Source organism: Nitrincola nitratireducens (genome assembly GCF_000585235.1).
Taxonomy (GTDB): domain Bacteria; phylum Pseudomonadota; class Gammaproteobacteria; order Pseudomonadales; family Balneatricaceae; genus Nitrincola; species Nitrincola alkalisediminis.
This window is the reverse complement of record NZ_AONB01000026.1, coordinates 1-54,161: the sequence shown is the minus strand read 5'-3', so window position 1 is coordinate 54,161 and position 54,161 is coordinate 1. Positions and strand designations below refer to the sequence as shown.

General features: G+C 46.5%; 45 protein-coding genes and 4 pseudogenes. 44 read left to right on the top strand and 5 right to left on the bottom strand.

What is annotated here, in order from left to right; genetic code table 11:
- Together D791_RS17045 and D791_RS17040 are read left to right on the top strand one after the other, a co-directional pair.
- On the top strand, window positions 1-563 hold a 563-nt coding region (locus tag D791_RS17045; RefSeq protein WP_036514205.1), incomplete at its 5' end, for a PD-(D/E)XK nuclease family transposase.
- 352 nt (window positions 564-915) lie between these two features.
- A complete protein-coding gene (locus tag D791_RS17040) occupies window positions 916-1,815 on the top strand; it encodes an Rpn family recombination-promoting nuclease/putative transposase (RefSeq protein WP_089503654.1) in 900 nt (299 codons plus the stop codon).
- Between the two features lie 25 nt (window positions 1,816-1,840).
- Here D791_RS17040 and D791_RS20120 read toward each other — a convergent pair whose 3' ends face one another.
- Complete coding sequence (locus tag D791_RS20120) at window positions 1,841-2,053, bottom strand: hypothetical protein (protein WP_157682419.1); 213 nt, start codon at window positions 2,051-2,053, stop codon at window positions 1,841-1,843.
- Window positions 2,054-2,061: 8 nt separating this feature from the next.
- Window positions 2,062-2,385, bottom strand: coding sequence for a flagellar protein FliT (locus tag D791_RS17035; protein WP_036514200.1), 324 nt, complete (start codon window positions 2,383-2,385; stop codon window positions 2,062-2,064).
- A gap of 223 nt (window positions 2,386-2,608) precedes the next feature.
- Here D791_RS17035 and D791_RS17030 point away from each other — a divergent pair, with 223 nt between their 5' ends.
- The 4 genes from D791_RS17030 (at window position 2,609) to fliS (ending at window position 7,689) form a co-directional block, all read left to right on the top strand.
- Window positions 2,609-4,750, top strand: a complete 2,142-nt coding sequence (locus D791_RS17030; RefSeq protein WP_036514198.1) for a flagellin N-terminal helical domain-containing protein — start codon at window positions 2,609-2,611, stop codon at window positions 4,748-4,750.
- A gap of 79 nt (window positions 4,751-4,829) precedes the next feature.
- On the top strand, window positions 4,830-5,189 hold the full coding sequence (locus tag D791_RS17025) for a flagellar protein FlaG (RefSeq protein WP_051514648.1): 360 nt from the start codon (window positions 4,830-4,832) through the stop codon (window positions 5,187-5,189).
- 73 nt (window positions 5,190-5,262) lie between these two features.
- Window positions 5,263-7,275: a flagellar filament capping protein FliD gene (gene fliD / locus D791_RS17020; RefSeq protein ID WP_036514196.1), complete on the top strand. Its 2,013-nt coding sequence runs from the start codon at window positions 5,263-5,265 to the stop codon at window positions 7,273-7,275.
- Window positions 7,276-7,293: 18 nt separating this feature from the next.
- Window positions 7,294-7,689, top strand: coding sequence for a flagellar export chaperone FliS (gene fliS, locus D791_RS17015; protein ID WP_036514195.1), 396 nt, complete (start codon window positions 7,294-7,296; stop codon window positions 7,687-7,689).
- Between the two features lie 83 nt (window positions 7,690-7,772).
- Here fliS and D791_RS20465 read toward each other — a convergent pair whose 3' ends face one another.
- Window positions 7,773-8,027, bottom strand: coding sequence for a hypothetical protein (locus tag D791_RS20465; protein WP_237748696.1), 255 nt, complete (start codon window positions 8,025-8,027; stop codon window positions 7,773-7,775).
- A 358-nt stretch (window positions 8,028-8,385) separates the two neighbouring features.
- Between D791_RS20465 and D791_RS17005 the strand changes: the two genes are divergently transcribed.
- Window positions 8,386-8,670, top strand: a complete 285-nt coding sequence (locus tag D791_RS17005; RefSeq protein ID WP_036514193.1) for a virulence factor — start codon at window positions 8,386-8,388, stop codon at window positions 8,668-8,670.
- Between the two features lie 45 nt (window positions 8,671-8,715).
- Here the strand turns inward: D791_RS17005 and D791_RS17000 are convergent, their stop codons facing one another.
- A complete protein-coding gene (locus D791_RS17000; protein WP_036514191.1) occupies window positions 8,716-9,687 on the bottom strand; it encodes an Rpn family recombination-promoting nuclease/putative transposase in 972 nt (323 codons plus the stop codon).
- A 396-nt stretch (window positions 9,688-10,083) separates the two neighbouring features.
- On the opposite strand from D791_RS17000, the pseudogene D791_RS16995 reads away from it, so the two are divergent.
- From D791_RS16995 to D791_RS16975, 6 genes and pseudogenes are all read left to right on the top strand, one after another.
- Window positions 10,084-11,205: pseudogene (locus D791_RS16995) on the top strand (sigma 54-interacting transcriptional regulator); the annotation flags it as partial.
- Window positions 11,206-11,297: 92 nt separating this feature from the next.
- Window positions 11,298-11,543, top strand: coding sequence for a helix-turn-helix domain-containing protein (locus D791_RS22220; RefSeq protein ID WP_475097261.1), 246 nt, complete (start codon window positions 11,298-11,300; stop codon window positions 11,541-11,543).
- Complete coding sequence (locus D791_RS16990; protein ID WP_036514189.1) at window positions 11,540-12,592, top strand: sensor histidine kinase; 1,053 nt, start codon at window positions 11,540-11,542, stop codon at window positions 12,590-12,592. Before D791_RS22220 ends, D791_RS16990 begins: the two co-directional genes overlap by 4 nt.
- Before the next feature lie 54 nt (window positions 12,593-12,646).
- Window positions 12,647-13,999: a sigma-54-dependent transcriptional regulator gene (locus D791_RS16985; RefSeq protein WP_337588685.1), complete on the top strand. Its 1,353-nt coding sequence runs from the start codon at window positions 12,647-12,649 to the stop codon at window positions 13,997-13,999.
- 356 nt (window positions 14,000-14,355) lie between these two features.
- Window positions 14,356-16,310: pseudogene (gene acs / locus D791_RS16980) on the top strand (acetate--CoA ligase).
- Window positions 16,311-16,422: 112 nt separating this feature from the next.
- A complete protein-coding gene (locus tag D791_RS16975) occupies window positions 16,423-17,085 on the top strand; it encodes a response regulator transcription factor (protein ID WP_036514187.1) in 663 nt (220 codons plus the stop codon).
- A 74-nt stretch (window positions 17,086-17,159) separates the two neighbouring features.
- Here the strand turns inward: D791_RS16975 and D791_RS16970 are convergent.
- Window positions 17,160-21,091 (bottom strand): annotated as a pseudogene (locus D791_RS16970) (hybrid sensor histidine kinase/response regulator).
- Window positions 21,092-21,379: 288 nt separating this feature from the next.
- Between D791_RS16970 and D791_RS16965 the strand changes: the two are divergent.
- From D791_RS16965 to D791_RS20180, 31 genes and pseudogenes are all read left to right on the top strand, one after another.
- Window positions 21,380-21,640, top strand: coding sequence for a DUF4212 domain-containing protein (locus tag D791_RS16965; protein WP_036514185.1), 261 nt, complete (start codon window positions 21,380-21,382; stop codon window positions 21,638-21,640).
- A gap of 5 nt (window positions 21,641-21,645) precedes the next feature.
- A complete protein-coding gene (locus D791_RS16960; RefSeq protein WP_036514183.1) occupies window positions 21,646-23,415 on the top strand; it encodes a sodium:solute symporter family protein in 1,770 nt (589 codons plus the stop codon).
- Window positions 23,416-23,509: 94 nt separating this feature from the next.
- A complete protein-coding gene (locus D791_RS16955; protein WP_036514181.1) occupies window positions 23,510-24,019 on the top strand; it encodes a hypothetical protein in 510 nt (169 codons plus the stop codon).
- Window positions 24,020-24,187: 168 nt separating this feature from the next.
- Window positions 24,188-25,876 (top strand): VC_2705 family sodium/solute symporter, encoded by a 1,689-nt coding sequence (locus tag D791_RS16950; protein ID WP_036514179.1) that lies wholly within the window; start codon window positions 24,188-24,190, stop codon window positions 25,874-25,876.
- A gap of 55 nt (window positions 25,877-25,931) precedes the next feature.
- Window positions 25,932-27,773 carry a DUF294 nucleotidyltransferase-like domain-containing protein gene (locus D791_RS16945; protein WP_036514177.1) on the top strand — a complete coding sequence of 614 codons (1,842 nt, stop codon included), beginning with the start codon at window positions 25,932-25,934 and terminating at the stop codon, window positions 27,771-27,773.
- Window positions 27,774-27,777: 4 nt separating this feature from the next.
- Window positions 27,778-28,404 carry a 3'-5' exonuclease gene (locus tag D791_RS16940; protein WP_036514175.1) on the top strand — a complete coding sequence of 209 codons (627 nt, stop codon included), beginning with the start codon at window positions 27,778-27,780 and terminating at the stop codon, window positions 28,402-28,404.
- Window positions 28,405-28,593: 189 nt separating this feature from the next.
- Complete coding sequence (gene fliE, locus D791_RS16935) at window positions 28,594-28,953, top strand: flagellar hook-basal body complex protein FliE (protein WP_036514172.1); 360 nt, start codon at window positions 28,594-28,596, stop codon at window positions 28,951-28,953.
- Window positions 28,954-28,967: 14 nt separating this feature from the next.
- Window positions 28,968-30,641 (top strand): flagellar basal-body MS-ring/collar protein FliF, encoded by a 1,674-nt coding sequence (gene fliF, locus D791_RS16930; protein ID WP_036514170.1) that lies wholly within the window; start codon window positions 28,968-28,970, stop codon window positions 30,639-30,641.
- Window positions 30,634-31,629: a flagellar motor switch protein FliG gene (gene fliG / locus D791_RS16925; RefSeq protein ID WP_420329359.1), complete on the top strand. Its 996-nt coding sequence runs from the start codon at window positions 30,634-30,636 to the stop codon at window positions 31,627-31,629. The genes fliF and fliG overlap by 8 nt, the downstream gene beginning before the upstream one ends.
- A gap of 3 nt (window positions 31,630-31,632) precedes the next feature.
- Window positions 31,633-32,379 (top strand): flagellar assembly protein FliH, encoded by a 747-nt coding sequence (locus D791_RS16920; RefSeq protein WP_036514166.1) that lies wholly within the window; start codon window positions 31,633-31,635, stop codon window positions 32,377-32,379.
- A 24-nt stretch (window positions 32,380-32,403) separates the two neighbouring features.
- Window positions 32,404-33,783, top strand: a complete 1,380-nt coding sequence (gene fliI / locus D791_RS16915; protein ID WP_237748697.1) for a flagellar protein export ATPase FliI — start codon at window positions 32,404-32,406, stop codon at window positions 33,781-33,783.
- A complete protein-coding gene (gene fliJ / locus D791_RS16910; protein WP_036514164.1) occupies window positions 33,780-34,238 on the top strand; it encodes a flagellar export protein FliJ in 459 nt (152 codons plus the stop codon). Before fliI ends, fliJ begins: the two co-directional genes overlap by 4 nt.
- A 116-nt stretch (window positions 34,239-34,354) precedes the next feature.
- Window positions 34,355-37,741 (top strand): flagellar hook-length control protein FliK, encoded by a 3,387-nt coding sequence (locus D791_RS16905; RefSeq protein ID WP_036514162.1) that lies wholly within the window; start codon window positions 34,355-34,357, stop codon window positions 37,739-37,741.
- A 70-nt stretch (window positions 37,742-37,811) separates the two neighbouring features.
- Window positions 37,812-38,315, top strand: coding sequence for a flagellar basal body-associated FliL family protein (locus D791_RS16900; protein ID WP_036514160.1), 504 nt, complete (start codon window positions 37,812-37,814; stop codon window positions 38,313-38,315).
- 14 nt (window positions 38,316-38,329) lie between these two features.
- Window positions 38,330-39,310 (top strand): flagellar motor switch protein FliM, encoded by a 981-nt coding sequence (fliM, locus tag D791_RS16895; RefSeq protein WP_036514158.1) that lies wholly within the window; start codon window positions 38,330-38,332, stop codon window positions 39,308-39,310.
- Window positions 39,311-39,335: 25 nt separating this feature from the next.
- Complete coding sequence (fliN, locus tag D791_RS16890) at window positions 39,336-39,746, top strand: flagellar motor switch protein FliN (RefSeq protein WP_036514156.1); 411 nt, start codon at window positions 39,336-39,338, stop codon at window positions 39,744-39,746.
- Window positions 39,746-40,183 (top strand): flagellar biosynthetic protein FliO, encoded by a 438-nt coding sequence (fliO, locus tag D791_RS16885; protein ID WP_051514645.1) that lies wholly within the window; start codon window positions 39,746-39,748, stop codon window positions 40,181-40,183. Before fliN ends, fliO begins: the two co-directional genes overlap by 1 nt.
- Entirely contained in the window at window positions 40,180-40,917 is a 738-nt protein-coding gene (gene fliP, locus D791_RS16880) for a flagellar type III secretion system pore protein FliP (protein WP_036514153.1), read from the top strand. The genes fliO and fliP overlap by 4 nt, the downstream gene beginning before the upstream one ends.
- A 16-nt stretch (window positions 40,918-40,933) precedes the next feature.
- The gene (gene fliQ / locus D791_RS16875) at window positions 40,934-41,203 is read left to right on the top strand and encodes a flagellar biosynthesis protein FliQ (protein ID WP_036514151.1); all 270 of its coding nucleotides are present in this window, start codon (window positions 40,934-40,936) and stop codon (window positions 41,201-41,203) included.
- A gap of 4 nt (window positions 41,204-41,207) precedes the next feature.
- The gene (gene fliR / locus D791_RS16870) at window positions 41,208-41,978 is read left to right on the top strand and encodes a flagellar biosynthetic protein FliR (protein ID WP_237748695.1); all 771 of its coding nucleotides are present in this window, start codon (window positions 41,208-41,210) and stop codon (window positions 41,976-41,978) included.
- Between the two features lie 12 nt (window positions 41,979-41,990).
- Complete coding sequence (gene flhB, locus D791_RS16865; RefSeq protein WP_036514149.1) at window positions 41,991-43,133, top strand: flagellar biosynthesis protein FlhB; 1,143 nt, start codon at window positions 41,991-41,993, stop codon at window positions 43,131-43,133.
- Window positions 43,134-43,295: 162 nt separating this feature from the next.
- Window positions 43,296-45,386 (top strand): flagellar biosynthesis protein FlhA, encoded by a 2,091-nt coding sequence (flhA, locus tag D791_RS16860; protein ID WP_036514146.1) that lies wholly within the window; start codon window positions 43,296-43,298, stop codon window positions 45,384-45,386.
- 37 nt (window positions 45,387-45,423) lie between these two features.
- The gene (gene flhF / locus D791_RS16855) at window positions 45,424-46,860 is read left to right on the top strand and encodes a flagellar biosynthesis GTPase FlhF (protein ID WP_036514144.1); all 1,437 of its coding nucleotides are present in this window, start codon (window positions 45,424-45,426) and stop codon (window positions 46,858-46,860) included.
- Between the two features lie 12 nt (window positions 46,861-46,872).
- Window positions 46,873-47,688 carry a MinD/ParA family protein gene (locus tag D791_RS16850; RefSeq protein WP_036514142.1) on the top strand — a complete coding sequence of 272 codons (816 nt, stop codon included), beginning with the start codon at window positions 46,873-46,875 and terminating at the stop codon, window positions 47,686-47,688.
- Window positions 47,689-47,713: 25 nt separating this feature from the next.
- Window positions 47,714-48,424, top strand: a complete 711-nt coding sequence (locus tag D791_RS16845; protein WP_036514140.1) for an RNA polymerase sigma factor FliA — start codon at window positions 47,714-47,716, stop codon at window positions 48,422-48,424.
- Between the two features lie 104 nt (window positions 48,425-48,528).
- Window positions 48,529-48,900 carry a chemotaxis response regulator CheY gene (locus D791_RS16840; RefSeq protein WP_337588686.1) on the top strand — a complete coding sequence of 124 codons (372 nt, stop codon included), beginning with the start codon at window positions 48,529-48,531 and terminating at the stop codon, window positions 48,898-48,900.
- A 113-nt stretch (window positions 48,901-49,013) separates the two neighbouring features.
- Window positions 49,014-49,745, top strand: a complete 732-nt coding sequence (locus D791_RS16835) for a protein phosphatase CheZ (RefSeq protein WP_237748694.1) — start codon at window positions 49,014-49,016, stop codon at window positions 49,743-49,745.
- Between the two features lie 13 nt (window positions 49,746-49,758).
- Window positions 49,759-51,852, top strand: coding sequence for a chemotaxis protein CheA (locus D791_RS16830; RefSeq protein ID WP_036514136.1), 2,094 nt, complete (start codon window positions 49,759-49,761; stop codon window positions 51,850-51,852).
- A 33-nt stretch (window positions 51,853-51,885) separates the two neighbouring features.
- Window positions 51,886-53,121: a protein-glutamate methylesterase/protein-glutamine glutaminase gene (locus D791_RS16825; protein ID WP_036514134.1), complete on the top strand. Its 1,236-nt coding sequence runs from the start codon at window positions 51,886-51,888 to the stop codon at window positions 53,119-53,121.
- 20 nt (window positions 53,122-53,141) lie between these two features.
- Entirely contained in the window at window positions 53,142-53,918 is a 777-nt protein-coding gene (locus D791_RS16820; RefSeq protein ID WP_036514131.1) for a ParA family protein, read from the top strand.
- Window positions 53,918-54,161 (top strand): annotated as a pseudogene (locus tag D791_RS20180) (hypothetical protein); the annotation flags it as partial. The gene D791_RS16820 and the pseudogene D791_RS20180, both read left to right, overlap by 1 nt.

Sequence of the window (54,161 nt, the reverse complement as noted above, 5' to 3'; positions counted from 1 at the left end):
AAGCTCAGCGACAGCAAGCCGTCTGGCGTTTTGAAATGCGGGATGAACAACAGCCGGACGTTCGTTTAGGGAACGAGTTGCAGGTCAATTTGATCGAATTGAAAAAGGCAGATCGATTAGAGTTGAATTCGGGGTCTTTAAGGTTTTGGATTGAGTTTTTGGAGCATTGGCAGAGTCTGGTTCAGATGGTGGATATACCTTATGAGCCAGTGAAAAAGGCAATGGAGCGATTGAAGATGATTAGTGCAGATGATGAAGAGCGTCGGTTGGCATTTGTGCGTCAACGGGCGATGCATGATGAAGCGACCTTGTTGAAGGAGGCGAGAGAGGGTGGTTTTGAGCAGGGCATTGAAAAAGGTATTGAGCAAGGTATCGAAAAAGGTATAGAGCAAGGAATTGAAAAAGGCATTGCACAAGGCGTTGAAAAAGGTCGCCAAGTCCAAATGCGTGAAACGGCTCTAAATTTAATATCAATGAATGTTTTAACCGATGCACAGATTGCGCAGGCGTCGGGTTTGAGTGAATCAGAGGTTATGACTTTGCGAGACGATGGTAAGCACTAATCTGATATGGAAGTGTTTTATCATCTTTGGGAGATTAAGTCGAAGCATCGATTTGGTCATTCAGCTGAGTTTTAAAGCCAACCACTGATTTGTTAGTGGTGCACAAAGCCGATGGTTTATCTTAGGCACTCTACCCACCTCTTCCAGAGAGCCGCCGTGAATAGGTCCGTGTAGGCTTGAATGCCGCATCCATGCGGCATGCACTCTCTGAAAGTGATGGGCAGAGTGCCTTTAAGAGTGTTGTGGTGTATTTGGCTTTTTAAAAGCATTAAAGTTTAGGTAGTAAGTTCAGCCATTGAGTTGGGTTTACGGCTTTTAAAGGATAAATAACATAAGGATCAGGATGATCATCATGCAAAATTTCGATTTGTTAGACCCTCGTAACGACTATGTGTTTAAACGCATTTTTGCTGAAGCGCCAGATTTGTTGGTGCATTTGATCAATGATGTGCGGCCAGATTTACCGAGTATTACATCGGTAGAGGTTTTAAATCCAAGCATTAATCCAGCTGAGTTGACAGGCAAATACATCATTCTCGATGTGCTGGCGCAGGATGCGGAGAATAACCGCTATAATATTGAGATGCAGGTACGCCGTTACAATGCATGGGGTAAGCGCAGCGCGTATTATTTGGCGCGGATGTTGAGTGAGCAGTTGGATGCGGGGATGGATTATGCCAAGCTGCAAGCCGCGGTTGGGATCCATCTTCTGGACTTTGATTTATTTATGGATAATGAGGCTCAGCAGCAACAGGCGGTTTGGCGTTTTGAAATGCGAGATGAAAAGCAGCCGGATGTGCGCTTAGGGAACGAATTGCAGGTCAATTTGATCGAACTGAAAAAGGCGGATCGATTAGAGTTGAGTTCGGGATCTTTGAGGTTTTGGATTGAGTTTCTGGAGCATTGGCAGAGTCTGGTTCAGATGGTGGATATACCTTATGAGCCAGTTAAAAAGGCAATGGAGCGATTGAAGATGATTAGTGCAGATGATGAAGAGCGTCGATTGGCATTTGTGCGTCAACGGGCGATGCATGATGAAGCGACCTTGTTGAAGGAAGCGAGGGAAGGTGGTTTTGAACAGGGCATTGAAAAAGGCATTGAGCAAGGCATTGAAAAAGGTCGCCAAGCCCTGATGCGTGAAACGGCACTTAAGCTTATTGCCCAGACCGAAATGGACGATGTGATGATTGCAGAGCTGTCAGGTTTAAGTGTGGACCAGGTTGAACAGTTGAGGCTTAAAGCTAACCACTGATTTTTTAGTAGAGCTAGCTGACTGTTTAGCTTAGGCACTCTACCCACCCCTTCCAGAGAGCCGCCGTAAATACGTCCGTGTAGGCTTGAATGCCGCATCCATGCGGCATGCACTCTCTAAAAGTGATGGGTAGAGTGCCTTTCGGGGTTTGCATTGAACTAAACGTATAAAGCAAAAGCCTGAGTGTAAACAGAGTCAGCAAACTGGCTGCAAGTTTATGGGCCCGTCCAAAGTTCATACATCGCCTTAACCAAACGGCTTATACGCCTTCTGCATTCGCTGTCCTTTTTTCAAATCATGGTTTTCATCAAGCAACTCGGCTTTGAGTCGTTCTATGCGTTGGCTCATGCCTTGGTCGGCATCTTTTATTTGATTCAGAATTTCAGCCAAACGTAGGCTTTCTTGTTCGGATTGCACGGGGCGTTCGGAGATGTGATCGCGTAGTTGCAGCAAGAGCTTTTCGCGTTCGTTTTGCAGCAACTCTAGCGCTGCCCAATCCCTTGCATCTGTATAGGACAGCGCTTGTCGGGTCAGGTCCGATAACTTTTCGGCTAGGGACATTAAGGTCATGCACGCGTCTCCAAAGATAGAATAAACATTTTTGCTAAAGTTAAGTGTGCGCGAGTCGATAACTGAATTCAACCACGGTGCTTTGAATCAAATATGAAAAAAGTTCTAAAGGTTCTGACAAAGTGGGCGATATAGAGATCATAAGCTCAGTTGACATGTCAGTCAGCTGTTGATGAATAAAGACGCATACGGGCATTCCGATGCACTCTGAGGAGAGACTCTCATGGCTATGGTAATTAACTCAAATATTCAGTCACTCAACGCGCAGCGTAACCTGAGTAATGCTCAGAACGATATGAAAACTGCCATGGAGCGTCTGACCAGTGGTAAGCGCATCAACTCTGCTAAAGATGATGCAGCAGGTTTAGCGATTGCAAACAAGCTGACGTCTCAAGTACGAGGCCTAGATCAAGCGGTCCGTAATGCGAATGATGGTATCTCCTTGATCCAAACAGCTGAGGGGGCGCTTGAAGAATCCACCAACATTTTACAGCGTATGCGTGAGCTGTCACTTCAATCAGCCAACGGAACTTACTCATCTGGCAACCGTGGAACTTTGAATGCTGAGGTTACTCAGTTAAAAGCTGAATTGGATCGTATCGCGACGACAACAAGCTTTAACGGTCAGAATATCCTAGACGGTTCAATGGGCGAGCTAAGCTTACAAGTTGGCGCTCAATCGAATCAGACTATTACTACTGGGATTAAAGAATTGTCAACCAGTACTTTGGGCGTTGCTCAGACCGCTGGTATTTCTTCTCAGGGTAAAACAGATGCAGCTGCATCGATTCCCGGTTTAGGTACTGGCGATCTGATAATAAATGGTATTGCGATAGGCGCGGCCATTACTGATGCAGATAAGTCATCCGTTGCTGCTAAATCAGGAAGCGCTATATCCGTCGCTGCAGCCATTAACGAGAAGACAGCTGAAACAGGTGTGGTTGCAACCGTTGGTGAAACTCGTCTGGGTGGTACTACTATGACTGCTGGTGCTGGTACCGGCGATATTAAATTAAATGGTGTAACTATTGCTTTAACTACATCTACTGATGCAGCAGCCAGCAGAAACGCTGTTGTTAGCGCTATAAATGCTAGATCCTCCGAAACAGGGGTAACGGCAATCGATAGTGGTACTGACAATGGTGGTGTTTCGTTGGTTGCTGCCGATGGTAGAAATATCGCGATAGTTATAGGTGGTGAGGGTGGTGCTACTGAGCTAACAGCTGCTAAAACAGGGTTAACGTCTGTGATTGTAGGCGCTGCAGGCGCAATTCCACCAGCTACTGTTGGTAATGTGACTACGGGTAGTGTTTCTCTCTCTTCAATTGATGGCAAAGATATCAAAATTGAGTCAGGTGCAACTGGTAACGCTAGAGATGCTGGATTTTATGAAGGCACTTTTAAAGGCAATCAAGCTCAGATTACATCTGATTTAGGAGCAAATTTAACAGCAATCCAATCGGGTGATGTTGTAATCAATGGCGTAACTGTTGGACCTTCTAATGCGCTTAGTGATACAGCATCTTTCGCCAACAAGGATGCTAGTGCAATTTCAAAGGCTGCTGCCATTAATAAGGTTTCTGATCAGACAGGTGTTACAGCTGTTGTTAATGAAAATGTGGTTAGAAATAACATTGGCCAAGATACTGCAGCCGGTGGCGTTGTTTCGGGAACAATTAACGGTGTTGCAATAACAAACTTTACTGTTATAGCTGGTGCAGATGCAGCAGAAACCCGACAGGCGTTTATGAATGCGGTAAATCAAATCTCAGGCCAAACAGGTGTGACTGCCAGAGACACTGGAGAGACTGGTACAACAGGTGGCGGTGGTGTTGAATTGATTGCTGCTGATGGTCGTAATATTACTACCAATTTCACTACAGATAATCGTGTATTAGTTGGTGCCCAACTTGGAAATGGTGGTGTGTTAACTCAAGCGGGTAGCTTTACCTTAAATTCTGATAAATCCATCACAGTAGAGCGTGGATCATCAGATGCCATTGCTAACTCTGGTCTTCGTGTCGGTACTTACGGCGCAGCGGATAGCGGCGGTGCTCTAAAAAACATTGATATTTCGACTGCAAAAGGTGCTCAAGACGCAATCTTTGCAATCGATAATGCAATAGAGACAATTAGTTCTATTCGGGGTGATTTGGGTGCGGTGAGCAACCGCTTAGACTTCACCACTAAAAACCTTTCTAACGTTATGGAGAACGCAGCTGCAGCTCGTTCACGTATTGAAGATGCGGACTTTGCTAAAGAATCAGCGTCTTTATCTCGTGCACAGGTTCTTCAACAAGCGGGTACTGCGATGTTAGCTCAGGCAAATGCTGCACCACAGCAGGTCTTGTCTCTACTTCAGTAATTAAAAAGCTGGTAGGATAGACGGATAAACTAGCACCGCCCGCTTAACTGGGCGGTGCTGTCATTATATGAGGTGTGTTATGTCAGTCGAGTCCATGAATCTGACACCATCAGTCAGCCAAGAGCCTTTATCGCGTGTAACAGCACAGCCGGCATCTGAGTCTGCTGTAAAGGCAACGTCTAACAAAACTACACAAGAGCCTGAGCCTCAGGTATCGGTTGAAAAGTTAGAAGCGGCGGTTGAAAAGTTAAATGATTTAATGCGAAGTGATAAGCGTTCGTTAAATTTTTCTGTTGATCAAGATGCAGGGAAAGTTGTTGTTAAAGTGTATGATCAACAAACCAGTGAGTTGATTCGTCAAATTCCTACGGAAGAAACGCTAAAGTTTGCGGAGCATCTCGAAGGCATGATGGGTGTTATCTTTAGTGATAAAGCCTGATGTCTGTTTGAAGGATTAAGTGTGATGGCGAGTTAGCATATAACTGAGCTCGTTATTAAAAGAGAGGTGATGTATGAGTACAAATTTGGTCAGTGCACTGGGCGGTGGATCAGGTATTGATACCAAGACGTTGGTGTCGCAGTTGGTGGATATTGAAAAAGCCCCGACTCAACAACGTATTGACTCTCGTCAATCCACTCTTCAAGCTCAGATTTCTGGATATGGCGCACTTAAAAGCGCATTAAGCACTTTTCAAGGTATCCTAAAACCCTTATCTGATTCAAATACCTTTTCTGCTCGAAGTGTTGCTTTTACAGAAAGTAATACCGTCACGCCCACCAAGGTCGAAGCGAATGCGCTGCCAGGGACCTACCAAGTAGAATCCATAGGTCTTGCTCGTGTTCAGTCTTTGTCAATGGCGCCTGTATCAGACCCTAAGTCGGTGGTTGGTGAAGGTACTATTAATATTCGTTTTGGCCTATGGGATGGAACGAGCCAGTTTACCCAAAATACAGATCGTAATAGCCTTTCTATAGAAATAGACTCAACAAACAATACACTTGAAGGCATTCGGGATGCAATTAATGCATCCAACTCTGGAATACAAGCATCGATTGTTGCTAACGCAGGGCAGTTTCAGCTTCTGATTGCATCACCAACGGGTGAGCAAAATGCGTTAGAAATAACGGCAACAGGTGCGCTCACTGATTTAGACTATAGAGAAGGTTTTCAAAACTTAATCCAAAATCAAGCAGCGCAAGATGCAGAGCTTAAAATTAATGGTTTAACGGTTAAGCGCCCAAGCAACGAAATTACAGATGTTATTTCTGGTTTGACATTTAGTTTGAACCGAGCAAATCAAGGTGAAATTATTAACTTCACCATATCAGAAGATAAAGCGACGGGTGAGCAGGCTGTTCGTGACTTTGTTACCGCTTATAATGATTTTTTAACCTTTAGCCGAGGTTTAACTGGCTTTAGTCGCGATGAGGATAATCAGATCGTTAGGGGTGATTTATCCACTGACTCTATAGCAAGAGGAATGGTGCAGCAGATTCGGGATATGATGACTTCGGCTATCCCTGGTATATCGGGGGGTGCCTCATCTTTAGCAACCTTAGGTATCGAAACTCAACTGGATGGCTCCTTAGGGATCAATGAAACTTTATTTAACCAAGTTCTAACAAACAACTTCTCTGCTGTCTCAAACATATTTGCTCCCAAAATTGAAAGTAATACAGTTGGTGTTCAAGTAGAAAAAGGGTCTCAGTTTGCTAATACACAAGGAGGTTTGTATACACTTACTGAGGTAGTTCCGGGTACGAAAGGCCAAATTTCCGGTGATGCTTCAACGGTTGATTTTGGTACATTTGATACAGCGTCTGATACCTATAGTTTTCAAATACGTGTTAATAGTGTTGTGTCCAATACAATTACGTTACCTGCGGACACTCAGTACAGCAATGAGCAGGAGTTCGCTGCTGCGTTGCAATCCCTAATTAATAATGACAGTAACTTAAAGTCATCAAATATTTCATTGGATGTAAGCTTTGACTCAGTGTCAGGATCATTTAATTTTACATCTCGTGAGTATGGAAGTTCATCAAACGTATCCTTTGTTTCCGCTAATAATATGAGTGACTTCGGTATAAACACAGGGCTCTCAGGGACAACTGGCACGGATGCATCTGGTAAGATTAATGGAGTCGCAGGCTTTGGAGCAGGTAATGTTCTATTGCCAGCCATAGGTCAGCCAGGTGTTGGTTTAAACTTTGTTATACAAGACAATGCACCTTCTACTGCTGAAGTGCGAGTATCCAAAGGTTTAGGATCTGAACTAAATAGCCTGATTGCAGGTTTTTTATCTCGAGATGGTGGTATTAAGAATCGAGAAGACACGTTATCTAAGCAAGTAACGGTCGTCAAAGAAGAGCAAACCCGTTTGGATTCACGAATGGAAAAACGCTTTGACCAGTTGCAAGCTCAGTTTTTAGCGATGGAGCGTATCATTGCACAATTTCAATCAACGGGTAATCAGTTAGACGGTATTCTTGATCGTCTCCCCTTTACCGCCAGTCGTAAGTAATCAATAGGTTTAATTAAAATGAATGCGCCAAAAGCCATGCAGCAGTACAAACAAGTGGACGTTAACTCAACGATCGCCACTGCCTCGCCTCACAAGTTAATTTCAATGCTGATTCATGGCGCGCTTGAAGCTTTCGCCAAAGCGAAAGGTGCTATTGAGCGCAGTGATATAGAGGCACGTGCATTGCACTTGAATAAGGGCAACAGTATTTTGTTGGGATTGCGTGATAACTTGGATCTGGAAAAGGGTGGAGAAGTTGCCGCCAATCTAGACCGTTTATATGTGTACATGTTGGAAACATCCTTACAAACAGGCCGTGAAAACAGTGCTGAGAAAGCACAAGAGATTATTGACTTGCTTCTTGAAATCAAACAAGGCTGGGACGAAATGCCCATAGAATACCGTAACGGCTAGTCACCTATCCATCTCCTCCCTTGCCCCTAGTGCGACTCCGTTGCCTAGGGGCTTTTCTTTGAATCTTCTACTACATCTGTTTGTCAGTGTTTGGATGCAGATCTGAGTTTGATGACTTCTTCTATCGGTAAACCAGAAACATCTGCGATTGTGGCATCGTCCATGTCGGTGCGGCTAATTAAATTATGAGCGATTTTAACTTGGCTCGCTTGCTCACCTTCCATGCGACCTTCCATGCGACCTTCCACGCGTCCTTTTTGTATGCCGCGAATCTCTCCGCGCTGTTCACTCTGGAGGCGTTCTTTTTGTACTAAATTTTCTAAATTCTCAGCTAGCATGTCTCTGTCCTCTATTAAGCTGTTGAGCTTGTCTAGGTTGATCTCTGCACATAGGTACTTCAAGTGGCGCTTGATCCAGCGTCATATCTCGGGATTATCGGGCAGAGAAGAATCTGTCAGTTGGCTCAGTGTTGTAGAGAGGGACCGCTGCCGGGGTGCCATATACGGTGGCAGATGAGCAGTCAGGGATGGCGCAAAGCGTGTCCCTCGGAAGCAGTACCACCACCCCGGAATGGCTTCGGGTTTGGTCAGTTAGTACTGATTGCCCTAGTTTGTAATGGGTCTGAACTTTACTGTAAGTGCGGTATCAATTAAGATGTCCCCTTATTTGTCCTGAATCGGAGGGAGAAACGACATTATGTATGCAATAGCTTTTGATTTGAAGGTGTCTGATCTTGAACAGCACTACTCAGGTAACTCTTACAATAACGCTTACGGTGATATTAAAAAATACTTAGAAACAAAGGGATTTACGCGTCAACAAGGTAGCGTTTATTTTGGAGACCCTGATCAAGTTGATGCCGTAAAGTGCGTTATGGCTGTTAATGCTTTAAGTAATCAATTTCCTTGGTTTAAACAGTGTGTAACCGATATCCGCATGCTACGTATTGAAGAAAATAATGACTTGACCCCTGCTCTTTAAACTTCATGTTGCCTAGGGAGATTTAACATTTTTTACAGTCGTTCGTCAGAGTTTGGATGCAGATTTGAGTTTGGTTATTTCTTCTATTGGTAAACCAGAGACATCTGCGATGGTGGCGTCGTCCATGTCGGTGCGTGTAATTAAATTATGAGCGATTTTAACTTGGCTCGCTTGCTCACCTTCCATGCGACCTTTTTGTATGCCGCGTATCTCTCCACGCTGTTCACTCTGGAGGCGTTCTTTCTGTACTAAATTCTCTAGATTCTCAGCTAGCATATCTCTGTCCTCTATTAAGCTGTTTAGCTTGTCTAGGTTGATCTCTGCACCTAAGTACTTCAAGTGGCGCTTGATCCAGCGAGTGACGATCTTATCAATGCGTTCCTTATTCGGATCTGCTTTAATAATCGCGACAATTCGATCCACTGCACGTTGCAAGTCTTCAAAGCTTTTACCTGCGTTCTCAATTGAAAACATCCCACTTAATGGTGTGCTTTTAAGACCCAAGTCTTCATTAGTATAGCGCCCTTCATCAACCAAGTAATAGCGTAAGTGTGGCTGATAGGCCTTTAAAAAAGCGGGAGGTTCAGGTGTGATCATGTCGAATATATCGTGCTTTGCCGTCCAGCGTTTCGAGCCGTTATATAAAACAATGGGTAAGATGGGTGGTAAGCCTTTCTTTAAAATGGTCTTTTTGTTTTTTAATAGGTGATCATAGAAGCAGGCCACATAATGCAGCAGGCGTATGGGCATTTTGGCATCGGGTTGGGATTGAAACTCCAGTAAGATATAGATGAATATGGGGTGTGTAATGCCGTCCCATGAGACTTCGACAGACCAAACGACATCTTCAAGCTTTTCTTCAAACATGGGAGTGATGTAATTACCACTGTGGATGGACAGGGTTGAGAAATCCATGATCTCAGCGATTTCGACGGGAATAAAGCCTTCAATAAGCTGTTGGACGAACTCAGGGTAGCTAAAGACTTCCTTGTACGCGGTATCGTAGTGCTTTGCCATAATAGACTCCTTTCTATTGGCGTGTTCTACCTTGTATTACAGTCGAAAGTGTATGTTTTCACTCATCAATACTCAAGCACTAGCACTGATTCCTTTCGTCTGTCGTCACATATCAGGATTATCGGAGAGAGAACGCAGGCTCGACACATCTCTCGGTTGGCACCCTTTTCTAGAGGGGTGGTGGTATCGCTTCCGGGGGACCATCTGCCGCCAGGACGGCGGCAGTTGAGCGGTCATGGATGACGCAAAGCGTGTCCCACGGCAGCGGTACCACCACCCCGGACTGGCACTGAGTTTGATCAGTTAGTGCGATTGCCCGGGATTAAACCGTCAAACGATTGACAAAACTCAGATACACGTTACCCTAGTGCGATTCAATTTGCTGAACACTGGGCTATGACGACGTATAATTTTGACGTTTTACTTCTCGATGACGATCCAGAGCGGCGTTTAGCAGTGCAAACCTGCTTAGCGTTTCTGGATATTCACTGTCATAATTTTGACTTTGTCACGTGGTTACAACAGGGCGATACCTTCAATCTCTCCCATATTGGATTGGTGTTGATGGGGTACAGCCGTTTGCCCTTATCGCCCGCTAAACTCATGGCTGCATTAACCGACAAGCAGCATTTAATTCCCAAACTCTTGTTGTGTGAATGGACAGAGTTAGAAACCGATACCGCACGGGATTTAGGTGTACTGGGTTTGTGGTCGCCCCCTTTTCGTTATAAAACCTTAATGGACACCTTGCATCAAGCATCAGTTTGGCGCGAGCGCTCGGTTGCGCAGGAGTTGTGGGCAAAAGACCTAGCGGGGTTTGTTGGACAGAGCCCTAAAATTCGTGAGGTGCGAAGCCTTGTGCACCAGGTGGCGTGTAAAGATGCCAGTGTGATGATTTCAGGTGAGTCGGGTACGGGTAAAGAAGTGATTGCACGCGCCTTGCACGAGCATTCGGATCGGAAGGGTCAGCCCTTTGTCCCTGTGAACTGTGGTGCTATCCCAGCGGAGTTGCTAGAAAGCGAGTTGTTTGGTCATGAACGTGGCGCATTTACCGGGGCGATTAGCAGCCGAGCGGGGCGTTTTGAAATGGCCAATGGCGGCACGTTATTTTTAGATGAAATTGGTGATATGCCTTGCCGATGCAGGTCAAGTTGCTGCGGGTGCTGCAGGAACGCCAGTTTGAGCGGGTCGGGGGCAGCAAGACGATTGAGGTGGATGTACGCATTATCACCGCCACACACAAGCATCTCGAGACCATGATTCACGAGGGCGAGTTCCGTGAGGATTTGTATTATCGTTTAAACGTTTTTCCTATCGAAGTGCCGCCGCTGCGTGAGCGCATTGAAGACCTGCCGTTGCTGATCAATGAACTGGTGCAACGTTTGGCGGCACAGGGCTTAGATCCGATACAGTTTCATCCGGCTGCTCTGGAGTCCCTGCGCTGCCATACCTGGCCAGGTAACGTGCGCGAATTGGCGAACCTGATTGAACGCCTGTCGATTCTGCACCCTAATCGCGTGATTGGTGTCTCGGAGTTACCGCCAAAATTCCGACACTGCCCTGAGCCCAATCCAAATCATTATCTGACACCTGTGAAGGATGAGTGTGTGATGCCATCACCAGTCTTGCAGGCAGCCAACACCGACTCAAAAGGGGTTGAATCCTTGGTGACTGCTTTGCAGTTGCCAGATGAGGGCATCGATCTAAAGTCCTTTTTGGAGCAGCAAGAGCGACAATTGATTGAGCAGGCATTGGATGGCGCAGGCCAAGTGGTCGCGCGTGCGGCGCAACAGTTGCAAATTCGACGTACCACTCTGGTAGAGAAAATGCGTAAGTATGGAATTTCACGAGCATGAGTGAGACAGAGCACGCGTTGCAGGCACGGATAGTGGCCTTGGAGCATGAGGTTGCGGCACTGCAAGAGGAAAAAAAAGCCTTGGCTCGCCTGCGTGAGTTGATTGATTTAATGCCCGGCGGGGTGTTGGTGATCGACAACCGTGGCCGTATTGCGGAGTGTAATCCCGCTGCGGAGCAGTTGCTTGGAACGCAGTTGCAGGATGAGGCTTGGTTGTCGATTATTCAAACCTGCTTTGCACCACGGCCCGATGATGGTCATGAAGTGTCGTTAAAAAACGGCAAGCGCGTGAGTTTGGCGACAGAGGCCTTACCGGATGAGCCGGGGCAGCTGGTGTTTATTACCGATCAGACTCAAACTCGGGATTTGCAAGCACGTTTACATCATTATCAACGTTTATCTGAAATGGGTCGAATGATGGCGTCCTTGGCACATCAAGTGAGGACACCCTTATCCACGGCCTTGATTTATGCATCACATTTGATGTCACCGAGTTTACAAGACGAGCAGCGTATCAAGTTTGCGGGCAAGGTAAAAACGAATCTAACGCATCTTGAACAACAAGTACGCGACATGTTGATTTTTGCGCGTGGTGAAACACGCCTTGATAATCAAGTGACGGCAGAGGCTCTGTTGGTCGCCATTGAAGACTTGCTGGATCAGCCGTTGAGTCAGTACGATGCGGACTGTGAGTTCATCAATCTGGCGGGCGATGTGTCCATTCAATGCAATCTAGAGGCCTTGTTGGGTGCGGTATTGAACCTTGTGAACAATGCGCTGCAGGCAACGGGTCCGGGAGCCGAGCTGAGTATTCGCTTGGCGCAAGAGGAGGGGAGTCTTCGTCTGTCGGTGCAAGATCAGGGGCCTGGTATTGCGCCGGAGTTGCTTGAGCAGGTACAAACACCGTTTTTTACCACTAAAACGCATGGGACGGGCTTGGGATTGGCCATCGCACAAGTTATGGCGAGGGCGCACCATGGCCGTTTTGAGTTGCAATCCGTGCTGGGAGAGGGTACTTGTGCCACCTTTATTTTACCAATTAAAGCTTAGCGCTCAGCGTGAAAGGCAGAAAATGTCAGTGATTAAATTAAAATGGGGTTGCGTATGTCCTTGAAGGTGTTAATCGTCGAGGATGATTTGGGATTGCGTGAGGCCTTGTGCGACACCTTAAGCTTAGCCAAAATTGGCTTTGTCGAGGCTGGGTCAGCAGAAGACGCCCTAGTATGTTTAGAGCATACCCGTGTTGATATGGTCGTTACCGATGTCAATATGCCGGGGATGGACGGCCATCAGTTGTTGGCGCAGATTAAACAACGTTTTCCGTTGCTGCCTGTGGCGTTAATCACCGCCTATGGGCAGGTTGATCGTGCGGTGGATGCCATACGCTCAGGGGCCGTGGATTATTTGATGAAGCCCTTCGAGCCGCAGCAGCTAGTAGAGCTGGTACTGACGCACACAAAAGGCTGGGTGGCTGGTCAGGTGGATACGCCTGTTGCAGAGTCTCCCGCCAGTCAGCATTTGTTGCAGATCGCACAGCGTGTGGCGCAAACTGATTCAACGGTGATGATTACGGGTGAGTCTGGAACGGGTAAAGAGGTGTTGGCACGTTACATACACCAGCATTCTGCACGTGCGCAGGCCCCCTTTGTGGCGATTAACTGTGCGGCAATTCCCGAAAATATGTTGGAAGCGACACTGTTTGGTCATGAGAAGGGCGCATTTACGGGTGCCTTGAGCAGTGTGCCGGGTAAGTTTGAACAAGCCAATGGTGGCACCTTGTTGCTGGATGAAATCAGTGAAATGGAGTTAGGCTTGCAGGCTAAGCTGTTGCGAGTGTTACAGGAGCAAGAGGTAGAGCGAATTGGCAGTCGCAAGCTGATCAAGCTGGATGTACGTGTCCTGGCCACCAGTAATCGACAGTTAGAGCAGTATGTCGCAGAAGGTCGATTCCGCGAAGACCTCTATTACCGCTTAAATGTGTTTCCGTTGCAATGGCTGCCACTGCGTGAGCGTGTGGAGGATATTGTACCGCTGGCGAAGCGTTTGCTCGTTCAACATTGTAAAAAAATGAAGCGTTCATTGGCGAGTTTGAGTGAGGCGGCCTGTGAGCGCTTACAAACCTATGCTTGGCCTGGCAATGTTCGTGAATTGGACAACACGGTTCAGCGCGCGTTGATTTTGCAAATGGGGTCGGTTATTCAACCAGATGATTTGCATATGGGGGTGGCCAGCATTCCAATGCGACACCTTGGCTCAACATCAACACCGTCGCAGGACGTAAAACCCACCCTTGTGGAGCCTACAATCCTTGAGTCATCTACAGGGGGGGCGCTGGATCAGGATTTACGTCAGCATGAAAATCAAATTATTATTGATGCCTTGGTGAGCTTTAAAGGCAGTCGTAAGCTTGCCGCTGAGCATCTAGCATCAGTCCTCGTACCTTGCGCTATAAATTAGCTAAAATGCGTGAGCAGGGCATCAATTTAGAGGATCTATTGTCTTGATGCGGCGCTGTTAGATCATCAGAGCGCGGTTGTTAGCGCTTGCACATTAGTCGAACGGAGGGGATTTATCGAAAAATACGACTTAAGAGAAATTCAATGTAGGTCATTACGTTAGCGCCGTTTTACGCGCATATTCGCGGTCTTAGTTCTATAGTTAAAGATTGGTGAGACCAATGTCTAATTAAGGCCGAGGGTAAGCTTCTGTATAAACGTATTAAAGCCATGCGAATTTTGCGTTAGTCGCAATAAAAACAAAAAAGACAGCGTATCGGGCGGTATAAAAACAAATCTCAAGCTAAGGGCATATACATGAGTGATCAGAACGTTTTTCCGGTAGATCCAGCGTTTGCAGCAAACGCACATATCGATAACGCTAAATACGAAGCAATGTACGAGCAGTCAATTAACGATCCCGAAGCTTTCTGGGGAGAGCAAGGCAAGCGTATTGACTGGATTAAGCCATACACGCGCGTTAAAAACACCTCCTTCGATCCACATAATGTGTCTATCAAGTGGTACGAAGACGGCACATTAAACGTGTCTGCTAACTGCCTAGATCGTCACCTTGCCACACGTGGTGATCAAGTGGCTATTATTTGGGAAGGCGACAATCCCGAAGAAGATGAAAAAATCACCTATCGTGACCTGCATGAGCGCGTTTGTCGCTTTGCCAATGCGCTAAAAGCGCAAGGCATCCAAAAAGGAGATGTGGTTACCCTGTATTTACCGATGATTCCAGAAGCGGCTGTGGCGATGTTGGCCTGTACGCGTATCGGTGCAATACACTCCATCGTGTTTGGTGGTTTCTCACCAGAGGCATTAGCGAGCCGTATTATCGGTGCGAAGTCTAAGTTGGTAGTGACCTCAAATTATTCACTGCGTGGCGGCAAACAAGTGCCATTAAAAGCCAACGTAGATGCTGCGATTGACGAGCACGGTGCCGCTTCTTGCATTGAAACTGTGATCGTGGTTCAGCGCACAACCAAAGACGTTGCTTGGCACGAAAACCGTGACGTATGGTGTCACGAAGTCTGTGCGGCCGCTTCTACTGATTGTCCTCCTGAAGAAATGAACGCTGAAGATCCCTTGTTCATTCTGTATACCTCCGGTTCAACAGGCCAACCTAAAGGCTTACAGCACACCACTGGCGGCTACTTGGTCTATGCGTCCATGACGCATGAGTACATCTTTGACTATCACGAAGGAGATGTTTATTGGTGTACGGCTGACGTGGGTTGGGTAACAGGCCATTCCTATATTGTGTACGGTCCTTTGGCCAACGGTGCGACCACGCTGATGTTTGAAGGTGTGCCAAGCTATCCTGACAACAGTCGTTTTGGTCGTGTAATCGAAAAACACAAAGTTAACCAGTTCTACACCGCTCCAACGGCGATTCGTGCGCTGATGCAACAGGGTGAGGATGTGTTGGGCGATTCAGATCTATCCAGCTTGAAGCTGTTGGGGTCGGTAGGTGAGCCAATTAACCCAGAAGCTTGGACCTGGTACCACCGTATTTTTGGTAAGGGCAAGTGTCCAATCGTGGATACATGGTGGCAGACAGAAACCGGTGGCATCATGATTGTGCCATTACCGGGTGCGACGCCGACGAAGCCAGGCTCAGCGACACGTCCATTCTTTGGTGTTCAACCAGCCCTTGTTGATAATGAAGGCAAAGAAGTTGTTGGAGCAGGTGAAGGCAATCTGGTCATTACAGACTCTTGGCCTGGTCAAAGCCGCAGTATTTTTGGCGATCACGAGCGTTTTGTGCAGACCTACTTCTCAACCTTTAAAGGTAGTTACACCACAGGTGACGGCGCACGTCGCGATGAGGACGGTTACTACTGGATCACAGGCCGCGTGGACGACGTAATCAATGTGTCCGGTCACCGTATGGGTACGGCTGAGGTTGAGTCGGCGTTGGTTGCACACCCAGCCGTAGCTGAGGCTGCGTGGTGGGGTATCCGCACGAACTCAAAGGTCAAGGCATATACGTGTATGTGACCTTGAAAGCGGGCTATGAGCAGTCTGATGAGCTTATGAAAGAGCTGCGTAATTGGGTTCGCAGTGAGATCGGTCCAATTGCATCACCTGACTTAATTCAATTCTCCCCTGGCATGCCAAAAACACGCTCAGGCAAGATTATGCGTCGTATTTTGCGTAAAATTGCTGAAGATGATTTCAGTGCATTGGGGGATACCTCGACGCTGGCTGACCCATCGGTGGTTGATGATTTGATTGAACATCGTTTAAACCGTAAGAGCTAATTAAGCGTTTTGACCTAAATTAACTCCCTCCTGGCTTGGCTAGGGGGGAGTTTTGCGTTTAAAGTGATGCTATTATGCAATCATAAGAAAGCGGGTCTGAGAGAGGAATACCATGCAATTAGCACAAAAGGTTATCATTGCTGACGATCATCCACTGTTTCGCGCAGCTCTGAAACAAGCGGTTATGCAAGCAGTCCCTGGCGTTGAGATCGTGGAGGCTGACTCACTTTCGGCGGTTCAAGGCGCTGCTGAGCAGCATGTTGATGCAGATTTGATTCTATTGGATATCCATATGCCTGGCGCACATGGCTTTTCTGGATTGGTGTTTTTACGTGGACAGCATCCAGGTGTGCCTGTGATAGTGGTGTCGGGTAGTGAAGAACCCCATGTGATGAAACGTGCGATGGATTACGGTGCCTCTGGGTTTATTCCTAAGTCTTCTCCATTAGAGGTGATTTCGGAAGCGATTACACAGGTGTTGGAGGGTGAAGAGTGGTTGCCACAGGAAATCAGCAGTGTCGCGGATTTACCGGAAGAGGACTATAAGTTTGCGTCAGCCTTGGCATCCTTAACGCCACAGCAGTTTAGAGTGCTGACTATGTTGACCGAAGGTTTGCTGAATAAGCAGATTGCCTATGAGTTGAGTGTGTCAGAAGCAACGATCAAAGCACATGTGACAGCCATTCTTCGCAAGCTCGGTGTTCACAGCCGCACCCAAGCGGTGATTGCAGCGCAGCGTTTAGGGGTTGAGCCTGTCAAAACCGATGGGATGTAAAATCCATTGATCTTTGAATAGACCCCTAAGGGGGTCTTTTACGTTATGGCATCAGCCACTTAAGCCAAGGTTAGCTATTCCTCTCGATTTTGAGCAATTAATTTGTTGATCATCGCACGCAGTGCGGCTGGCTTAATGGGCTTGGTTAATAACTGTGCGCCTATCTGCTCAATTTCATCTTTGACGGCTTCGGTTCGATCTGCCGTAATCACAATCGATGGCACAGGTTGGCGCCAAAGTTCACTGAGTTGCTCAAGCGCCATCACGCCCGTATGAACATCGCTTAAATGATAATCGGCCAGAATAATATCCGGTGTAAAATTACGCTCACGAATCGCCTGTTCGGCTGAGTCTGCATTCAGCGCTGTTAAAACGTGGCATGACCAACCTTCGAGCAGGGCGTTCATGCCTTCAAGAATTTTGGGCTCATTGTCAATCACGAGGACATGTATGCCATTAAGTCCTTTACTGCGAATCCAGCCTCGTTTTTCAGGTTTACTTTTCACTTCAAGCGCCGGATCGCCTAAGGGGACGCGCACACTAAATACAGAGCCTTTTCCGGGCCATGAGCGGACGTTAATGTCATGACCCAGCATGCGTGCGATACGCTCCGTGATAGCCAAGCCGAGTCCCAGTCCTTTGACTTCGCTGTGACGAGGGTTGTCGATGCGCTTGAATTCCTCAAAGACCTCTTTGATCTTGTTTTCAGCAATCCCTACGCCTGTGTCCCATACCTCAAGTCGCAAATAGTGTCCCTCGCGTCTTGCTCCTAACAGTACCTTGCCCGTTTTCGTATAGCGCATGGCGTTGGATAAAAAGTTTTGTAAAACTCGACGCAAAAGTTTTGGATCGGAGTAAATCACTTGCTTTGAACAGACGTACCGATACTCAAGGTTACGTTCAGATGCCAGTGCTTTAAATTCGGTGCTTAGGTTATTGATCAAGTTGGACAAGGAAAAATGGCTGGGTGAAGGCTCTAACGCGCCTGCGTCCAGTTTAGAGATGTCGAGAATAGTCGTGATTAGCTCTTCTGCCGCACGTAACGAGCCATCTAGATTTTCGACCAGTTGATTGACATCGGGCTCATAGGTTTTTTGTGCAAGCGCCGAGATAAATAAGCGAGCTGCATTTAAGGGTTGCAGTAAATCATGACTGGCTGCCGCTAAAAAGCGGGTTTTGCCTAAGTTGGCCGCTTCTGCGTCGGATTTGGCTTGACGAAGTTCGTCTTCTATCAGAGCACGTATGGTGTTTTCTTTACGTAACTCTTTGTTGACGACCGAGAGCGCTTGCGTCCGTTCGCGTACGCGTTGCTCTAGATTTTCATTGGTTTCCTGTAGGGCCAATTCCGCAATACGGCGCTCGGTAATGTCTTGATAGAGGGTAAAATAGCCCAATAAATCGCCATGCTCCCCCATATGCGGAATGTACGTCACTTCGGCAAAACGATCACTGCCATCTTTTGTGGGTAACTTTGTTTCAAAGCGCTGTCGTTCACCCGAAAGGGCTTTATCGATATAGTAGCGGCGGTATTCATATTCTTCACGTGTGAGGACGCTGTAGCAAGGGATGCCTGCAACACGGTGACGATCTAAGCCAAAGACGTCGGCATAGGCTTTGTTAATAAATAAGTAACGCATTTGAGGATCTAAGTAGGCAATTAAAACTGGCACGTTGTCGGTGTAAATGCGGATATTTTGTTCGCTCTCACGCAAGGCCTCCTCAATCGCTTTGTGATCGGTAATGTCCATATAGGTGTTGACATAGCCGCCGTTGGGCATAGGATTGCCACGAATTTGCAACACGCTACCATCAGGACGCATCCGTTCGTATGAGTGGGGATTGTTGTCGAGCAGCAAAGCGATTCGTGCTTTGATGTGTTCGTTAATGTCGCCGGGGCCGTATTCGCCTTGTTTGGCATTGTGGCGGAAGACATCTTCGATGGGACGACCAATGCAAATCAACCCATCTGGGTAGTTGAACATTTCAATGTATTTACGGTTCCAAGCGACTAAACGCATTTGTTGGTCAACTACGCTAATGCCCAGTCCAATGTTTTCAATGGTCGATTGCAGCAAGGATCGATTAAAACGCAAGGCTTTTGAGGCTTCGTCTACGATGGTCACGACATCACCAATCATCATGGTTTTACCGCGTAGAGTAGAGTCCATGACTATGCGTGCTGACGAGGCACCGATGGCGCCAGCAAGCATGCGCTCCGTGTATTGAATGAGTTCCGGGCTGGCTTTGTCGCCCGGTAAAGGGTAGTGATCCCCTCGTTGTAGCGCAAACCCTGTAAAGGCATGGCGTGTACGGCTAGCCCCCAAGAAGCGCTCGCTCAGCATTTCTAAGTCTTCAACCGTGACATGCCCAAAGAGTCGAGATTGATCGCTGATGTCTTTATTGTGAACGTTAATAAAGGCGGTCGCTTGAATGCGATCAACCAAGCGGCTACGGGATATGCGCGAGATGAAGATAAAAAAGAACAGGTTGAAGAATAGGCTCCAGAAGACACCATGTGTGAGAGGGTCGAGACCAGTAATGCCAAAAAGTGCGGTGGGCTCTAACCATGAAGGCGTATCAGATGGAATGAGGTCGGTAAGTGCGTACGGGATGTCTAAGGCGGCACGAGTGGTCGGTAGAACCAGTGTGTAGGCCCATAGAATCATACCTGCGATCATGCCTGCCAGTACACCTTGTCGGGTGCCTTCTTTCCAATAAATACCGCCAATAATTGCGGGCAAAAATTGGATCGCGGCCACAAATGCCAATAAACCAAATGAGGCGAGCGAGCGTGATCGCCAAATATTCGGTAGTAAAAATAGGCAAGAATCATTAATCCCAATATCGTGATGCGACGCACACGAAGTAAGAGCGCACCCAGATCGCCCGATTTCGATAAACGTAACCAGCGAATACGTAGTAATAAAGGCATGACAATGTCGTTACAGACCATCGTCGAGAGCGTAATGCTGGCGACGATGACCATGCTGGTGGCCGCCGACAAACCGCCGATAAACGCGAAAACGGCAAGATGTTCCCATCCAGCAACGAGGGGGAGCATGAGTACGTAGGAGTCGGCATCAATTGCGCTGCCCGCAAAAATATCCATACCTGCAACGGCAATCGGTAAAACAAACAGCCCAAGTAAAATGAGGTATAACGGGAAAAGCCAGCGAGCCATTAATAAATGTTTAGGATGGGTGTTTTCAACGACTGTGACATGAAATTGGCGCGGTAAACAAATCACAGCGGCACAGGCAAGCACTGTTTCTGTCAAAAAACTGCCAGCAAAAGGGGATTGAAAGGTTGGGGTGTAACGAATTTGGTCAGAGATCAGGCTGAGCGTGTTCCCTAACCCATCATACAAATAAAAGGTGACAAAAAAACCGACAGATAAAAAAGCCGTTAGCTTGATAATGGATTCAAACGCAACCGCCAGCACCATACCGGGATGATGTTCAGTGGCATCGATATGACGTGTACCAAACAGCACGGCGAAAATCCCCATGAGTAACGCCACAAATAATGCGGTATCACTACCTTTGCTGAGCGCTTCTGTTGCCCCAGGTGCAATCGCGTTATAGCTAAGGGCAACCGCTTTAAGTTGCAGCGCGATGTAGGGCATGGTACCTAAGACAGCGATTAGTGTGACCAGAACAGCAAGGCTTTGGCTTTTTCCATAACGGGAGGAAATAAAGTCGGCGATGGTGGTAATGTTTTGTTGTTTGCTGACGAGAATGATCTTTTCGATCATGCGCCAGCCAAAAATAAACACAAGCACAGGTCCTAGATAGGTGGCTGCAAACTCCCAACCCGTGGTGGACGCTCGACCTACGGCACCATAAAAAGTCCACGATGAGCAATACACCGCTAGCGACAATGAGTAAATTAACGGATGGTTGGCCAGTCGCTGTCCGGTGGAGCTTTTATCACCGTAGTAGGCAATTGCAAACAGTAGAATTAAGTAGGCGACAGAGATAAGTATGATTAATCCGCCAGACAGCATCGCGATATCCTGATATCAAAGTAGAAGGCTAGTGTACCGATAATCCCATAGGATCACATCTAGTTGATTTCAACCTATTATACCATTGTCGTGTTTGACTAAAGGTTTGATCATCGACAATTCGGACGTGTCACGCTCTAGTGTCAGAAATCATTAGGTTTTTTCTGAAATCATCAATTAAATCATTGGTTTCTAGACTAAAGTCGGGGCTTTTCTTTTACGGGTGACCTTTGTTAGATTGAAGCTGTATTTTTCTCAACTCCAATAACAAAAAAATGGAGAGTCACCATGGCAGATGATAAGCAAAATGCAGCTGCATACTGGCAGGCGAACGTTCGCCTTATCACCTGGAGTCTCGTTGTTTGGGCTCTAGTATCGTATGGCTTCGCCATACTCCTTCGTCCTATGTTAGCCGGTATTCCGGTTGGCGGAACTGATCTAGGATTCTGGTTTGCACAACAGGGTTCGATCCTCACCTTTATCGCGATCATTTTCCACTATGCGTGGCGATTGAACAAGCTCGATAAAGAATTTGGTGTCGAGGAGTAAACGGCATGAGTCAATTTGCAATCAATCTTATATTTGTGGGCGCATCCTTCGCTCTTTATATAGGTATCGCGATCTGGGCACGTGCTGGGTCAACAAAGGAATTCTACGTTGCGGGTGGGGGTGTAAATCCCATCACTAACGGTATGGCGACAGCTGCGGACTGGATGTCAGCTGCATCTTTCATCTCAATGGCGGGTTTGATCGCAGCGGGCGGTTACGCTAACTCGACTTTCTTGATGGGATGGACAGGTGGTTACGTGTTATTGGCGATGCTGCTGGCACCTTACCTGCGTAAGTTCGGTAAGTTTACGGTGCCTGACTTCATTGGTGACCGTTTCTACAGCCGTGGTGCACGATTAACAGCGGTTATATGCTTAATCATCATGTCTGTGACCTACGTTATCGGGCAAATGACAGGCGCTGGTGTAGCTTTCTCTCGTTTCTTGGAAGTCAGCTCAGCAGCAGGTATCTGGATTGCAGCGGCAATCGTATTCCTTTATGCCGTATTTGGCGGTATGAAAGGGATTACCTACACTCAGGTGGCTCAGTACGTGGTGTTGATTGTTGCGTACACCATTCCAGCTGTGTTCATTTCTTTGCAAATCACAGGCAATCCAATTCCTCCGTTAGGTTTGTTTGGTACTCATGTTGAGTCTGGCATGCCTCTGTTGGAAAAACTCGATGAAGTGGTACGTGAATTGGGCTTCCGCGACTATACTGCTGACGTTGATAACAAACTGAACATGGTATTGTTCACTTTGTCTCTGATGATCGGTACAGCAGGTCTGCCACACGTTATTATTCGCTTCTTCACTGTACCAAAGGTTGCTGATGCGCGTTGGTCTGCAGGTTGGACTTTGATCTTCATCGCTTTGTTGTACCTGACGGCTCCTGCTGTTGCATCTATGGCTCGTTTGAACCTTGTTAACACTATCTACCCTGAAGGCCCAACGGCTGATGCCTTGGCCTATGCGGATCGTCCAGAGTGGGTGAAAACGTGGGAACAAACAGGTCTGATTCGTTGGGAAGACAAGAACAACGATGGCCGTATCCAAATGTACAACGATGCTAATGCGGCGTTTGCTCCAACGGCACAAGCACGTGGTTGGAACGGCAATGAGTTAACGGTAAACAACGATATTCTAGTACTGGCGAACCCTGAAATTGCGAACTTACCACCTTGGGTAATCGGTTTGATTGCAGCGGGCGGTATTGCAGCAGCACTTTCAACGGCGGCAGGTTTGTTACTCGCGATTTCGTCAGCGATCAGTCATGACTTAATCAAGAATATCATTAACCCGAATATCAGTGAAAAGAATGAGATGATGGCGGCGCGTATCTCCATGGCGGGTGCGATCCTCTTAGCAACCTACCTTGGACTCAATCCACCCGGCTTCGCGGCACAGGTGGTGGCGTTGGCCTTCGGTATTGCGGCAGCTTCTTTGTTCCCTGCATTGATGATGGGTATCTTCTCTAAGCGTGTGAACGACAAGGGTGCTATCGCAGGTATGCTTGCTGGTTTGATCTCTACATTGGTTTACATCTTCACTTACTTGGGATGGTTCTTTATTCCAGGTACGAACATGTTGGCCAATACACCAGATAACTGGTTGTTCGGTGTATCACCTCTGTCCTTCGGTGCCATTGGTGCAATCATCAACTTCGCAGTCGCCTATGCAGTGTCTTTGGCAACTGAGGAGCCACCACAAGAAATTCAGGATCTGGTTGAAAGCGTTCGTACACCAAAAGGTGCTGGCGCTGCTCTTGATCACTGAGCATAATAGAACCTAGCACAGCGCAGGCTGTAAGTTAGGGTCTTCTAAGCGGGCCTCCAAACGGAGGCCCGACTTATTTCAGGAAAGGTTAAGCATGATTTGGACAATAATCGCGATTGTGTTTGCAGGACTAGGTGCGGCGGGGATCGCGTTAATTCTGCGTAAACTGACACGTAATAAAGTGCCAAAGTGGATTATTCCTGTGTTTGCAGGTATAGGGATGTTGGCTTATCAAATTTATTATGAATACGACTGGTTTGATCATCAGCAACAGCGTCAACCTGAGGGGACAGTGGTTGTATCCACAGAAGAGGGGCAGGTGTTTTGGCGTCCTTGGACCTATTGGTTTCCTATGACGATTGCGTTTAGTGTATTGGATACGAATAACATCGCTAAGTCTGAACTGAATGGGATGGAGCTGGCAGAATTTATTCTTTACCGCTTTGAAAAACAACACATTGATCATGTCTCGGTAAAAGCGCACGTGCTGAATTGCGAGACAGCCGAGCTCTTGCCATTATCGTCAGAGCGCACCTTGCAGTTTGAGCGATTACGCGTTTTAGCAAAAGACGATATTCTCTATAGAAGTGTCTGTCACGACTAAAAATTGAGACTAAAGTCAGGCTTTTCTCTTGCTTGTGTCCTTTGTTAGAGTCGAAGGACATTAACAAATGTGTTCTATAATAATTTTACGACTAAGTGCATAGTCCTCAAGCCTTATCCACTGTTGATAGGGTGTTGGTCATACTACAACCACAGAGAAAGCAGCCAAATGTTGCCTGAACATCTCTTATACGGTCTACTCGCCCTAATCAGTGTGTTTGTTATCTATGCTGTGTATAGCTTGAGTCAAGGCCATGCTTCCACGCAGTTTTATATGGCGGGAGGGCGTGTCTCACCCATGACAAATGGTGCCGCCATTGCGGCCGATTGGATTTCAGCTGTGACGTTTTTGTCTCTGATAGGTTGCCTTTTTGTGGCAGGTCAGGAGGCTTTTCTTTACATGCTAGGCTGGAGCATGGGCTTTATCCTATTGGTTGTATTGCTGATCCCTTACTTACGGCGTTTTGGTCAAGCCACTGTGCCGGGCTTTATGCTTAAGCGCTATCAATCTCGTTGGATTTGTGTGATGGCTGTTCTCACCAGTGTTTTGATTGCACTTTTCTACTTGGCGGCTCAATTGCGAGGAATGGGTATCGTGTTTTCACGCTTCCTGCAGGTGCCCATCACAACCGCTATTCTGTTTGCTGTCATATTATTGATTTTTTACGCCATTATGGGTGGAATCAAAGGTGTGACCTATACACAAGTCATTCAATTTTCTGTTTTGATTTTTACCTTTATGGTGCCGGCCTTTTTTCTTGGCTTTCAAGTGACTGGGCAGTTTTTTCCCCAGACGTTGCCGTTTGCTGAAGTCGGGGATCAGGGGCGAGTCTTCGATTGGTTTGAACGACTTAGAGTGGATGTGGGCTTGGATGCATTTGTATCAACGCATGTATTGTGGTTTGAAAAAGGTCTATTGGTGCTGCTACTGGCCTGTGGTACGGCTGCTTTGCCCCATTTGATTATGCGTTTTTTCTCGGTGGGAACACCACGGGAAGCCCAGTTGTCCGGAGGCTGGGCACTGTTGTTTATTGTCTTTTTTTATTCCGCTATTCCGGGTGTTGGGATGGTGGGAGGCGCACAGTTTTTACATACAGTGAAAGAGTATGATGGCGAAGGTTTGTATGCGGCGGCAATGCCTGATTGGGTTGAAAAATGGCAGATGACGGGATTGCTGGAGTGGCAGGATGATAATCAAGATGGACGTGTGCGCTATGCGCAACCCGATGACACACTGGGTCAGCTGAGCAGTGAGTTGTCGTTGGATGCGGATGTAATGGCGCTTGTTTTCTTAGAGGTTGCCTCTCTCCCTTCTTGGGTGATTGCTTTGTTAGCATCAGGGGCTTTAGCGGCGGCATTAGCCTCCGCTGCGGGCGTTTTGATGGCTGTATCGATATCCGTGTCTCGTGACTTGATGAAAAAATGTTTCACGCCGCAGATGACGGATAGGCAAGCATTGCATCTAGTGCGTTGGGTGTCTGCAGGTTTGGTTGTCTTAGCGTCGGTCTTTGCCATTTTTCCGCTTGGGACCTTGATTGAGACCCTTGCTATTGGATTTATAGTCTCGGGTGCGGTGTTGTTCCCTGCGCTTGTGTGCGGTGTGTACAGTCAGCGAATACATGCAAAAGGTGTGTTCGCGGGTATGTTGTTCGCATTGTTGCTGATGTTGGGTTTTCTCATCGTCACACGTGTATCGCTTTCTATAGGTGCGTATTGGCCTTATTCATTCGCAACCTTTGGAGGAGTGGCCTTGTTATCGAATTTCTTGGTTAGTGGCGTTGTATCGTATTTAACACAGGCCCCAGATGATTTGGTAGAACAGAGGATGGCCAAAATGAGGGTGACCTCATCACCTTAGCGTTGCAGGGATTACAGTATTGAACCAACCCTTAACAATAACAACGGAGTAAACAATGCCTGACTCATTCAAAATGGATAATTTGCCGTTCAGCTTACTTGATGAGCGAGAACAGGCTTTGCTTCGCAGTCACTTAGATATTACCTATTTTCAGAAAGGTGAAACCATCATTGAGGCAGGAACAGCGCCAGAGGGGTTGTATGTCATCTTAAAAGGCAGAGTGGGTGAGAGTGATTTGGGCGAGACCTTGGCTACAGGAGAGGTTGTTAGCTCGAACGTCTTTGTTCACTATCAGGATGAAGATTATTTTGGTGGTTGGTCAGCGCTAAATGGCAAAGCGATTCATAATTTTATTGCCGTTGACGAAACTATTTGCCATTTATTGCCGACTAAAACGCTCTTAGAGCTCATATCAAGCAATCATTTATTTGCTGATTATTTCCAACAAAATCTGACGGCTAAGCGTGAAATTGTCGCTCAACATGGCCAGAGTCAGGACATGGCTGAGTTTATGTTGGCTCGGATTGATGACGGTACGATACGCGAACCGTTGATCGTATTGGAAGGAACCTCAATTTTTGAAGCGACGCGCTTGATGCGTGAAATGAAAGCCGATTGTGTGTTGGCTAAGAAGGGCAATCGATATGGGATGGTAACAGGAACGGATCTCTTGGATGCGGTGGTCATCAATCAGCTACCTCTTGATTCAGACGTTTCCGATATCGCGAGCTATCGCTTGATTACCATCGATCCCCAAGACTACTTGTTTAATGCGCTGATTATGATGACACAACAGCAAATAGAGCGTGTTGTGGTCATGAAAGATGCTCAGGTGTTGGTTGGAATTGTAGAGCTTACTGATGTTTTGAGTCATTTCTCAAGCCATTCTCACGTCATTGGATTGCGAGTTGAGCGTGCGCAAACCATTGCTGATTTACGAGATGCCTCCCGAGGGTTGACGGAGCTTATCAAGGCCTTGATTTCAACGGGCGTGAAAATACGGTTTACCATGGAATTGTTGGCGGCCATGAATGGACGCATTTTGTCAAAGCTGTTTGATTTAACCATTCCTCAGGATATGCGCCCCCATGTGTGTTTAATTGTGATGGGGTCTGAAGGGCGTGGCGAGCAAATAATGAAAACGGATCAAGACAACGGTCTTATTTTCCGCGATGGGCTGGAGTGGCCTAAAATGCATGAGGTGATGAAGCAGTTTAGTGAAACATTAATGACATTTGGCTTCCCACCTTGCCCAGGCAATATTATGGTATCAAACCCTGAATGGGTGAATTCAACGGAGGCTTGGGCGAATAAGTTGTCACGTTGGAGTCAAAAATTTGACGGTGAGTCGGTCATGAAGCTGGCTATCGCGGTTGATGGTAAGCCTGTGGCTGGCAACGTGGCATTATTTAAAGTGGCTCGTAATGCATTTTTACGCAGTATTCGCAATAACGAAATATTTTTCTCGCATTTTGCTAAAGCCTCATTGGATTTTAATACGCCTCTCACTTTTTTTGGCAAGTTAAAAGACAAGGGGAGTTTGGATATTAAAAAAGGAGGTGTTTTTCCAATTGTACACGGCATTCGTACCATGGCACTTGAACATAAAATTCTTGAAACCAACACCTTTAAACGTATCGAGTTATTGATAGAGAAAGGTGAGCTGCCTAAGGCGTTAGGTGCTAATTTGTCTGAGGCCTTGTCATTGTTTGTTCAGTTGCGCTTGAAGCAACAAATCGATAGGGTTGAAGCGAGTGAGTCGGGTGTGGATGATACCCCGAATGCTATCGACTTACAGAAACTAAATAAGCTAGAGCGTGAGCTGTTGCGAGACGCCTTGAGTATTGTTAAAGATTTTAAAAAGTTTCTTACCAATCGTTATCATATAGGGACCTAACCCAATGATCCTTCCACGTATGATTAGACGCCTAAAAGACCGACGTGATCACAAAGACAGTGAATATGCGCATTTGTTTGAGCCGTATAAGGGTGATGAAATTGTGTCCCTAGATTGCGAAACGACGAGTTTAGATGTCAAAAAAGCCGAAATACTATCCATTGGAGCGGTCAAAATTAAAGGACGTAAAGTCATTACGAGTGATCGATTGGATATTAAATTAAAGCCACCTGCGTCCTTGTCAAAAGACTCTATCTTGATACATAAAATCCGAGCCAGTGATTTGGTGGATGGTATTGAGATAGACGAAGCGCTAGAGCAAGTTTTACAGTTTGTGGGTAATCGTCCGATTTTGGGCTATTATGTCAATTATGACATACGTGTCTTGGATAAGTTTATCCGTCCTCAATATGGGTTTGGCTTGCCGAATAAGGCCATTGAATTATCCCATGTTTATCACGACATTATTAAGTGGAAGTCTGTGGGTGGGGAAATTGATCTGCGCTTTGATACCATCTCAAAAAAATTGGATATTCCGATTTTACAGCGTCATACAGCGCTTGGAGATGCGATTACGGTGGCGTTGATGTATGTTCGCTTGAAGCACGGCTCCCCGCCTTCGGTCGCGTAGATAGCCTCTCGTTTTTTTGACACATTTCAAAACAGGTCGGTTGGCCTGTTTTTTGCATTCTAACCTGTGTTGCGCCACTCTTTGTGAGAAAGTGACAAAATACCGTCATTGGTGGGGTATATTTGTTTGTGTTGTGGCGTAAATTTTTTATAATGTCAAAAAAATGCCGTAAATGAGTGGGGTAATTGCATGATTGAGCGCACCGATATTACAAGTGTATTGTCACAGATGCGTTCTCTGCGTGCGGAAATGCAAGCAGGGGCGCAACAGGTTGCATTGCCATCGATAGGGCAGCTAAACACAGAGTCGGTTAAACCGACGGACCGTTCTGGTTTTGGTGCCTTACTCAAGTCGGCGGTTGATTCCGTTAACCAGCAGCAAAAAACCGCAAATGTGATGCGTGAGGCTTATGAGCGAGGGGATGCAGGTGTTGACCTGCCTCAGGTCATGATTCAAGCGCAAAAAGCATCGGTTTCCTTTGAAGCCATGACACAAGTTCGTAATCGTTTGGTGTCTGCCTACGAAGACATTTCCAAAATGCCGATTTAATAGAGCTTGACTAAATGGAAAATACAGCAGGATCACTGACGTCAAAAGGCGGACTGATGGCGGGCTTTAATAGTCTCGGCATTTTGCGTCAGTTGGGGTTGATGGTGGGTCTTGCAGCTAGCATTGCCATCGGCTTTTCAGTCGTACTCTGGTCCCAAAAGCCCGACTATCGAGTGCTTTATTCGAACCTTAGCTTTGCAGATGCCAATGAGGTCATCGAGCAGTTACGCATGAGCAATATTCCATATCGCTTTGATGCGGACGGTCGTGCGATTTTGGTGCCTGAATCCCATGTCCATAATGCCCGATTACGCTTAGCAGCGGATGGTTTTTCCGCAGACCGAACGGTGGGGTTTGAGCTTTTAGATGGTGATCAGGGGCTTGGCACCAGTCAATTCATGGAAACAGCGCGTTACCGTCGGGGTCTTGAGGGTGAGTTAGCAAGAACCATCTCCAATATGGTTGCCGTTAGAGCGGCTCGAGTGCATTTAGCCATTCCGAAAGACACCGTTTTTATTCGAGATCAACGTAAACCCCGAGCATCGGTATTCTTAGAGCTGACCTCAGGACGTCAACTGGAACGAGATCAAGTGGCGGCGATAGCTAACTTTGTCGCATCAAGTATTCCTGAGCTTGATGTAAAAGATGTCACCATTGTTGATCAGCGTGGGCGCTTGTTGAATATTCGCGATGCCGATACCGATGTTGTGTTGGCGGCGCGGCAATTGGAATACACGCGTCAGGTTGAGGATACGCTGGTTAATCGTGTGAACAGTATTTTGCAACCTGTAGTCGGTATGGGCAATTTTAGGGCCGAAGTGTCGGCTGATGTTGATTTTACCCAGGTTGAACAAGCCAGTGAAATGTATAACCCGGATTTGCCCGCTTTACGAAGCGAACAGACGCTGGATGAGCGACGTGCTGCAGGCGAGCCAGCGGTCGGTGTTCCGGGAGCATTATCGAATCAACCACCAGGACCTGTTGCCGTTCCAGAGGTGGTTGGAGCTGATGGCCTTGGAGCGGGTGGTGCAGGATCCGGTACCAGTCGTAATCAGGCGACACGGAATTTTGAGTTAGATCGGAGCATCAGTTATACCCGTCATCAAATGGGGGGGATTAAACGCTTATCCGTTGCTGTGGTGGTCGATGATCTCGTCAGTATTAACCCTGAAACAGGTGAGACCGTTCGGACGCGTTGGAGTGAAGAAGATCTGCAGCGTCTTCGTCAGTTGGTGCAAAACTCAGTAGGCTTCTCGGCATTAAGAGGTGACAGTGTTGATATCATTAACTCCTCCTTTGTAGCTCCTGATCTATTTGAAGTGGATGACGTGCCTTTCTGGAAAGAGGATTGGTTTTGGAGTTTGATTAAGCAAGCACTGGGAGCCGGATTTGTTCTTCTGCTGGTTTTTGGCATTTTGCGTCCAGTATTAAAGCATTTGACAGCGGTCGGTGAGGCGAAAAAAGACTTAGAATACGGCCCCGTAGGGGCTGTTTCCGCTGAGCTAGACGGCTTAGATGCATCGGGCATGGCTGAAGATCGTGTGACCTTTGGCGGAACAGAGCCAGGGGGGATTAATGGATCGAGTGAAAATTTTGAGTTTCAGTTAAATGAAATTCGCAGTATGGTGGCAGAAGATCCTGCGCGCGTGGCTCAGGCGATAAAACAGTGGGTGATTGAGCGTGAGTAACGACCTAACCGATATTGAAAAGGCAGCGATTTTGCTCATAAGTTTGGGCGAGAGCGATGCAGCTGAAATACTTAAGCATCTTGGTCCTAAAGAGGTTCAGCGTATTGGAGAGGCCATGTCGCGTCTGGACAATATCCCACAATCGAAAGTGGAAAGTGTCGTGAGTAACTTTCTTGAAGTGGTGAGTGATCAAACGGGAATCGGTATTAATAATGATCGGTATATCCGCGCGATGCTGAACCAAGCGTTAGGAGAGGATAAAGCCAAGACACTGATTGATCGAATTTTATTTACGACAAACACGTCGGGGTTGGATACTTTGCGTTGGATGGATCCACGCCAAGTCGCAGAGTTGATTCGTTTTGAGCATCCACAAATTCAGTCAGTTATTGTGTCCTATCTGGAGCCTGATCAAGCGGCGAGTGTATTAAGCTATTTTGATGAAAACGTGCGCTTAGACATAGTGATGCGTGTTGCGGCGATGGATCAAATACAGCCTCAAGCCTTGCAAGAGTTGAATGATATGCTGGAAACGCAGTTCTCTGGTCCGCGCTCAACCCAGCTGGCGAAGTTGGGTGGCATTAAGTCAGCTGCCGAAATTATGAACTTCATCGATACGCAGATTGAGGTTGAACTGATGGAGTCTATGCGCAGTGTGGATGAAGTGCTGGCGGATCGTATTCAGGATTTAATGTTTGTGTTTGACAATTTGATTGACGTAGATGATCGTGGTATTCAGGTATTATTGCGAGAAGTGCAAACCGATATGCTGATCATTGCGCTTAAAGGTGCTGATTCTGGTTTGCAAGAAAAAATCTTTAAAAACATGTCGAAGCGTGCGGCTGAATTATTACGTGATGACCTAGAAGCAAAAGGCCCTGTTAGAATTTCGGAAGTAGAAGCCGCTCAAAAAGAAATTTTAACGATTGCAAGGCGTTTGGCAGATGATGGCGAGATCAATTTAGGTAGTGGCGATGATATGGTGTAAGGGATGACAAAGTCGGATACTCCTATACCTGTTCGTATTCCAGCGGCAAAAGCGGGCAAATTGCAGACGTGGCAACTGCCTGATATAGAAGGGCCTTCTTCATTTGCTGCTTTACATGCGTTACGTGAGCAAGAGATTGTTACGGTCGTGGATGAAGAGGTGGCGGCCGAAAAGCTGACAGTAAAAGAGTTGGATGCCATTCGAGAGGAAGCCTATAAAGAAGGCTTTGCTGAGGGGCGTCAAGATGGCTTTGAGCAGGGCAAGCGAGAAGGCTACGAGCAAGGCTTAGCCATGGGTTTAAATGAAGGCCAAGGGCAAATTGATATACAGTTGCAGGTGTTGCAATCGATACAGTCGCAGCTGTTTGATCCCTTGGCTTCAAAAGAAGAACAACTGGAGCTTCTTTTTTACCGTTTAGTGGTGAAGTTATCAGAAAGTATTGTGATGTCTGAGCTTTCAATTTCAGAGGATCGACTCAAACACACATTAAAGCAGGCATTGGCTGCTCTGCCCGCTCAACCCAAGCAATTAAAAATTGTTATGCATCCTGAGGATAGTCAGCTGCTTTCTGACTATGCTGAGCAGCATGGCTTAGCCTTTTTGGACGATGCGAGCATGACACGTGGTGGGTGCCGTTTAATTAGTGAGCACTCCGAAGTTGATTTTCAAGTTGAAACACGCATTAGCCAAGTTATCGATCAATTCAAAGCGTCACTGCGCATGCCTCTGGAGCCAAATCCTGCGGAATAAGTTAAGGTTTTTATCGTGAAATTTATTGAACGCTGGCAGCATGCATCCTCTCAGTCTTTATTCTCACCTCAACCAAAGATTTCAGGGCATATTACTCGCCTTATAGGTTTAACACTTGAGGCGGTGGGTATAAAAGTGGCCCTTGGGGATTGCTGTTATATCCAAGTGACCGCTGATCGCGCTTGCGAGGCTGAAGTGGTTGGCTTTGCAGGTGATAAAATCTATTTGATGCCATTGCAAAGTGTTGAAGGTCTCCAGCCTGGAGCCAAAGTGACCCCTGTTTCGGGCAAAGGTTTAGTGCCCGTTGGATTTGGTTTGCTGGGGCGTGTTCTGGATGGTACGGGTAAAGCGCTGGATGCTAAAGGTCCTTTGGATGTGGATGAGTGGGTTACCCTTGAGGGTGAAGTGATTAATCCCCTCCATCGTCAACCAATCAGTGCTCCTTTAGATGTTGGTATACGTGCCATTAATGGTCTGTTGACGGTCGGTTGTGGTCAGCGTTTGGGGTTATTCGCCGGAAGTGGAGTCGGTAAGTCTGTTCTGCTTGGAATGATGACACGCTTTACTGAAGCCGAAATTACGATCGTTGGTCTGATTGGCGAGCGTGGGCGTGAGGTGAAGGAGTTTATTGACCATAGCTTAGGAGAGGAGGGAATGGCGCGTTCTGTGGTCATCGCCTCACCTGCCGATGATTCGCCTTTGATGCGTCTTCGCGCTGCGCAGCTGACCACACGTATAGCCGAATACTTCCGCGCAAAAGGTAAACGCGTTTTACTCTTAATGGATTCTTTGACTCGTTACGCTCAGGCTCAGCGGGAAATTGCATTGGCGGTAGGTGAGCCACCTGCGACCAAAGGTTATCCACCTTCTGTTTTTGCTAAGTTGCCAAAACTGGTTGAGCGTGCAGGGAATGCTGAAAAAGGGGGTGGGTCCATAACGGCTTTTTATACCGTCTTAACCGAGGGGGATGACCAGCAAGATCCCATTGCAGATTCTGCACGCGCTATACTGGATGGGCATTTTGTTCTATCAAGAGCCTTGGCTGAGCAGGGGCATTATCCAGCGATTGATGTTGAGGCATCGGTCAGCCGAGTTATGCCAAGCGTCGTGACACCCGAGCAGTTAGCGATGGCCTTGGAATTTAAACGCATGTACTCCCGCTATCAGCAAAATGCTGATTTAATTAGTGTGGGAGCCTATGCTAGAGGCAGTGACCCGTTGACCGATAAGGCGATCGAAATGCAACCCGTTATCAAGTCGTATCTACAGCAGACAATGCAAGAGAGTTTACCCATGGCTCGGTCTGTTGAGGAGTTGAGTTTAGTGATCGCGGCATCGTCACAGGTTCAAACTGGACAGGTACCTAAAATGCCGATGGTGAATCCACGTATGGATAGACGATGACAAAGAAAAAATCTGACCGCTTGGCCTTGGTTCATGATTTGGCGGTTAAAAAACGTGAAAAGGCCGACCAGTATTTAGCTGAAAGTCGCCAACGAATGACGCAGGCCGAAACCCAGTTGCAACAGCTCGAAGGGTATTTGCGAGAGTATCAAGAGCAGTTTACTCAAAATGGCCAACAGGGCTTTTCTTCATCACAGATTGTTTCTCATCAAGCATTTATATCGCGCTTACAGCATGCAGTGAGGCAACAGTACCAAACGTTGTATTTAGCGCGAGATCAGTATGAGCAAGTGCTAAAGCATTGGCAGCACTCCTATGCCCAAGCGAAAGGGCTTGAAAAGTTGCATGATAAGGCATTGGATGCTGAGCAGGTTCAGAGAGATAAAAAAGAACAGCAACAAATTGATGAACGATCCCAGCTAACACAAAGATCCGGCGTTTTTTCATCGGATTAAGTGGGTATGTTGCTCGGTGCGGATGTTTGAGCAGTAATACCCTGTCACTCTCAAAGATTATGTTGGCTTGGATATTGCAATGAGGTAATAAAGTCCCCCTGCAGTTGGAGTTTGACATGTCTTTTTCCCTATTCTCAAATTTGTCATCATTAGGCCTGTCTGGTGCCCTTTCTACGCCAGTCTCGTCTGATGCACAGGGCACGCAAACTCCATCCGAGCGCACTTTTAATACGCCGAAAACGCATGCTTTTTCCGATTGGATTGAAAAAGCGTCCGGTCATCGAGACTCTCTTAACTCGCCGTCTACTGCGGCCGATGGATCCGTGTCTCAAGGCAAATCTTTGCCTATTGTCGGCAGAGAATTGCCGCGAAGCTTGGATCGTACGAGTGACAGTCTTCCCTCTTCAGCGAAGGATCGTCAATCACAAGCATTCGGTTCAGTCTCGGAGGGTGGGCAATCATTCAATGGGCGAAGTGCTGATGTAACAGGTGAGATCGAGAGTCAAGCACAACGTTTTGTAAGAAATCCGTCGCATCAGAGTGGGCAGTTGATAATGCCTGCACAAGATAAATCAATGCATGTAAAAGCGGCCGAGCCGAGTGTCTCTGATGTTGAGGTGTCAAATGATGCGAGTCGCGTTGTTGTATCAGATCTGACGAAAGCGATCCACAAGGCTATTCATCAGGCACAAGGCGATGCTCAGATGTACAAGGCGGACAGCGCACTGAGTCAAGCGATTCGAGACAATGAATGGACGTCTGATTTAACGAGGTCTCCTGTTGAAAACACAACATTACCGTCAGCCGATATTCGAGGCCCTCGTGAAGGCTTAACTTCAACGAATACGACACCCAATCAACTGATTTCTCAGAGTCGCGAGAACACATCCGATGTGTTAATAACAGAGCGCAGTGCTTCTTTTGATAGAGAAGCTCTACTGAATGTTCAAAATACGCCTGAGGAGGATACTCAAGTCGTATCAGGCGTGAGCTCTCAGGTCAGTGCTGATCGAGCGCAAGTGGAAGTAAGACCCCGTCAAGAAGCCGATCTCCCGGCGGACCAGGCAAGCATCAGGTTATCTGCACAGGCATTTTTGAATGATAAGGGAACGCATGATGGCTCAGTTGCAACTCCTGCTGAGCGATCGAATGTGTTTAAGGATATGAAGCCAGAGGTGACTTCTAGCCTAATTGCGGGACGCTGGATCGAGGAAGGTAACGCCATTATTCAAAATCAAGGTACGCCCCTGATACCTAAGACAAACGTGGAGTTGCCTATGTCTGATGAGGTAATAAAGGAAGCAAGCTTTGTTCATGTGCCTAATAGAGTGACGTCCGAGGGACACCTTGAAGCTGTTGAAGGCGAAAATGTGCGTTCAGTGGGCACTGCTGAGTTAGCGTCAGCTGTATCCATAGAGTCAAGTGAGGCGTCTCCAAATCCAAGATTGGAGCTATCAATACCGCCTCAGCCTCATGCTCCCTCAGTTTCTCCTGAGGTAAAATCCAATGATGAAGCATTTATCCAAGTCTCAGACAATGTCTCTAAACCTGTCGACAATAGCGTAGGTGAGGTTAAGTCTCTAGATATTAGAGGTCAGGTTGTTTCTCCGGAGAAAAATATTGAGTCCGACCTGAGTCTTTTGGGGCAGGCTGTGTTCGCCGATGCGTCGGAACTTAAGCCTATGCCTACGCCTAATTCTCAGAGTCTAGACTTCACTGAAAGTGCTCATTTATCTCAAGTTGGTTCGAAGAGAGGTTTAGGGCAGTGGGATGGCGAATCTCAGCCTCAAGGAGAGGGGCGGGGATTGGTTGCCGAGTATGCAAATAGCAATAACTCGGATACGGTTAGATCGATTGGCATGAGTGAATCCGTTATGACGCGTGTTGACTCTCAACCGATAGTGGCAGATTTGATCGGCGTGGGTACGCCGGATGAGGGGGGCGTTCGCTCTGAAACAGTGAATTTGGCAACGGCAGTTTCAAAAGCCACCCCTTCAACTGGATCATTGATGCCTCCAGTACCGTCTACAGAACCCCCTCTTCCTTCGAACTCACAAAATTCACCTGTTGAGGCTCCAGTTAGAGCTGAGTTACAGATGGGGGTGCCGGGGCAGGTGACCATGCCCACCTACTTGCAAAGTTCTAGCGATGCTATCTCAATTAGGGCTGAGCCTTTTGTAGAATTATCCAATCAAAGAGAATCCCGGGTAAATTTGCTCAACGTACCTGCTGAAGCCCCCCCTCAACTTGAGGCTAGGGATTTACCCAATAATAATCGCTATACAATGGGACAAGAGGAGCAGGTTCAATTAAATAGAGAGCGTGAAGTTATTCAGTCGTTGATGTCGCCCAAAGTGGATGCGCAGCTGTCGAAGGTTGTCAGTCCCTTTCCAGGTGATGTGAAGATTCGACAAGACGGTGAGCTAACCCCTTTATCTGAGAGTCCTGAACAGACGGGTTTTCGTGATCCTTCAACGAATTTAGAGCTCAGCGCGCGTTCAGCAAGCAATCAAGGTCTGCCTGACCAGCCGGTGTTGATGAGTAAGGAAGAGTTCGGAGTTGGTCCTCTTGGCCAGACTGAGGGGCGAATGGATCAGGCTGTGAGCGCCGTTTCAGTTAAAGCGACAGATGAGTCGGTGTCCTATTTGACCTCTGCTCAAAATGATATGGCGATGCCTTATGACACGGACCTGTCAAAGCTTGATTCTACGGGGCTTGTTGCAGATGTTCCCGAGGCTTCTGCAGCGCCAATGGTGTTTAAAGATAAAGAGCCTATGCAAAAAGCAGGGACACAGTTAGATAAGGGGGTTAGGAAAGACGATACGGTTGTACTGCGTGAAGCACGAAGGCCTGTAGGTGCGGCGTTGGAGGCTGAGCGAATGATTGATTCGATGCGTTTACGAACAGATGCATCGGATCGTCGAGTTGAAATGGAGCTGAGAGAGTCAATGTTAGCCAATGCTTCATCAACATCCATATCGGCGACGAAGTCAGATGGGGCGAGTGGATTTAGTTCAGCTCTAAATGGTGCACAGACAGCAGTGACGTCGAACCCTCTTGCACCGTCGGCTATGTCGGAGTCCTTACGTCCAGCTGAGCGTTTAATGAATCCTGCATGGGCTAAAGGGATGGGTGAAAGGGCCATTATGATGGTTCAGCAGGGACCTAAGGTTGCCGATATACGTTTAGATCCGCCTGAGTTGGGCTCTCTAAGAATTCGAATTCATGTGCATGCGGGTGATCAGGTTAATGTCAGTTTTAGTGCTCCGAATGCCGCTGTTAGAGAAGTACTTGAACAACACATACCCAGATTAAGAGAAATGTTTGCAGAGCAAGGGCTTAATCTTGCTGACTCGTCTGTATCGGATCAGTCTTCCCAGCAACAAAAAGACAAGGAGGGAGGTGGTCTTGCAAGAGGGGGAAAGAGTATCGAGCAGTTAAACGAAAATAATATGGTGCTTGCAAAGCCAATAAAAATTGGATTAGTCGATTATTATGCATGAAGCAAGTCCACTGTTTTACAGCGGTTGTGGTATATTGCTCACTCTAGAGAGTTGGAGACTGGAGTGATCAATGGCTGAAGATAACAATGAAAACAAGGGTAAAGGTTCCAAGAAGAAACTCATCATTATCTTGGCGGCTGTCGTTTTATTGTTAGGAATTGGAGCAGGTGCCTTTTTATTCTTAATGGGTGATGATGGGTCATCCGAAGCATCGGCTGAGCCGGCAAGGCCAACGGAAGCTATCTACGTCAAGATCAGAACGCTTGAAGGCCGCCCTATGTTCGTCGCGGGCTTGCAAAATGCGACGGGTACACAGCACTTTATTCAGGTGTATGCCGAGGCGAAAACACGTAATCCGGCAGTTGAGTCGGTCTTAAATACTCATATGCCGTTGTTTGTTGCACGTTTAAATACCCTCTTCACAACAACGAACCCTGACTCTTTACGAACAGTCGAAGGGGTGCGTGCGTTGCAACAGGAGGCGACCGAGTTGGTTAGACGTTTAGTCAATGAACGAGGTGGTCCGGGTGATGCTGTTGAGATTGTTTTATTTACCGACTTTGTGATGCAGTAATGGAGCAGCGTTAAATGTCCGTTAAGGATCTGCTATCGCAAGATGAAATTGATGCCCTGTTGCATGGTGTTGATGATGGTGATGTCGAAACGGCCGATGACAGCCCTGTCGATGAGTCAGGTGTTCGTGTTTATGATCTAACCAGTCAAGAGCGCATCGTGCGTGGGCGAATGCCGACGCTCGAGATGGTCAATGAGCGCTTTGCACGCTTGGCTCGGGTGACACTGTTTAATCTATTAAGAAAGCCTGCAGATGTGACGGTCGGTGGTGTTCAGGTGATGAAGTATGGCGATTACATTCATACACTTTACGTGCCGACCAGTATGACGCTAATGAAAGTCATGCCATGGCGGGGGACTGGTCTTTTGATCATGGATGCAAAGTTGGTATTTAAACTGGTTGATCAGTTTTTTGGTGGCGATGGACGCCACGCTAAGATAGAAGGTCGAGACTTTACGCCAACTGAAAACCGATTGGTGTATAAAACAGTCAACCAGTTGTTTGAAGATTTAAGACATGCCTGGTTACCCATACACACCCTCAAGTTTGAACAGATAGGCCATGAGTTGAACCCTGCTATGGCCAATGTTGTTGGGCCGAACGAGGTGGTGATTGTGAGCTCGTTTCAGGTGGATCTTGAAGGGGGGAATGGTGATTTTCATGTCACCATTCCTTACTCAATGATTGAGCCTATTCGTGATCAGTTAATGTCCGTGTATCACAGTGCGGAATCAGAACGTGATGACCGTTGGATGGCGTCTCTACGCAGAGATATTTTACATGCAAGTTTGCCTGTTGATTTAATTGTGAGTGAGCGTGATATGACATTACGTGATGTGATGGAGTTCGAGGTTGGGGATGTGATTCCAGTGGATATACCCGATCAACTGACGCTTAAAGCGAATGGAGTTCCCTTGTATGCCTGCCAACTAGGAACATCTCGTGGTAACCTTGCAGCAAAAATACATCGAGTCCTTAAGCAGGATTCTGAATGATTATGGGTAGTGCGGAGATTCGAGTGTGAGTGACGAAAACGCAAGTGTAGATCAACAAGCTTTGGCTGATGAGTGGGCCGCTGCGATGGAAGAGCAGGTAGGATCTCCCGAATCGGAGCCCGATTTCATGAAGGTTCAGCTCAGTGAGTTGAAAGATGAATCTGTTTCCGGGGGAGACCCAAGGCTTGAAGTTATTCTGGACATTCCCGTTAAAATGACGGTAGAAGTGGGGGGGACGGAAATCGCAATCCGAAACTTACTTCAACTCAGTCAAGGTTCTGTTTTAGAGCTTGATCGAGTGGCAGGTGAGCCGCTTGATGTGAAGGTGAATGGTACATTAATTGCGCACGGCGAAGTTGTGGTTGTGAATGATCGCTATGGTATACGTTTGACGGATGTCATTAGTCCTCAAGAGCGGATTAGGCGATTAAAATAGTGAAAGGATTGCTCGCGTTTACGGCCTGTTTTTTTCTTTTTGCTTCTTATGCATTCGCGACGGAAGCTCCTTTAGTCTCTCAAAATAGCTTTCTGTCCTCAGAACCACTCACATTTTCAGCCATTGTTCAAATGCTGCTGGGATTATTATTGGTTATTGCCGTTATTTTTATTCTTGCGGCTATTATGCGACGTGTCGCACTCATACCTGGACAGCATAAAAAACTAAGAGTGGTGGCCGCTTTATCCTTGGGACAAAAAGAGCGCGTTGTTCTGGTACAGGTAGGTGAAGAGCAGCTGCTTTTGGGGGTTTCACAAGGTCAAGTGACCTTGCTTAAGTCGTTTGATGAGCCTGTTATTGAGCTGTCTGTGCCATCTGATGAGTTTGGATCACGACTGAAGTCAATTATAGATGCACAAAGAGGGCGCTCAAAATGAGAGGGTGGTTGTTTCTCTTTTTGGTGTTCATGCCCTTGATGGTGCAGGGGCAGGATTTTGGAATTCCTGCCATATCCTTGCGTGTTGATGAGGATGGTTCTGCTGAGTATGGTGTCACGATACAGATCTTAGCGCTCATGACGATGCTGACATTCCTGCCAGCAATGCTCATGATGATGACTTCATTTACTCGTATTATTATTGTTTTTTCGATTTTGCGACAAGCGCTGGGTTTGCAGCAAACGCCCTCGAATCAGGTTTTAGTGGGCCTAGCCCTTTTCTTAACGTTTTTTATTATGACGCCTGTCTTCGAGCGAGTAAATGCTGAGGCTGTGCAGCCATATATAGCTGGAGAATTAGTTGGTTTAGATGCGTTGGAAGCAGCAGGAAAGCCTTTTCATCAGTTTATGATCCGAAACACGCGTGAGAGTGATCTTGATCTGTTTATGCGTATTTCGGATACGCCTCGCGTGGCAGCGCAGGAAGACGTGCCCTTTCGAATTTTGATTCCAGCCTTTGTTGTGAGCGAACTAAAAACGGCATTTCAAATAGGTTTTATGCTATTTATACCTTTTTTGGTTATTGATCTGGTTGTAGCAAGTGTGTTGATGGCCATGGGTATGATGATGTTATCTCCCGTGATCGTGTCATTGCCATTTAAAATAATGCTATTTGTGTTGGTGGATGGGTGGGCGATGGTTGTCGGCACGTTAGCTGCCAGTTTTGGAATCTAGCGGGGAGGGCGAAAGGGTGCTGATTGGAAATACGCTTGACCTATACGGTGGTGCCTTTTGGTTGATTATCAAAATAGTTACGGTAATTGTGGGGCCTGCTTTGATAGTGGGATTGATTATCTCAGTATTTCAAGCGGCCACCCAGATTAATGAGCAAACCCTGAGCTTTCTGCCACGTCTTATCGTAAGTTTGTTGGCTGTAATGTATGCGGGCCCATGGATAGTGACTCAAATTATGGATTTGTTTGAGTTTTTGTTTTTGAATATTCCCCATATGATTGGGTAGAGTCGTGTTCGTTTCACTCGCCGAGTTGGAACAGATGGTCTCTACTTTTTTGTGGCCTTTGTTTCGTGTTTCCTCTTTTTTTATGGCTATTCCAATAGTCGGTACACAAATGGTCCCTGTGCGAGTTCGCTTGGGTCTAGCATTGGTTGTTACCCTTTTAATCGTGCCTGTGCTGCCCGAAATGCCCATTTTCGATGGTCTTTCTTTGTATAATTGGCTTGTGATCGCAAATCAGATTTTAATCGGTGTTGTGCTGGGCTTTACCTTGCAATTGTTGTTTCAGAGCTTTCTTGCGGGTGCGCAAATTATCGCTATGCAGTCGGGCTTGGGTTTTGCGTCGATGACGGATCCAAGTAATGGTGTTAGCGTTGTTGTGGTTGCTCAGTTTTACTCAATGATGGCGACGTTATTATTTTTGGCAATGAATGGGCACTTGGTGATGATTGAAATCTTAGCCCAGAGCTTTTTTTACTTACCCGTCGGACTTACTGGGGTGGATGGTGAAGTGTTTATGCGCATCGTTCTGATGCTGAGTTGGCTTTTTATGGCGGCACTATTGATGGCGATGCCTGCAATCCTTGCATTATTAATTATTAACCTTGCCTTCGGTATCATGACAAAAGCAGCACCCCAGTTAAATATTTTTGCGATAGGCTTTCCATTTATTATGCTGGTGGGATTGTTTATGCACTGGGTAAATGTCCCGATTTTCTATGATCACTACGTGCGTATGACTGACTTTATGCTAAGTTTTATTCATTCATTGTTGCTTTAATGGGAAAAGTCAGTGGCTGAAGAAACAGGTCAGGAAAAAACACAAGAACCCACGGCGAAGCGCATACAAGATGCGCGAAAGAAAGGGGATATCGCGCGCTCGAAAGAGTTGACAACTCTAGCCTTGCTAATGGCTTCAGCTGCTGCAGCTTTGATGTTTGGTAGTCATGTTGGGCACACCATGATGCGAATGTTTAGCCATAACTTCAGTATTCGAGGAGACGCGGTATCGGATCCAGCATTTATGTTTCTTCACTTGTACGAAGCCCTGTGGGAGAGTTTTTTCAGCCTGTGGGGCTTTTTTCTGATGGTCTTCTTAGCCAGTTTTTTCTCATCAATCGCACTGGGTGGCTGGAATTTTAGTGGTGAGTCATTGCAGCCCAAAGGCAGTCGTTTGAATCCATTAGCCGGGATTAAACGAATGTTTTCGATGAAGTCGCTGGTAGAGCTTTTTAAGGCGATAGCGAAGGTATTGGTGGTTGGGTCAGTATCTGTTTTAGTGGTCATGGTGATGAGGCCTGAGTTAATGGCCTTGACAGCTGAAAACATTGAAACATCTATTGAGCATGCGTTAGAGGTGTTGGCTTGGTCTTTTTTGCTGATCAGTGCAACCATGATTTTGGTTGTATTGGTAGATGTGCCCTATCAGTTGTATGACTACAACAAAAAACTGAAAATGACGATGCAGGAAGTGAAAGATGAAATGAAAAATACCGAGGGTAAGCCCGAGGTGAAGGGGCGTATTCGTCAGCTACAATATGAAATGTCGCAGAGAACAATGATGAAAGATGTACCCAATGCAGATGTCGTGATTACCAACCCGACACATTACGCTGTCGCCATTAAGTACGATCAAAGCCAAGGCGATGCTCCCGTTATTATTGCGCGCGGTGCAGATTTTGTCGCCCTAAAAATTCGTGAGATAGCGCAACAGAATGATGTCCAGATCCTATCATCACCGGCCTTAGCACGTGCACTGTTTTATGCAACGGAGGTTGGAGATGAAGTCCCAACAGGTTTGTATACAGCCGTTGCTCAAGTGTTAGCTTATGTCTACCAATTAAAAAACACACCTTCCTATAATCAGTCTTCAATTCCACCGCCAAGAGAGCAAGATCTTGAAATTCCAGAGACTTTTCGAGTTGATCCTGATTAATTTGGCTTGAAAATTGCATAGATCCATCAATAGGTGTTGTTTGGCTTTTTTTGTCAAAAAAATGGCGTTTTATGGATCGCTCTAAATAGCCAATAGGTTTCTATATCAAATATTTTATCTTTTTAGTCATTATGTTGACGGTTGGGTGTTGTGGATAGAGGTGTGTTTGTACAGAGTGCGAAACGAATAGGGCAGGGGAATATAGGTATTCCTTTGTTGCTGTTGGTGATATTGGCCATGGTGACCTTGCCTATTCCGCCTTTTTTGTTGGATGTTTTTTTTACATTCAACATCGCTTTATCGATTGTTGTGTTGTTGGTGTGTATTTATGCATTGCGCCCTCTGGATTTTGCGGTATTTCCAACCATTTTGTTAGCGGCGACGCTTATGCGTTTGGCGCTGAATGTGGCCTCTACACGCGTGGTGCTTTTGAATGGTCATGAAGGTGGTGCTGCTGCGGGTCAAGTTATTTTAGCCTTTGGTGAAGTGGTTGTTGGCGGTAATTATGTTGTGGGTATCGCTGTTTTCATGATTTTGGTTATTATTAACTTTGTAGTGGTAACGAAGGGGGCTGGCCGTATTTCGGAAGTGAGTGCTCGATTTACCTTGGATGCGATGCCGGGTAAACAAATGGCGATAGATGCGGACGTGAACGCAGGGTTGATTTCACAGGATGAGGCGCGTGAGCGTCGACAAGAAGTGACGCGAGAAGCCGATTTTTATGGGTCTATGGATGGTGCATCAAAATTTGTTCGAGGGGATGCAGTTGCGGGTATTTTGATCCTAGTGATTAACCTGCTGGGTGGTTTGGGAATCGGTATGCTTCAGCATGGTTTGGATTTTGATACAGCAATGAAAAACTACTCTTTATTGACGATTGGTGATGGGCTTGTCGCGCAATTGCCCTCATTGCTTTTGTCAACAGCGGCCGCGGTCATGGTGACACGTGCAAACTCATCTGAAGCCATGGGGAGTCAGGTATTTACGCAAATGTTTTCATCGCCTAGGGCGTTGTTTGTTGCGTCCGGTGTGATATTTGTGATGGGTATTGTACCTGGTATGCCTCATTTTGCGTTTATTTCCCTAGCGGCTGTGGCAGCGGGAATTGCCTATATGATTCACAGTCGACAGGTGAAACAAAAAGAATTTCAGCAGTCGGAAACCGATTTGCCCGATGCAGTCGTTGCCGAAGAAGAACAGCGTGACTTGAATTGGGATGATGTAATGCCTGTAGATATGGTGGGTCTGGAGGTTGGTTACCGCTTGATTCCCATGGTGGATAAGATGCAGGGCGGGCAATTACTGGGTCGGATTAAAGGTGTTAGGAAGAAGTTGTCTCAAGATTTAGGGTTTTTAGTACCGTCTGTTCATATACGAGACAATCTTGATTTAATGCCAGGTGCTTATCGAATTACGCTGATGGGTGTTATCTCAGGTGAAGGGGAGGTGTATCCAGACCGAGAATTGGCAATTAACCCGGGGCAGGTCTTTGGTAGTTTGAAGGGGGTGGCGGTTAAGGATCCTGCGTTTGGTTTAGATGCTGTATGGATTGAGAAGGGACATAAGGAGCATGCGCAAACATTAGGTTATACTGTTGTTGATGCGAGTACGGTTGTTGCAACCCATTTAAATCAGATTTTGCAAAATAATGCCCATAATTTGATGGGGCATGAGGAAGTGCAGCAGCTTTTGGATATGTTGACTAAAACATGCCCTAAATTGGTTGAAGAATTAGTACCCAAAAAGCTTTCGGTCAGTGTATTGTTGAAAGTATTACAGAATCTATTAATGGAGCAGGTATCACTTAAGGATTTTCGGTCTGTCGCTGAAGCCTTGGCTGAAGCTGTTGATCGAACGCAAGATCCCTTGGCGTTAACGGCGGCAGTACGGGTAGCGTTGTCACGTTTGATTGTTCAAGGAATTAATGGTTCAGATCAAGAATTACCAGTGATTACCTTAGAACCTAGCTTAGAGCAAATGTTATTGGGTTCTATGCAGCAGGGTCAGCCGTCCGATGAAACCTTAGTGTTGGAGCCTGGGATGGCAGAGCGTTTGCAAACCTCATTGGGGCGTGCAGCTCAGCAGCAGGAGATGATGGGAAAGCCGTCGGTATTATTGGTTGCCGCTCCTGTAAGACCCTTGATGGCAAGATTTGTTCGATATGGTGAGCATCAAATACATGTGCTTTCCTATCAAGAAATACCTGAAAGTAAACGGGTGACCATTGTTGCAACGGTGGGTGGTAATTCGTAATGTGGATGAATGAGCGCAGTTTCGGTAAGGATCAATTATGAAAGTGAAACGTATTTTTGCTCCTGATATGCGACAAGCAATGAGGCGTGTCAGGGAGGAGATTGGAGCGGATGCGGTCATTATATCGAATCATCGAGTCGCCGGTGGTGTTGAAGTGGTTGCGGCTCGAGAGGAAGATTATGAGCAAGCTCAGGCCGAAATGCTGCGTTCAAAATCTAGAGCGGTGCGGGAAGAGAAGGCCGCTGTGCCGCGCGCTCAATCACGTCGTTCTGATCCTGATTTGGCTGAAGAGTTAAAGCGTGTTGAACGAAAAATATCCGAGGCGCGTCGTGCAGTAGAGCAACCTATCCCAGTGTTGGATCATACGCAAAACAAGCAGATTGATGATGAAGACGATGAGGAGTTAAGGTTTATTTTGAGTTCTCTTAAAACTCAAGATGATGCACGATCACGAGTCGTGTCTAAGGACTCCTTTGCATCGGACGATTGGTCGGATGCACCACCGCCTGCTGCAAGAAATGTACGCCAGTCGCCACCAGAGGATGACTTGATTCGCGTTATGCAGCAGGAAATACATCAGCTTCGCTCCATGATGCAGGAGCAGATTGTGCGTGTGCAGGAGCCACCCGTTCGTTCTAAGCCTGCGCAATATCAGCCACCCACCATGGTTATTCGAGAGACGGAAGCTCGTTTACAGCAAATGGGCTTAAGTGCTCGACTGGTTCAGCAATTGGTGTCCTCAATCGAATCAGACTTGTCTGAGGAGGATGCGTGGCGAAACGCATTGGGCCGTTTTGCAGATGCTATACCTGTCGTTGGCGAAGAGTTTATAGAGCGGGGTGGTATGGTTGCCTTTGTCGGGGCAACAGGAGTTGGAAAAACAACAACGATTGGCAAGTTGGCTGCTCGTTATGTTTTGCAGCACGGCAGCTCTAGTTTAGCGTTAGTCACAACTGACTGTTTTAGGATTGCTGCACATGAACAATTAAAAACCTTTGGGCGCATTTTAGACGTGCCTGTTCGGGTTGTGGATGAAAATCACAGTTTAGAAGAAGTGCTGTTATCCTTGAGAGGAAAGCGATTGGTTCTGATCGATACAGCGGGGATGAATACACGTGATTTAATGGGTAAAACTCAGATGGAAATGTTCTCATCTGTGTCAATGAGAATAAAGAAATTGTTGGTGTTTTCCTGCTCAAGTCAGAGACAGTTGTTGCGCAGTACCTATGAAATCTATAAAGAACTGAATCTCAACGCCTGTGTATTGACGAAAATGGATGAGTCAGGCAGTGTGGGTGAGGCCTTGAGTCTCGTGGTGGAAAAACAGTTGCCAATAGCCTATGTCACAGATGGTCAAAAAATTCCAGATGATTTGATTGTTGCGCAAAGGAGAGATCTCGTAAGCAGAGCGGTGGTTGTTTCACAGCGGCAGTCATCGGATGATGAGTCTGATCCTGTCTTTCGAGCAGGCTAGTAAGGGCATCATATGAAACAAGCTCATCCAGTAAAAGTCATTGCGGTTACAGGTGGAAAAGGAGGGGTTGGGAAGACCAATGTCTCCGTGAATCTATCCACAGCCCTAAGTGACATGGGGCGACGCGTTGTATTGATGGATGCAGACTTGGGGCTTGCGAATGTAGATGTTTTATTGGGTTTACGACCAAAAAGAACAATTGCAGATGTGTTAGATGGTCACACGACATTGGCAGATGTATTGGTGCGTGTTGACGACAACATGTGGATTGTTCCTGCATCTTCCGGTACTCAAGAAATGACGACTTTGTCAGAACATCAGCATGCAGAATTAATTTATGCGTTTAATGATATTGCTGACTCGATGGATGTATTGATCATTGACACCGCTGCAGGTATTTCTGAGTCAGTGGTGAGTTTTGTCAGAGCCTCTCAGGAAGTGTTGGTGGTGGTGTGTGATGAGCCGACTTCAATTACGGATGCCTATGCGTTGATCAAAATGTTGAATCGAGATCATGGGATGACGCGCTTCAGGATTCTCGCTAATATGGTTCATTCAGATACAGAGGGGCGGCATATGTTTAATAAAATTCTGACTGTAACGGATCGCTTTCTGGATGTAACCCTTCAATATGTCGGGTCAATACCTTATGATGAGTCAGTTCGAAAAGCAGTTCAAAAACAAACGCCTGTTGTTAAAGCTTTTCCGAACAGTAAATCATCGCTTGCTTTTCGACAGCTAGCCATCAAAGTAGACAGTTGGCCTGTTTTAAAAAGCCCAAGGGGACATCTTGAGTTTTTTGTCGAACGATTGGTTCAGCGAATTTAAATACAACATCAGACGAAGAAGCTGCATGTATAATCAGCTCCAATTTACGCCCAGCCACGAATTGGTTGAACAGTATGCACCACTTGTGAAGCGAATTGCTCAGCATTTGATGGCGCGCTTGCCTGCGAGTGTGCAGCTGGATGATCTTATACAATCAGGAATGATTGGTTTACTTGAGGCCGCGTCAAAATATGACATGAGTAAAGGAGCCAGTTTTGAGACCTATGCGGGTATCCGCATTCGTGGAGCGATCATTGATGAGGTTAGACGTGGTGACTGGACGCCTAGATCGGTTCATCGAAATGGTCGTCGTGTCGCTGAGGCTATGCGTCAGATAGAAAGTCGTGAAGGGCGGGATGCTTCTGATCGAGAAGTAGCCGATGAGCTCGGTATCTCATTGTCCGAGTACCATGCTTTGTTGCAAGACTCTATGGAAGCGCGTTTATTCAGTGTGGATGAGCTAACAGAGGAGTCTGATGAAGGATCAGCTTTGCAGTTTGAAGGGGATAATCTAAGCCCATCTGATGAAGTGAGTCAGGATGCCTTTCGTAGTGCTTTGGTTGCAGCGATAGGTGATTTACCTGAAAAAGAGCGGTTAGTTTTGGCTTTATATTACGATGAAGAGCTAAATTTAAAAGAAATAGGTAGTATTCTTGGGGTGAGTGAGTCTAGAGTAAGTCAAATACACTCTCAAGCCGCCCTGAGGCTTAGAAGTCGTTTAAAAGGTTGGAATTAAGTAGTCGCTTTTGTTTGAGATATCGACAAACCGTGATTACTATAGATGATAGTGAATTATGTTTTTAGTGATCATAGCTGGGGGATAGTGTCTTGAAAAAAGACATCAGAATTCTTGTTGTAGATGATTTTTCTACCATGAGACGAATTATTAAAAATCTGTTGCGTGATCTCGGTTTTACCAATGTCGATGAGGCTGATGATGGTAGAACGGCATTGCCTATACTAAAACAAGGTCGAATTGAATTCTTGATCACAGACTGGAATATGCCCGGTATGACAGGAATAGACCTCCTTAAAGAGGTTAGGTCCGATCCTGAGTTGGCGCATATACCTGTTTTAATGGTGACGGCTGAAGCCAAGCGTGAACAGATCATCGCTGCGGCGCAGGCTGGTGTGAATGGCTACGTCATTAAGCCTTTTACGGCTGTGGTGTTGAAAGAGAAAATTGAGAAGATTTTCGAACGCATTACCTAATCGATGTTTTCGTGTGCTCATTACAACAAGAGTTAAACAATGAATAGTCAAATTGCCAATTTAGAATACGAAGGACTCGAAGAGCTACTAGCCAAAAGGCCAGAGAGTTGGTTTTGGCAATTGATCAGGGTCAGTTGCACACAGCTATTGATTTGATTAACCAGCTCCAGCAAGCGAGACACCAAGTTTTTTACAATGAAGTAGGGCATCTAACCCGCGGTTTGCATGAGGCAATTAAGTCATTCTCAAGTGATATTGGTGAAAAAATTGGCAGTGGAGCTGTTACATCATCAGGGATGCCATCGATGTCGGATGCTTCTGATCGTCTTGCTTATGTGATCGAACTAACCGATAAGAACTCGCATGAGACAATGGATCGTGTTGATAAATCCTTAACACTAGTTGACCGTTTAGATCATCAATCTGAGCGATTTAGAGACTTGTTGTTATTAGTCGGGCAGCTCGAGGGTGATTTTAAAGCTTTGGACGGTGTCTATGACCGAACTTGTATGGTCAAAAATGAATCAGAAAAAACAGTGGCTGAGTTAAAATCAGTCTTAACTGAAATTTTAGTGTCACAAAGTGTCCAAGATATTACAGGTCAGCTTATTCGGCGTGTTATTACCTTAATGACCCAAGTTGAAGCCCAGCTCGTTAAATTAATGGAGATGGCGTCAAAGGTTGAGCGGTTGAGCGGCATGGATGTGTCTAAAAAAGTAACGAATCCAAGTAAACAAGCTGAGGACCAGATTAAAGCACAAGGTCCTCAATTAAAAAATAAAGAAGCTAACGCAGTGTCTAATCAGGATGATGTTGACGATCTGTTGTCAAGCCTAGGCTTTTGAATAGGGGATGTCTATGAGTTTGGATGTCGATCAGGAAATACTAGAAGATTTCCTCGTTGAAGCAGGTGAGATTCTAGAACAGTTGTCTGAACAGCTCGTCGATCTTGAGCAAAGGCCAGATGATCGTGATTTGCTTAATGCTATATTCAGAGGTTTTCATACCGTAAAAGGCGGTGCCGGCTTCCTTCAGCTTGATCCAATGGTTGACTGCTGCCATCAAGCAGAGAATTTATTCGATTTGCTCCGAAACGGTGAAATTAAACTCACAGCCGCACTTATGGATGTGGTTTTACAATCTTTAGATGCTGTCAACGTCATGTTTGACAATGTTCGCAATGGAGAAGCACCTCAGCCCGCATCAAATGCACTCCTTGCGCGTTTGAAGGCTTTTGTTTCCGGCGAGGTGGAGGACTCTCCCGAGCCAGTTACGGCTAAGCCAGCTGCACCTGCACAACCAGCTCCCTCTGCTGTAAAAGCGGAAGTCTCACCATCGCCTTCGTTGAATCCGAACACTCCAAATGACGAATTTGATTTGTTGCTAGGAGAAGTCGCTGGAGCATCTAAACCTGCCTCTAAAGCAAACACATATGATACCGACGATGATTTGATTACTGAAAGTGAATTCGAAGCACTGCTTGATGAATTGCACGGATCTGGAGGAGCGCCTGGTAAATTGCCCGATTCAGCCGCTTCGATGAGTTCCGATGAAGAGATAACGGAAGACGAGTTTGAAGCGCTACTGAATGACTTGCAGGCCAAGGGGGAAGGTGCATTTGCATATGTGTCCCCGACTCCATCATCGCCTCCGACAAAATCTTCATCCGAGTTCGATACGTTTATCAAAGATGATTACTCGTCTATGTCGTCGAGTGGGGCTGAAGATAACGGAGCAACGAGAGCCGCGATCTCTGCTCCTTCACCTGTTGCTCAAGCCAAAGTTGTTCAAGAGAGTAACGTCCGCGTTGATACCGCGTTGCTGGATAAAATCATGAACATGGTGGGTGAGTTGGTTCTGGTTAGAAATCGCTTGGTGCGGTTGGGCGGTGCGGGTGATGATGAGGAAATGTCTAAAGCCTTGGGTACATTGGACATGGTCACGGCAGATTTACAGACATCCGTAATGAAAACACGGATGCAGCCGGTTAAAAAAGTGTTTGGACGCTTTCCTCGTCTAATTCGAGATTTATCAAGAAGTTTGAAAAAAGAAATTCGTCTCGAGTTACGTGGTGAAGAGACGGACTTGGATAAAAACTTGGTTGAAGCTTTAGCTGACCCTCTAATCCACTTGGTTCGAAATGCTGTTGATCATGGCATTGAGTCGCCTGAAGATCGTGAGATGATGGGCAAGCCAAGAGAGGGGCATGTTTTGCTCTCGGCGGAACAGGAAGGCGATCATATTCTATTAATCATTCGTGATGATGGCGCTGGTATGGATGCGGAGAAATTGCGTCGTTTGGCCGTCTCTAGAGGTATGCTTGACCCAGAAGCTGCTGCTCGTTTAACTGATCATGAATGCTTTAATTTGATTTTCCAAGCGGGTTTCTCGACAAAATCTGAAATTTCAGATATTTCAGGTCGTGGCGTTGGTATGGATGTCGTCAAAACCAAAATTACCCAGCTAAATGGAACCTTGGCAATTGATTCTGTTCTTGGACAAGGTACTCAGATAGCGATCCAGGTTCCACTAACGCTTGCCATTATGCCGACCCTAATGGTGACTTTAGAGGAGCAGGCATTTGCGTTGCCTTTGGTGAATGTTAACGAAATCTATAATTTGGATTTAACCAAAACAAATATTGTGGATGGGCAACAGGTGATCATTGTTCGTGATCGAGCATTGCCATTATTTCACTTGAAACGTTGGTTGGTAAAAGGACGTGAAGTTGCCGATCTGCCAGAACAGGGGCATGTTGTTATTGTTTCGGTTGGTACTACCCGAGTCGGCTTTGTTGTTGATCAATTGGTAGGACAGGAGGAAGTGGTCATAAAACCATTGGGGTCTATTCTACATGGAACGCAAGGCTTATCTGGGGCAACAATTACGGGTGACGGGCGGATAGCACTCATTATCGATATTCCAAACCTTTTGAAACGCTATGCAGAATAGTCGGTTTAGCTCGATTGAGTGGGTGATTTCTGTATGGCGGTAAAAGTATTGATCGTTGATGATTCGAGTTTTTTTCGCAACAGGATAGAAGAAACGTTAGGAAGTGATCCGCGAATTAAAATTGTTGGGACTGCCGTAAATGGTACTGAGGCTGTAGAAAAGGCAACGCGTCTACGGCCGGATCTTATAACCATGGACGTTGAAATGCCAAAAATGAATGGTATTGAAGCGGTAAGGCAAATTATGCAAGTTGCGCCAACAAATGTGTTGATGCTGTCATCCTTGACTCATGAAGGAGCAAGGGTGACGTTACGTGCATTAGAGGCTGGGGCCGTTGATTATTTGCCTAAAGATATACGGGCTTGGATGGATCGGTCGAGTGATTTGCGTAAGGAATTGATTGATCGAGTTGTTGCATTAGGAACCTCTCGTAACTTTAATACCAATGCCGCGTTTGGTCGGAGCCCTTCGGCGAGCGGGTCCTCGACGACAATGGTATTCCGGCCGGAGCCTTCTGTTCCATCTGTCGGCTCTACACGAGATGTGGAAGTAAAAAGTGCTCTAGAGGCGAGGCGTCAACACGTGTCTAGAGTGCACTCAGGTCAAGATCAGACAGTCAGTGGATTATCGGCTCGGCAACAAGATTCTCTTTCAAAAGTGTCTACCTCTAGCCTTGCTAAACCGACTAAACTTCCAGACTGTCGATTGGTTGTAATTGGGGCGTCTACAGGGGGCCCGGCTGCGTTGCAGGCAATTTTGACGCGTATCCCGTCGAATTTTCCGCATCCAATTTTGCTTATTCAGCATATGCCTTCTACGTTTACCAAGGTGTTTGCAGAGAGGTTAAATCAGCAGTGTGCTATTGAGGTACGAGAGGCGGTCGACGGTGACCGTATGAGGCCGGGTCTTGCGTTACTTTGTCCTGGCGGTATGCAGTTGATGATTGATCCGCGCCAGACGGATAAGTTGAAAATTATCCCAGGTGATGAGCGTTTAACGTACAAGCCAAGTGTTGATTTTACATATGCATCCGCCGCACGGCTTTATCAAAGTAAAGTGTTAGGTATTATTTTGACAGGAATGGGAGCGGACGGTTGTGAGGGTGCACGTCGGCTTAAAGAGGCAGGCTCTGTAATGTGGGCTCAAAGTAAAGAGACATGTACCATTTACGGTATGCCGCAGGCCGTTGTGAATGCGGGTTTAGCCGATGCCGTTTTGGATTTAAATGATATTGGTGATCTCCTGTCTGCTCCGAATGGCAAAAAGTAGACCGTTAACAGGAAAGAAATATGCAGGTTTGGGCGGTTGCGAATCAAAAAGGCGGTGTTGGTAAAACAACAACAGTTGTTTCTATTGCGGGTCTCTTGTCGGAGGTGGGTTATAGAGTTTTGATGGTGGATCTTGATCCTCACGGTTCACTGACTAGCTATTTTAGATTTGATCCTGATGAGATAGAGTTGAGCGCTTATGACTTGTTTGAACGGCCAGATTTAAGCTCTTCTCAAGTTAACTCATTGATTGTTAAAACGGATAGTGAAAATATTGACTTGTTGCCAGCCTCGACTGCCTTAGCAACGCTAGAGCGTAAAGCGGTTGGTAAGGAAGGGTTGGGTTTACAGGTTGCGAAAGCGTTGCGATTCTTAAAAGATCGATATGATTACGTCATTATTGATAGTCCGCCTGTATTAGGAGTTTTAATGGTCAATGCGCTTGCCGCTTGTAACCACCTTATCATTCCTGTCCAGACTGAGTTTCTCGCGTTAAAAGGTCTTGAACGTATGATTAGAACGATTGATATGATCAATCGAGCTAGGAAAGCAAAGTTGAATTACACAATTTTGCCCACTTTTTACGATAGACGAACACAGGCATCCGTTAGCAGTCTCCGAGAGTTGCACAATGTCTATGGCGAGAAGGTGTCAGGCGCTGTAGTCCCTGTTGATACTAAATTCAGAAATGCGAGTATCAAGGGGGTTGTACCCTCAACATTGGATTCTGGAAGTCGTGGTGTTCATGCATATGCTCGGTTACTACGAAACCTATTAGAGCATCGTAAGGGGGCGTAATGGCGGATCAGAAGCAAGTTGTATATGAGTACTTAGAGGCTCTTTTACTTGATGTCGACGAGTTCGATATTGATGAAAGTCTGGCAGGGCTTGATCAAGTAGATGATTTAAAAAAAATGGATGAAGGCTTGCCTACGCTTAAGCAAGCGGATTATGCTTCTGTTGTAGAGCCAGAGCCAGAGCCAGAGCCAGAGCCAGAGCCAGAGCCAGAGCCAGAGCCAGAGCAGACGCAAGATGACCGAG

Excerpts from the sequence above, each read along its gene's own strand:
- D791_RS22220 (WP_475097261.1), top strand. The coding sequence starts at position 11,298 with ATGCCATCACCAGTCTTGCAGGCAGCCAACACCGACTCAAAAGGGGTT.
- D791_RS20120 (WP_157682419.1), bottom strand. The coding sequence starts at position 2,053 with ATGAACTTTGGACGGGCCCATAAACTTGCAGCCAGTTTGCTGACTCTG.
- D791_RS16985 (WP_337588685.1), top strand. The coding sequence starts at position 12,647 with ATGTCCTTGAAGGTGTTAATCGTCGAGGATGATTTGGGATTGCGTGAG.
- D791_RS20465 (WP_237748696.1), bottom strand. The coding sequence starts at position 8,027 with ATGCTAGCTGAGAATTTAGAAAATTTAGTACAAAAAGAACGCCTCCAG.
- fliP (WP_036514153.1), top strand. The coding sequence starts at position 40,180 with ATGAGAGGGTGGTTGTTTCTCTTTTTGGTGTTCATGCCCTTGATGGTG.
- fliE (WP_036514172.1), top strand. The coding sequence starts at position 28,594 with ATGATTGAGCGCACCGATATTACAAGTGTATTGTCACAGATGCGTTCT.
- D791_RS16955 (WP_036514181.1), top strand. The coding sequence starts at position 23,510 with ATGATTTGGACAATAATCGCGATTGTGTTTGCAGGACTAGGTGCGGCG.
- D791_RS17040 (WP_089503654.1), top strand. The coding sequence starts at position 916 with ATGCAAAATTTCGATTTGTTAGACCCTCGTAACGACTATGTGTTTAAA.
- D791_RS17000 (WP_036514191.1), bottom strand. The coding sequence starts at position 9,687 with ATGGCAAAGCACTACGATACCGCGTACAAGGAAGTCTTTAGCTACCCT.
- D791_RS16825 (WP_036514134.1), top strand. The coding sequence starts at position 51,886 with ATGGCGGTAAAAGTATTGATCGTTGATGATTCGAGTTTTTTTCGCAAC.
- D791_RS16950 (WP_036514179.1), top strand. The coding sequence starts at position 24,188 with ATGTTGCCTGAACATCTCTTATACGGTCTACTCGCCCTAATCAGTGTG.
- D791_RS16940 (WP_036514175.1), top strand. The coding sequence starts at position 27,778 with ATGATCCTTCCACGTATGATTAGACGCCTAAAAGACCGACGTGATCAC.
- fliF (WP_036514170.1), top strand. The coding sequence starts at position 28,968 with ATGGAAAATACAGCAGGATCACTGACGTCAAAAGGCGGACTGATGGCG.
- fliJ (WP_036514164.1), top strand. The coding sequence starts at position 33,780 with ATGACAAAGAAAAAATCTGACCGCTTGGCCTTGGTTCATGATTTGGCG.
- D791_RS16965 (WP_036514185.1), top strand. The coding sequence starts at position 21,380 with ATGGCAGATGATAAGCAAAATGCAGCTGCATACTGGCAGGCGAACGTT.
- D791_RS16900 (WP_036514160.1), top strand. The coding sequence starts at position 37,812 with ATGGCTGAAGATAACAATGAAAACAAGGGTAAAGGTTCCAAGAAGAAA.
- D791_RS16960 (WP_036514183.1), top strand. The coding sequence starts at position 21,646 with ATGAGTCAATTTGCAATCAATCTTATATTTGTGGGCGCATCCTTCGCT.
- D791_RS16905 (WP_036514162.1), top strand. The coding sequence starts at position 34,355 with ATGTCTTTTTCCCTATTCTCAAATTTGTCATCATTAGGCCTGTCTGGT.
- D791_RS16920 (WP_036514166.1), top strand. The coding sequence starts at position 31,633 with ATGACAAAGTCGGATACTCCTATACCTGTTCGTATTCCAGCGGCAAAA.
- D791_RS16830 (WP_036514136.1), top strand. The coding sequence starts at position 49,759 with ATGAGTTTGGATGTCGATCAGGAAATACTAGAAGATTTCCTCGTTGAA.
- D791_RS17025 (WP_051514648.1), top strand. The coding sequence starts at position 4,830 with ATGTCAGTCGAGTCCATGAATCTGACACCATCAGTCAGCCAAGAGCCT.
- D791_RS16945 (WP_036514177.1), top strand. The coding sequence starts at position 25,932 with ATGCCTGACTCATTCAAAATGGATAATTTGCCGTTCAGCTTACTTGAT.
- flhF (WP_036514144.1), top strand. The coding sequence starts at position 45,424 with ATGAAAGTGAAACGTATTTTTGCTCCTGATATGCGACAAGCAATGAGG.
- fliD (WP_036514196.1), top strand. The coding sequence starts at position 5,263 with ATGAGTACAAATTTGGTCAGTGCACTGGGCGGTGGATCAGGTATTGAT.
- D791_RS17030 (WP_036514198.1), top strand. The coding sequence starts at position 2,609 with ATGGCTATGGTAATTAACTCAAATATTCAGTCACTCAACGCGCAGCGT.
- D791_RS17035 (WP_036514200.1), bottom strand. The coding sequence starts at position 2,385 with ATGACCTTAATGTCCCTAGCCGAAAAGTTATCGGACCTGACCCGACAA.
- D791_RS17005 (WP_036514193.1), top strand. The coding sequence starts at position 8,386 with ATGTATGCAATAGCTTTTGATTTGAAGGTGTCTGATCTTGAACAGCAC.
- D791_RS16990 (WP_036514189.1), top strand. The coding sequence starts at position 11,540 with ATGAGTGAGACAGAGCACGCGTTGCAGGCACGGATAGTGGCCTTGGAG.
- D791_RS16845 (WP_036514140.1), top strand. The coding sequence starts at position 47,714 with ATGTATAATCAGCTCCAATTTACGCCCAGCCACGAATTGGTTGAACAG.
- D791_RS16820 (WP_036514131.1), top strand. The coding sequence starts at position 53,142 with ATGCAGGTTTGGGCGGTTGCGAATCAAAAAGGCGGTGTTGGTAAAACA.
- fliM (WP_036514158.1), top strand. The coding sequence starts at position 38,330 with ATGTCCGTTAAGGATCTGCTATCGCAAGATGAAATTGATGCCCTGTTG.
- D791_RS16975 (WP_036514187.1), top strand. The coding sequence starts at position 16,423 with ATGCAATTAGCACAAAAGGTTATCATTGCTGACGATCATCCACTGTTT.
- D791_RS16850 (WP_036514142.1), top strand. The coding sequence starts at position 46,873 with ATGAAACAAGCTCATCCAGTAAAAGTCATTGCGGTTACAGGTGGAAAA.
- fliS (WP_036514195.1), top strand. The coding sequence starts at position 7,294 with ATGAATGCGCCAAAAGCCATGCAGCAGTACAAACAAGTGGACGTTAAC.